This window comes from Paeniroseomonas aquatica (assembly GCF_030409335.1).
Classification (GTDB): Bacteria; Pseudomonadota; Alphaproteobacteria; order Acetobacterales; family Acetobacteraceae; genus Belnapia; species Belnapia aquatica.
The window spans coordinates 1-44,300 of record NZ_JAUFPN010000203.1; the positions used below are offsets into that span (position 1 = coordinate 1).

Below are 44,300 nucleotides of genomic sequence, written 5' to 3' on the forward strand. Positions count from 1 at the left end.
CAGAGCAACTGCCTGGGAACTTCAGAGTCAGGACACTAGCCGACCCTAGTCGACCGGCGGCGGGCGCTTCGCGCCCTCGAGCAGCGCCTGCCGCCGGGCCTCGGCCCGGCGGTCGTTCGCCTTCTCGGCCGCGGTCCGGCCGTGCTTGGCGCGGTTGGCCGCGGCCTCGGTCGCGGCTGCGGCGCGGGCCCGCTGCTTCTTCACGCGGTTCAGGGTGACGATCTCGGCCATCCCGCCAGCATAGCGATGGCGGGAGGGAAGGGGAGGCGTTTTCACGGCTTCTGGCCGGAGGGGGCGCCACCGCGTAACCGGCCGGTTCCCTACCGACCCGATCCGCGGCTAATCTCCTTCCAGAGCCGGCGCCCAGCTGGCCGCGATGTCCAAGGGAGTTATCCATGTTCCGTAGAGCCCTGCTGGGTGGCGTGCTCGCCACGCCCGCCATCCTCTCGATCCCGGTGCGTGCCCAGGGCACGATCACCCTGAATGGCGCCTCCCAATTCGGCGACGAGCATCCCTATACCAAGGCGATGGTCCGCTTCGAGGAGCTGGTGAAGCAATACTACGGCAAGCCGGTCAACTTCGTGCTGCACAAGAACTCGTCACTCGGCCTGGAAAAGCAGTACTTCGAATACATGGCGCAGGGCCGGGCGGTGGACTACGCCGTGGTCTCGCCGGCACATATGTCGACCTTCTCCAAGGCGGCGCCCTTCGTCGACGCGCCCTTCATCTTCCGCGACCTGGCGCATTGGAACGCGGTGCTGGACCAGGACATGTTCAAGCCGGTGGCCGACGAGGTCGAGCGCCGCGCCAAGGTGGCGATGATCGGCTATGGCGGCGGCGGGGTGCGCAACATCTTCTTCAACAAGCGTGTCACCAACCTGTCCGAGCTGAAAGGCCTGAAGGTCCGCGTCCAGGGCGCGCCGATCTGGTCGCGCACCTTCGCCGCCATCGGCATGTCGCCCACCGTCATCGCCTATAATGAAATCTACAACGCTATCCAGAACAACGTCATCGACGGCGGCGAGAACGAGGCGGCCGGCGTCGAGCAGATGCGCTTCTTCGAGGTGGCGCCGCAGCTCTCGATGACCCAGCACGCCATCACCATCCGCCCGCTGTGCTTCGCAACCCAGACCCTGGCGAAGCTGCCGAACGATTTGCAGGCGGCGATCCGCCGGGCCGGCAAGGAGGCCTCCCTCTTCCATCGCACGGCGGAATCCGGCGCCGATAGCCAGATCCTCGAGGCGCTGGAGAAGTCCGGCAAGCTGCACAAGGTGGAGTTCACCCAGCGCGCCGAGATGAAACGGCTGGTGGACCCTGTCATGGCCGCCTATGCGCGGGAGATCGATGCCGAGGGCATCCTCAACCGCATCAACGCGCTGACCGCCTAGTCGCGGAACGGGCGCCGCGTGCTGCGCGCGGCGCCCGGCCTCCCCCAGTCAGGATCCCTCATGACGACATACTCCCCCGGGGCGCCGGCCGTGCTGCGCCGCGTCAATTTCGTGCTCGGCCGTGTCATCGCCTTCCTGCTCATCGTCAGCGTCGCCGTCATCATCATCCCGGTCACGCTGCAGATCTTCTCGCGGTACACCAGCTTCATCCCGGCCTATATCTGGACCGAGGAGCTGGCCCGCTTCTGCCTGGTTTATGCGGTCATGCTGGGCGCCATGCTGGCGGTGCGGGAGGGGACGCATTTCGTCGTCGATGTCTTCCCCCGCCTCTCGCCGCGGGCCTCGGCCACCATGGAGCTGGTCTCCGGCAGCTTCGTGCTGATCTTCGCCTGCGTCTTCGTCTGGTGGGGCTGGGAATTCACCGAATTCGCCATCTACCGGATCAGCGAGCTGGCCGAGCTGCCGCTCTGGACGATCCACATGGCCTGGCCGATCGCCGGCGTGGTCTGGCTGCTGTTCCAGTCCGAACGCATGCTCGATGCGATCGCCGTTCTCCGGGGTGACGCGTAATGGGTGGCAATGTCCTCGGCGCGGGCACCGCGGCGCAGATCCTGTTCGGGATCTTCTTCCTGCTGCTGGTGCTGCGTGTGCCGGTCGCCGTCTCGCTCGGCCTCGCCTGCCTGCCCATCCTGCTGATCGAGCCGCGGCTGAGCCCGATGATGCTCGCGCAGGAGACCTTCAACGCCTACAATTCCTTCATCCTGCTCGCGGTGCCCTTCTTCCTGCTGACCGCCAACCTGATGAACATCGGCGGCATCACCGACCGGCTGATGAATTTCTCCCGCTCCCTCGTCGGGCATTTTCCCGGCGGCCTCGCCCAGATCAACGTGGTGCTGTCCTTCTTCTTCGCCGGCATCTCCGGCAGCAGCACGGCGGATGCGGCGTCGCAGTCCAAGATCTTCATCGAGGCGCAGCGGAAGGAGGGCTACGACGACAGCTTCTCCGTCGCCATCACCGCCGTCTCGGCGGTGCTCGCGGTCATCATCCCGCCGTCCATTCTCATGATCGTCTGGGGCGGCGTGCTGACGGTCTCGATCGGCGCGCTGTTCCTGGCGGGCGTCATCCCCGGGGCGCTGATCGCCCTGGTGCAGATGGGCACCGTGCATGCCTATGCGAAGGCGCGCGGCTACCCGACCTATCCGCGGGCGACGCTGGCGCAGGTCCTCGGCAGCTTCCTCGTCTCCATCCCGGCGCTGCTGACGCCGCTGATCATCATCGGCGGCAAGATCTTCGGCTGGTTCACCGCGACGGAATCGGCCTGCGTCGCCGTGCTCTATGCCGGCTTCCTCTCCCTCGTGGTCTATCGCGAGATGGACTGGAAGGGGCTGATCGCCGCCTTCGGCGATACCGGGCGGCTGGCCGGGGTCACCCTGTTCTGCGTCGGCACCGCCTCGGCCTTCGGCTGGCTGCTGGCCTTCTACCAGATCCCGGAATTCCTCCTCGCCGGGGTGAAGACCTGGGGGATGGGTCCGATCGGCGTCGGCTTCTTCATCGCCGGCGTCTTCCTGGTGGTCGGCTGCTTCCTGGATGCCATCCCGGCCATCATCATCGTCGGCGCCATCCTGCAGCCGCTGACCATCGGCGTCGGCATGGACCAGGTGCATTTCGCCATGATCGGCATCGTTTCCCTTGCCTTCGGGCTGGTGACGCCGCCCTACGGGCTGTGCCTGATGATCGCCTGCTCGGTCGCCGGGATGCGGATCGGCGATGCGCTGAAGGACACCATGATCATGCTGCTGCCGATGTTCGGCGTGCTGGTGCTGATCATCATCTTCCCCAGCATCGTGCTGGTCCTGCCGAACCTCGTCTCGCCGGAGTTCCTGCGGTGACTTGAGCGCAACCAGGACGGCGCCGGGACGTTCGCCCCTCGCACCGGCATGGGCCGGGCGGAGGGCGAACCATGACATCGACCGTGCTGCTGATTGTCCTGATTGTCGTGCTGCTCGGCGTGCTGCCGACCTGGCCGCATAGCCGTGGCTGGGGCTACTACCCCTCCGGCCTGATTGGCATCGTCGTGGTGGTGCTGCTGGTGATGGCGCTGACCGGAAGGCTCTAGCCCTCCGGTCCTTTCGGTGGCCTCGGGCCGGTACAGCCCTTGGCCGCCAGAAGCCGCACCAGCGCCGCGTCGCGCTCCGCGGCCAGTTCGGCGATGGCGCGGCCGCCGGTCGCCTCCGTCACCCCGGCGATCAGCCTCGCCTGCAGCTCCGGCGTCAGCACCGGGTTGCCCAGGCTCTCCCACCAGCTCGTCACCGCCGGCATCAGGTGGTGCATGAAGGCGGGGTAGCCGCCCTCCCCGCCTGCGAGGTGGAAGGTCGTGTGCGGCCCCATCAGCGCCCAGCGCAGGCCGGGACCCTGGCTGATGGCGGCATCGACATCGGCGACACTGGCCACACCCTCCGCCACCATGTGCACCGCCTCCCGCCAGAGCGCCGCCTGCAGGCGGTTGGCCAGATGCCCAGGCACTTCCTTGTCGAGGGTGATCGGGTGCTTTCCGATCGCCCGGTAGAAGGCCACCGCCGCGGCGACCGCCTCCGGGCTTGCGGTGGTGCCGCCCACCACCTCGACCAGCGGGATCAGGTGCGGCGGATTGAAGGGATGCCCGATCACCACCCGCCCGGGATGGGTGCAGCCGTCCGAGAGACGGCTGACCAGCAGGCCGGAGGAGGAGCAGAGGATCAGCACATCCTCCGGCAGCGCCGCGCTGATGCTGCGCAGCAGGGGCTGTTTCACCTCGTAGCGTTCCGGCGCGCTCTCCTGGACTAGGTCGCAGCCGGCGACCGCCCTCACCGGGTCCGGCTCGAAGGACCAGCGGCCGGGATCGGCGCCGGGCGCCGCGCCGAGCTGCTGCAGCATCGGCCAGGCGCCCTCGATCATGCGGCGGATCAGGGCGGGTGCGCCGGGGGAGGGGTCGCTGGCGACCACCTCCAGCCCGCGGCTGAGGAACCAGGCCACCCAGCTCGCGCCGATGGTCCCGGCGCCGACGACGGCGACCTTGCGGACGGGACGCGGCATGGCTCAGCCCTGCTCGACCGTGCCGCCGCCCTCGACCCAATCCTTGAAGCCGCCGAGGTTGCGGACATCGGCATAGCCCAGGTCCTGCATCATCTTGCCGGCCAGCGCGGCGCGGCCGCCCGAGGCGCAGTAGGTGATGACGACCGGCTTGCCGAGCGCCGGGTCGCGCGCCGGGCTTTCCGGATCGACGCGGAATTCCAGCAGCCCGCGCGGGATCGGCAGGGCGCCCGGCACCTTGCCGGAGGCAGTGATCTCGGCCGGCTCGCGCAGGTCGACGAATACTGCCTTGCCTGCGGCATGCAGGGCCTGGGCTTCCGCGGCGCTGATCCGCGGCACCGCGGCATTGGCGGCGGCGACCATCTCTCTCACGGTCGTGGGCATGGGGTCTCTCCTCCTGGAATGGCTGCCTCGCGGCTCGGGCCAGGATGCTCGGTTTTGCCCGATTGGGCGATGCCGTGCGGCGGTGGCGCGCCCATTTATCCTCAGGCCACCGCGGTATCCTGGGGCGGCTGGATGAGTCCCAGGGCCTTCTGGGTCTCCTCCGCCACCGTCAGCACGACGCCCCGGAGCATCAACGCCTGGGCGGCGGGCAGGGTGCGCGCCTCCGTCTGGAACTGGCGGGCCGCCGCGGCCAGCCGGTTGGCCCCCAGGGTGGCGGCCGAGCCGGCCAGCCGATGCGCCGCGGAGAGCGCTTCCTCCATCGCCTCGGGACCGGCCGCCTGCAGCCGGATCACCTGGTCGGCAATCTCCTGCAGGAAGACCGGCGCCAGGCGGCGCGCCGTCTCGGCGTCCAGCCCGGGGATGGCCAGTGCATTGCCGCTACGCCGCTCGAGCAGCGGCAGGCTGGCCAGCCCGGGCAGCTGCGCCGGCGCCTCGGCGGCCCTGGCCGGGCTCGGACGGCCCCGGGCCAAGCGGCCGAGCGCTGCGATGAGCGCATCCCGCTCGATCGGCTTGGCCAGATGCGCGTCCATGCCGGCGGCGCTGCAAGCGGCGATGTCCTCGGCGAAGGCGCTGGCGGTCACCGCCAGGACCGGCACCTGCCCGGCCGGGCCCGGCAGGGCACGGATACGGCGGGTGGCCTCCAGCCCATCCATCCCGGGCATCATCACATCCATCAGCACCACGTCGAAGCGGCAGGCCGGTGCCGTCTCCTCCAGGGCCGCCAGGGCCAGGGCGCCGTCGGCGACGCAGGTCACGGCATGGCCCGCCGATTCGAGCAGCGCCCGGGCGACCGCCAGGTTGGCCGGCACGTCATCCGCCACCAGGACCTGGAGCGGCCGGGCCGGCAGCGCCTGGGCCGCAGCGCCCCCCGCCAGCGGCAGGTGGGCCGGCTGCAGCGGCAGCTCGACCCAAAAGATGGCGCCCGGGCCGGTGCTGGACGCCGGGTTGTCGGTGCAGCCGATCGTGCCTTCCATCTGGGCGGCGATCCCGGCCGCAATCGCCAGGCCGAGCCCGGTGCCGCCGGCCCGCTCGTCCCGGGCGAGCTGCACGAAATCGCCGAAGACGGCACAGCGCTTGGCCTCCGGCACGCCGGGACCGGTATCCCGCACCTCGATCCGGATCATCGCCCGGCCATCCGGCAGCAGGCCGGATGGCACCGTGCCCTGGACCGCCCGGGCCACGACTTCCACCACGCCGCCGGACGGGGTGAATTTCACCGCGTTGGACAGCAGGTTCAGCACCAGCTGCCGCAGGCGGGTCTGGTCCACCAGCACCACCTCCGGCAGGGCCGGCCCGAGTACCACGGCCAGGCGCACCTGCTTCTCCTCGGCCGCCGGGCGGACCAGGGTGGCGCTGCTGTCGAGCAGGGCATCGAGCCGGGTCGGCGCCCGCCGCAGCTCCAGCCGGCCCGATTCCACCTTGGCCAGGTCCAGCACGTCGTTGGCGACGGCGACCAGATGGCGACCGGCCTCCTCCAGCGTGCGGGCACGCGCCTGCTGCTCGCCGGAGAGCTTCGGGTCGCGTGCCAGCGCCTGGGCCAGGCCCAGCACCCCGTTCAGCGGGGTCCGCAGCTCGTGGCTCATCTGGGCGAGGAAGCGGGACTTGGCGGCGGTGGCGGCGGCGGCCGAATCGCGGGCCAGGGCGATCTCGGTCATCGCCCGCTTCAGCGCGGTGATATCGGTGCGGATGCCCACCGTGCCGCCGCCCGGCGTCTCCCGGTCGGTCACCATCAGCCAGCGCCCATCCGGCAGCAGCCGCTCGATGCTGGGCTGGTTGCTGCGATGCCAGGCGGTGATCTCGGCGACGAAGCGCTCGATGTCTTCGCCCGCCTGCGGATACTGGCCGCGCTTGGCGCCTTCCCGGATAATGTCCTCGAATTTGGCGCCGGGTTCGATGAAGGGCGCGCTGATCGCATAGAGGTCGCGGTAACGCTGGTTGCAGACCACCAGCCGATCTTCGGCATCGAACATGACGAAGCCGTCCGGCATGGTCTCGATGGCCCGCTCTAGTACGGCGCGGGCCCGGGTTCGCTCCGCCTCGATACGCTCGCGCTGCCGCAGGGCGATGTGAAGGGCGAGGGCGAGGGCGATCAGCAGCACGCCCAGGCTGCCGGCGACCAGCAGCAGCCGGCGGCGATCAAGGGTCCAGGCGGCGAAGGCGGCCTCCTCGTCGTAGCTCGCCACCACGAAGATGTCCCGGTAAAGGATGGGGCGGGCCGCGGCCAGCGCCGGGATGTCGTCGTAGCGCCCGGCGATCGCCACCGCACTGCCGTCAGCGGGCAGCTGGCTGGCCGGCTGCGCCAGGGGGCGGCCCATGCGGCCCTCGTCATGGGGCAGCGCCACCAGGACGCGCCCATCCGCCCGTTCGACCGAGATCCTGAGCCCCGGCAGCTCGCCGATCGGCGCCAGCAGGGTGGCGATCAGCGGCACCGGCACCTCGGCCACCGCCACCAGCGGGCCAAGCCCGGGCAGGTCCATGGCGCGCAGGAACATCAGCGACCACTCGCCGGTCAGCGCATTGCGGGCCGGACCGCTGAGCACCGCGGCACCGAAGCCGGCGGCCGCGGCCACGGCGCCTTCCTCGATCGGCAGCGAACGGCTGCGGGAGGCGGCCAGCGCGGCGGCCCAGGGCTGTCCATCCGGCCGCAGCACCACCAGGTCGCGGAAGCTGAAGTTCTGGAAATTCAGCTCCCGCAGCATGCGATTCGCCGCCGAGGCTTCGACCTGCTCGTTCTGCACCAATTGACCGAGGATGGCTGGCAGCCCCGCCAGCATGCCGTCCACCGCGAGGAAATGCCGGTTCACCGTGCTTTCGGCGACGCGGGTGATGCGCTGCACGGTCTGCCGCGCGGCGGCCTCGGCGGTGGCGTGCATCCGGTCCAGCAGCAGCGCGGTGCCGCTGCCCAGCGCCAGCAGCAGCAGTGCGGCGACGACCAGGACGGCAATACGGATGCGACGTGGCTGCATGGCTGTTCTTGAACGCCTATCCGACTTCATGCCGCCCGGGCGATGCTGCCCCGGACCGGCGCGGTGAGGCGCCTCCAGGCGACGATCCGGGTGAAGGCGCAGCGAGCAGGGCGCAGCCAACCGGGGCCGCCGATGGGCAAGGGGATCGGCCACGCGAACGCGCATTGGTCCCGACCCGCCCTGCGGCGGCTCGGCGGCATCGGTCCAGGCGAAACCACGGCGATTCCAGGGCGACTTCACCTAAGCTGGGGTCAGGCCGATGGCATGGCCCAAGGAAAACCTGCCGAGGACGCCGGGGATGAGGCCCGCCTGCCGTCCGGCCGCCGCGACTGCTGCGGGAACCGGTCAGCGGATGGCCCATCCATGGTTGTCCCTGACGCGAAGCCTATAGCCTTTCAGGTTGTGAAGGTCTGCAATTTATCAATGCGAGCACGTCCATGTGCACCGCCGGAGGGCCAAAGCCTCCCGGTCCGGCCGTGCCGCGTCCCCGGGAGCGATCAGGGGGAGAGCCGGATGCCGGTACGGGCCACCACGTCGCGGTACTTCACCACCTCCGCCCGGATGAAGGCCTGAGCCTCGGTGAGCCCATTGGCGGCCCGGAAGGCGTCGTGGCCGGCCGCCATCAGCCGGTCGCGCAGCGGATCCTCCGCCAGGGCGGCGATCAGGGCGCGGTTGATGGCACCTGCCACCGCCGGCGGCAGGCCGGGCGGCCCGATCAGGATGAACCAGGTGTCGAAGTCGAAATCCGGCACGCCGCTCTCGGCCATGGTCGGCAGCTCCGGATAGGTCGGGAAGCGGCGCGGCCCGGTGACGGCAATGCCGCGCACCAGCCCCTCCTTCACCATCGCATTGGCCGAGGCCAGGGCGGCGATGCCGAATTGCGCCTCCCCGGTATGGATCGCCTGCAGCATCTGCGCCCCGCTGCGATAGGGCACGTGCACGAAGCGGGTGCCGAGCTGCACCGCCAGCATCTCGGCGGCCAGATGCAGCACGCCGCCGACGCCGGAGGTTGCGTAGGTGATGCTGTCGGGCGGCGCGCGGCGCAGCGCCCCCACCACCTCCGCCCCGCTGCGGGCGGGGAATTGGTTGTTCACGATGAGGATCAGCGGCGGGATGCCGATGATGCCGAGATGGGTGAAATCCGTCACCGGGTCGTAGCGGTTCCAGCCGATCAGCGCATTCGGCGCGATCGCATGCGACCCGGTCTCGGCGACCATCAGGGTAAAGCCATCCGCCGGCTGGCGGCGCAGCCACTCGCTAGCGACGGCGCCCGCGGCACCCGGCCGGTTCTCCACCACGATCCGCGTGCCGGTGCCGAGATTGGCCGCCAGCCGGTCCGCCAGCAGACGCGCCGCGATATCGGTGGAGCCGCCAGGCGAATAGCCGGTCACCAGCGTGATGGGGCGTTCCGCGAAGCCCTGCGCCGCCGCCAGGCTCGGCAACAGGGCAGGTGCCAGCAACAAGCTGCGGCGGCGCATGGTCGATCCTCCCGGCATGGTCATTGCCGGGCAAGAAAGCATGCCAAGGGCTTCGATGCGAAGCGGAATCAGGCGCCCTGCAACGCCACCCCGGCCGCGGCCCGCTCGCCGTAATTGGCGCCGGTGTATTCCTCCATGAACTGGGGGTAGGTGAAGGGCTGGTAATGCGCCGGGTTCTCCGTGGTGACGCAGCTCGGCACCGGCGCCATCACCGCGTCGTAGTCGCAGTCCATGAAGAAGGGGATGGCGTAGCGTTCGCCGCCGCTGCGGTTGGTCACCCGGTGCGGCGTGGCGAGGAAGGTGTGGTTGCTCCAGCGCCGCAGCATCATCCCGCCATTGACCAGGAAGGCGCCGTCCAGCGCCGGCGCGTCGATCCAGCGCCCGCCGGGCAGCCGCAGCGACAGGCCGGGCACCTTGTTTTGCGCCAGGATGGTCATGAAGCTGGTATCCGCATGCGGCGCCAGGCCCCATTCATCCTCGGGCGAGGTCGCCTCCTGCTGCGGGTAATGCGTCATCCGCAGGGTGAACATCGGCTCGCGGAACTTGTCGGCGAACCAGTCGGCCGGCAGCCCCAGCGCCACGGCATAGATGGGCACCAGCCGGCGGCCAAGCTCCTCCATCGCCCCGGCATAGGCCAGCGCCGCCTCGCGGAAGCCGGGCAGGTCCGCCGGCCACTGGTTCGGCCCGCGGAAGCGCCGGCCGGACGCTCGGTCCGGATGATCCGCCGGCAGTTCGCGCTTGAAGAAGACCGCCTCGTTCGCATTGGGCTTCTTGATGCCCTCTACCGCATTCATGCGGGAGGTATTCCCGCGCATCGGCAAATATCCGATGTTGTCGCGGTTGAAGGGCATGGCCAGCTTGGCCTCGAGCGGCTGCGCATGGAACCGCGCCGCGGCCTCGAAGCCGGTGTCCACCATCGCCTGCGGCACGCCATGGCCGCGGATGAAGTAGAAGCCCACCTCGGTGAAGGCGCGGCGCAACTGCGCCCCGAGCGCCGGCAGCGCACCCGTCTCGCCGGCGAAATAGGGGGCGAGATCGAGGATCGGGATTTCATCGGCCATCGGTGGCTCCCTTGCCTGAAGGCAGGGAGCCTAGGACGGGTGCCGCTGCGCGGGAAGCGGGCAAGTGCCACGGCCATGCCCCGCACCGGGGCAACGCCGGCCCGCCTGGCGCTGAAAGCGGCGCCTTGCCCCCTTGCGGGGCAGTGGCGCGGCGGCTTCACTCCCGGCACGACATTCGGGAGACCCGGTCATGCGCCTTGGTGCCGCCCTGCTTGCCGCCGCGCTGCTCGCGGCCCCCAGCCTCGCCCCGGTGCCCGCCGCGGCGCAGCCGCAGCGTCCCATGGTCTGGGGCGATACGCTGGTCGGCACCCTCGACCCGCATGCGGTCTTCGACGTTCCCAGCCAGTTCATCCTGCTGAATGCCTATGACGGGCTGTACCGCTACCAGGGCACCGAGCTGGTCCCCTGGCTGGCCGAGAAGCACAGCACCACGCCGGATGGCCTCACCTGGGAATTCACCCTGAAGGAGGGCGTGAAATTCCACGACGGCAGCGCCATGACCGCGGCCGATGTCGTCTACAGCTTCCACCGCCTGCTGGCGCTGGGACGCGCCCCCGCCGCCGCCTTCGCCCCGGTGCTGAAGCCCGAGGGCGTCACCGCGCCGGATGCCCGCACCGTGCGCTTCGTGCTGACCACCGCCTATGCGCCCTTCCTCTCGGCCCTGCCGCTGGTCGCCATCGTCAACCAGAAGCTGGTCGAGGCGAATGCCGCGAGCAACGACTGGGGCGCCGCCTGGCTGGCCGCCAACGATGCCGGCTCCGGTGCCTATCAGGTCGATGCCACCACCTACCGCGCCCGCACCGCGCTCGATCTCAACCGCTTCCCCGACCACTTCCTCGGCTGGTCGCACAACCGCCGGCCGCTGGAGCAGTCCCGCTCCCGCCCGATCATGGAGACCAGCACCCGCGTCCTCGCCCTGCTGCGCGGCGAGATCGACGCCGGCGACAGCTACCTGCCGACCGACCAGGTCGAGCGCGTCGAGCGCAACGCCCGCACCCGAGTGCAGCGGGACGAGACCATGCGGGTCTTCACCATCCGCATGAACAACCGCAAGCCGCCCTTCGACAACCTCGACGCCCGGCTCTGCTTCGCCCATGCCTTCAACTACGAGGGCTTCAACAATGTCATCCTGAAGGGCCTCGTCGCCCGCAACGCCGGGCCCAACCCGAACAACCTCTGGGGCAACCCGCCCGATCTCGCGCCCTATGCCTTCGACCTGGCTAAGGCCAAGGAGCATTGCGACCGGGCCCGGGCCGCCGGCGCGCCGCTGGGCCGCGAGATCGAGATCCATATCCAGTCCGAGCTCGAGCAGACCGTCCAGGCGGCGCAGATGTTCCAGGCCGACCTGCGCAAGGTCGGCGTCACCTTGAAGATCGTGCCGAATACCTGGGTCAACATCACCGGTTCCACCGGCCGGCCGGAGACGACGCCGGATACCTGGATCCACTGGGTCAGCAGCTACTTCATCGACCCCGAGAACTGGATCGGCCAGATGTACGACAGCCGCTTCCACGGTACCTGGAAGGCCAGCAGCTGGTACAGCAACCCGGAGGTCGATGCGCTGCTGACCAAGGCCCGCGGCAGCCTCGACCAGGCGGAGCGCACGAGGCTGTACCAGGAAGCGACCCGCATCGTGGTGCGCGAAAGCCCCGATATCTGGGTCTACAACACGGTCAACCTGCGCGGCATGTCGCGCCGGGTGCAGGGCTACAACTTCTCGCCCGTTGGTTCGGGCGGAGAGCTGCGGACCATCTGGCTGGAAAATTAGGTGGCCCGCTACATCCTGCGCCGGGTGCTGCTCGCACTCCCGGCGCTCTTCGGCCTCATCCTCCTCACCTTCGTCCTGACGCGCGTCATCCCCGGCGACCCGGCCGCGACCTTGGCGGGCGATGCCGCCACGCCGGCGCAGCTCGCCGAGATCCGCGCCCGCTACGGCCTCGACCGCCCCATCCTCGAGCAGGCCTTCGTCCATGTCCGGCAGGTGCTGACCGGCGACCTCGGCAGCTCCATCTTCTCCGGCCGCCCGGTGATGGAGGAGATCGTCTTCCGCCTGCCCGCGACCCTGGAGCTGACCTTCGCCGCCATGCTGCTCTCGATCGGCCTCGGCATCCCGCTCGGCCTGCTGGCGGCGCTGAACCACAACGGGCCGGTCGACCACCTCATCCGCATCGTCAGCGTCGGCGGCCTCGCGGTCGCCTCCTTCTGGCTCGCCATCATGTTCCAACTGCTCTTCGCCATGGAATGGGACGTGCTGCCGCTGCGCGGGCGCTCGGACCTCGCCTATGGCGCGCCGCCCTTCCATACCGGCTTCTATTTGATCGACAGCCTGATCGCGGGGCAGGGGGCCCTGTTCCTCGACAGCCTCTGGCACCTGATCCTGCCGGCGGTCACCCTCTGCCTGCCCGGCCTTGCCAGCATCGCCCGCTTCACCCGCTCCGGCGTGCTCGAGGCGCTGCAGAAGGACTACGTCCTCTATGCCCGCGCCGCCGGCTATGGCCGCTTCCACCTCGCCGCCATCTACGTGCTGCGCAACGCCATCACCGTGACGGTGACGCAGATCGGCCTGCTCTTCGGCGCCTTGATCTCGGGCGCCGTGGCGGTCGAGGCGATCTTCGACTGGCCCGGCCTCGGCACCTATGCGGTCCAGGCCATCCTCTCCGCCGACTACAAGGCGCTGCTCGCCGTCACCCTCGTCGTCGGCGTGGTCTATGCCGTCATCAACGTGCTGGTCGACGTGCTGCAGGCGCTGATCGACCCGCGCGTGGCGGAGGACATCCGGTGAGTGCGCTGCGCCGCATCCTGCGCGACCCCGTCGCCACCCTCGGCCTGCTCCTGGTGCTCTTCGCCGCCCTGGTCGCGATCTTCGCACCCTGGCTGGCGCCCTATCCGGACGACGCCTTCGACAGCCACCTGCTGCAGCGGCTGAAGCCTCCCTCCGCCGAATTCCCCTTCGGCACCGACAATCTCGGCCGCGACATCCTCTCCCGCGTCATCCTCGGCACCCGCAGCGCCATCACCGTCGCCGTCTCGGTGGTCGGCGTCTCCATGCTGATCGGCGTCCCGGTCGGGCTCTGGGCCGGCTGGCGCGACGGCTGGGCCTCCGAGAGCCTAATGCGCGTCACCGATGTCTTCCTCGCAGTACCGCAGCTCATCCTGGCGCTGGCCCTCGGCCAGCTCATGGCGCCCGGGCTGTTTACCGCCATGGTCGCGCTCTCGCTGACCTACTGGCCCTTCTTCGCCCGCACCGTGCATGCCGAGACGCGGCGGCTGCGCACCGCCCTGTTCGTCGATGCCCTGGCCGGCATCGGCGCCAGCACGCCGCGCATCCTGCTGGCGCATGTGCTGCCTAACGCGGCGCCGGCCATCCTGGTGCGCGCCACCATCGGCATGGGCTTCACCATCCTCACCGCCGCGCTGCTCGGCTTCCTCGGCGTCGGCGCCGCGCCGCCCTCGCCCGATTGGGGCCTGGCGGTCAGCGAGGCCCGCCAGCATCTGCCCGAGGCCTGGTGGTTCCCGACCTTCCCCGGCCTCGCCATCCTGTTCCTGGTGCTCGGCTTCAACCTCCTCGGCGACGGCCTGCGTGACGCCGCCGACCCGCGCCTGCGGCGGAGCCGTCATTGATGGCTATCTCAAGCGGCTGGCCGATTCAGCCCTCCGCGCCATCCGGCGCTGCGACCATCGGACAGCCCGTCCTCTCCATCGAGAACCTCTCGGTCCACATCGGCCCCGCCCGCATCCTGCAGGAGGTCACCCTGCAGGTGCCCCGCGCCGGCACGCTCGGCATCGTCGGCGAAAGCGGCTGCGGCAAGTCGACCTTGCTGCGCGCCGTGCTCGGCATCCTCCCCGGCGGCGCCACCGTGCCAAAAGGCGCCATCCTCTTCGACGGCGAGGATATCCTGACCGACTGCGCTGCCACCGTGCGCGGCCGCATCGGCTATGTCCCGCAGGACCCCTACCTCTCGCTCAACCCGGTCTTCCGCGCCGGCGACCAGATCTTCGAGGTCATGCGCCGCCATGCCAAGGGCAGCCGCGCCGACCACAAGGCCAAGCTGATCGAGCTGCTGCGCGCCGTCCAGCTCCCCGACCCGGAAGCCGCGCTGCGCAAATACCCGCACCAGTTCAGCGGCGGCCAGCGCCAGCGCCTGCTGATCGCCGCGGCGCTGGCCTGCGACCCCGCCCTGGTGGTCGCGGACGAGCCGACCACCGCCCTCGACGTCACGACGCAGCGGGAGATCCTCGGCCTGCTCCGCCAGCTCACCGTCGAGCGCGGCCTGTCGCTGCTCTTCGTCACCCATGACTTCGGGGTGCTGGCCGCCGTCTGCGACCGGGTCGCCGTGCTCTACGCCGGCCAAGTGGTGGAACATGGCCCGACCCGCGCCGTGCTGGACGACCCGCAGCACCCTTATGCCCGCATGCTGCTCGCCTGCCACCCGGACCGCGCAACGGATCTCGGCGGCATCCCCGGCACCGTGCCCGCCGCCACCGCCCAGCCGCCCGGCTGCCGCTTCCACCCCCGCTGCCCCCTGGCACGCGCCGCCTGCGCCGAGGCACCGCCGCCGATGCTGCCGCTCGGCGCCGGCCGCAGCGTCGCCTGCCCCTTCCATGCCGAGGCCTTCGCCCGTGCCTGAGCTCATCGGCGCCTCCCGCCTCACCGTCGAGCTCGGCGCCCGCCAGGGCCTGTTCCGCCGCCGCGCCGGGGTGCGCGCGGTGGATGGCGTGGACCTCTCGGTCCAGGCCGGCGAGATCTTCGGCATCGTCGGCGAAAGCGGCTGCGGCAAGACGACGCTGGCCCGCACCCTGCTCGGCCTGCAGCGCGAATCCGGCGGCGAGATCCGGCTCGAGGACCGTGCCGTGTCCGGCCAGGCTCCGGCGCAGGCGCGCCAGGCCCGCGCGGCGGTGCAATACGTCCACCAGGACCCCGGCGCCGCGCTCGACCCCTGGTGGCGCGTCGGCGCGACCCTCGCGGAAGGCCTCTCCATCCACGGCATGACCGATCGCGCCGAGCAGCGCGCCCGCATCGCCGAGACCCTGACCGCCGTCGGCCTCGATGCCGCCTTCGGCGACCGCTACCCGCATGAGCTCTCGGGCGGCCAGCAGCGCCGCATCGGCCTCGCCCGCATCCTGCTGCTGCGGCCGAAGCTGGTGATCCTGGACGAGCCCACAGCCGGCCTCGACCTCTCGGTCCAGGCGGCGGTGCTGCGGCTGCTGCGGGACCTGCGCGGGCGCTTCGGCCTGACCTACCTTTTCATCAGCCACGACCTCTCCGTGGTGCGCCGGGTCTGCGACCGGGTGGCGGTGATGTACCTCGGCCGCATCGTCGAGCAGGGCAGCGCGGCGGAACTCTTCGAGGCGCCGCGCCACCCCTATACCCGCGCCCTGCTCGCCGCCGCGCCGCGGCTGGACGGCGCCGCCGCCGGCCCCTCCCTGCCGGGCGATCCGCCCAGCCTCCGCGCCATCCCCAGCGGCTGCCGCTTCCACCCGCGCTGCGCCCTGGCCGATGCCCGCTGCGCGGCGCAGGATCCGCCGGTGACGGAAATCTCGCCCGGCCACACCGTCGCCTGCCACCATTGGGACGCCGCCGCATGACCCTTTGCGATCCCGTCTCGCTCGAGATCATCCGCGGCGCCGCCCGCGCCGCCCAGGCGGAGATGGAGGCGCTGTTGGAACGCACCGCCATGTCCGCCTTCATCCGCGAGAAGAAGGATTTCTACACCGCCCTCTTCGATGCCTCCGGCGCCATGGCGGTCGGCTCCGACCTGCCGATCTTCGGCGACATCGTCGGGCCGGTGACGGCGCGCTACCCGCTCGAGGGCATGCAGGCCGGCGATCTCTACTGGTACAACGACTGCTACGGCAGCCGCGGCGCCGTCTCCCATTCCAACGACCAGGTCTTCCTGGCGCCCATCTTCCTGGGGACCGTGCGGGTCGGCTTCGTCATGGGCTGGGCGCATTTCTCCGATATCGGCGGCCTTCGCCCCGGCTCGCTCAGCCCCGATGCCACCGACCATTTCCAGGAAGGCATCATCATCCCGCCGGTCCGCCTGGTCCGCGGCGGCGAGACCAATGAGGACCTCCTCCGCGCCTTCTGGCGCAACAGCCGCTTCCCCGTGCAGTCCCAGGGCGATACCAGCGCGCTGATGGCCGCCGTCCGCCTCGGCGAGAAGCGGGTCGAGGAGATCGCCGCGCGCTTCGGCGCCGATGTCCTGGCCGATGCCTTCGCCCAGCTCCTCTCCCGCACCGAGACCTTGATCCGCGCCAAGCTGCGCGCCGCCTTCCCCATTGGCACCACCCGCTTCGCCGATACCATCGACGCCGACGGCCATGGCAACGGCCCCTTCACCCTGCGCCTGGCGCTCACCCGCACGCCGGAGGACCGCTTCATCCTCGATGCCACCGAGACCGACGACCAGGCCATCGGCCCGGTGAACCTGCTGATGCACCCGGATGTGCCCGGCATGGCGCTCGGCCTCTACTTCCTCCAGGGCGAGGCCGGGCAGGTGCTGAACGCCGGCGGCCCCCGCGCCATCGACGAGGTGCGGCTGCGGGAGGGCTCCCTCCTCTGGCCCCGCTCGCCGGCGCCGCTCGGCCTGCGCGGCATCACCATGATGCGGCTGCTGGCGGTCCTGCACGGCCTCGTCGCCGTGGCGCGGCATGGCGAGGCGCCCGCCGCGCATTCCGCCTATGTCATCATGGCGCTGCGCGGGGAGCACGAAGGCAAGCGCTTCCTGATGACCGATGGCGTCGCCGTCGGCTACGGCGCCCGCCCCTTCGCCGATGGCGTCGATGCGGTCTACTTCGTCGCCCAGGAGAATTACCCGGTGGAGTTCATGGAGCTCGCCTATCCCGTGCGGCTGCTGGCCTATGGCATCCACCGCGACAGCGGCGGCGCCGGCCAGCACCGCGGCGGCTGCGGCGTGGTGCGGGAATACGAGGTGATGGCCGATACCGCCCAGGTCGCCATCCGCATTGACAGCGTGGTGAACCCGCCCTGGGGCGTCGCCGGCGGGATGTGCGGCGGCAGCGGCCGCGCCGTGGTGAACCCCGGCCGGGCCGACGAACGGGTGCTGCCGCCGCTCTCCGACGGCACGGTACTGAAGCGCGGCGACGTACTGCGGCTGGAGACCGGTGGCGGCGGCGGCTGGGGCCCCCCCTTCGACCGGCCGGAAGAACTCGTCCGCGCCGATATCCTCGGCGGCTTCATCACCGCGGAGGCCGCCGCCCGCGACTATGGCGTGGTCCTGGACGACCCCGCCGCCACCGCCCGCCTCCGCGCCGACCGCGCCCCCACGAAACTCTTCCACCGCCGGGGCTACGTCGATGAAGTCGCGTGACCTCCTCGTCGCCGTCGACATCGGCGGCACCTTCACCGACATCACCCTGCAGGATGCCGCGACCGGCGAGGCCTGGACCGCCAAGACCCCCTCCACCCCACGCGACCCCTCGGAGGCCTTCCTCACCGGCGTCGGCCTGGCCCTCGCCGCCGCCGGCCGCGAGGCCGCGGAGATCGGCCGCGTCCTGCACGGCACCACCGTCGCCACCAACCTGATCCTCGAGGGCAAGACCGCCCCCACCGCCCTGCTGACGACGCAAGGCTTCCGCCACGTGCTGGAGATCGGCCGCGCCGACCTGCCCCGGCGCGACAACCTCTGGTCCTGGCAGAAGCCCCGACGCCCCGTCCCCCCCGCCCAGGTCTACGAGGTTCCCGGCCGCATCGCCGCCGACGGCCGCGAACTCACCCCGCTCGATGAGGCCGCGGTCACCGCCGCCGCCCGGGCCGCCGTCGCCGCCGGTGCCCGCGCCATCGCCATCTGCTTCCTCCACAGCTTCGCCAACCCGGCCCACGAACGCCGCGCCCTGGCCCTGGTCCAGGCCGCCGCCCCCGGCATCGCCGTCACCGCCTCGGCCGACGTGCTGCCCGTGGTCCGCGAATACGAACGCAGCATGGCGACGGTGCTGAACGCCGCCGTCATGCCCGCCGTCTCCACCTATGTGGAGAAGCTAGAGGCCCGGCTCGCCGCCGGCGGGATCGCGGCGCCGCTGCTGCTGATGAAATCCAACGGCGGGGTCGCAGGCGCCCCGGCCATCCGCCGCGCCCCGGTGCAGACCGCGCTCTCCGGCCCCGCCGCCGGGGTGGTCGGCGCCGCCGCCCTCGCCACAGCAGCCGGCGTGCCCGACATCATCACCGTCGACATCGGCGGCACCAGCGCCGACATCGCCCTCATCGCCGGCGGCAAGCCGGGCCTGACCCAATCCGGCAAGGTCGGCCCCTGGCCGCTGCCGCTGCCGATGGTCGACATGGTCACCATCGGCGCCGGCGGCGGCTCCATCGCCCGCGTCGCCGGCGGCGCGCTCACCGTCGGGCCGCAGAGCGCCGGCGCCGACCCCGGCCCCGCCTGCTACGGCCGCGGCGGCGAGGAACCCACCGTCACCGATGCCCATCTCGTCCTCGGCCACCTGCCGCCGGCGCTCCTCGGCGGCCGCATGGCGCTCGATGCCGGGCTGGCCGAGGCCGCCATCCGCGCCAAGGTCGCCACCCCCCTCGGCCTCTCGCTCGAGGACGCCGCCCGCGGCATCCTGGCCATCGCCGACAACACCATGGTCGGCGCCATCCGCATCGTCTCGGTCGAGCGCGGCCACGACCCGCGCGCCTTCGCCCTGGTCCCCTTCGGCGGCGCCGGGCCGCTGCATGGCATTGCGCTGGCCGGGCTGCTCGGCATGACCCAGGTGCTGGTGCCGCCGACCCCCGGCGTGCTTTGCGCCCAGGGGCTGCTCGCCGCCGACCTCAAGGCCGAGTTCAGCCGGACAATCGCCCGCAAGCTGGCCGGCGCCGACCCCGACGCGCTGGAGGCCGCCTTCGCCGCCCTGGCCGCCGAGGCCGAGGCCTGGTTCGCCCAGGAAGCCGTCGCCCCCGCCGACCGCGCCAGCCATCGTGTCGCCCTGCTGCGCTATGAGGAACAGGGCTTCGAGCTGCCCATCCCCTGGCCCGCCACGGCCGAGGCCTTCGCCGCCGCCCATCGCGCCCTCTATGGCTTCGACCTGCCCGGCGTGCCGATCGAGATCGTCACCCTGCGCCTCGAGGCCTCCGGCCGCCTGCCGGCCCCCGTCCTGCCGCAGCCGACCGGCGGCGCCGCGGCGGAGGCCATCACCGGCCACCAGACCATCCGCCTGCCGGGCGGTGCGGTGCGGGCGCCGATCCTCGACCGCGCCCGCCTCGGCCCCGGCGCAGACTTCGAGGGCCCCGCCATCCTGGTGCAACTGGACGCGACCACCCTGGTCCCGCCCGGCTGGCGCGGCAGGGTCCACCCGACCGGCGCCATCCTGCTGGAGGCCGCTACGCCGGCCTGAACCGCGCCGAGGTCAGCGCATCGCCCGCCAGCGCCTCGGCCACCTGCACCCGCGCCGGCTCGCTGCCGGCCAGCGCCACCACCCGGGTGAACCAGCCGCAGCGCCCGCGCACCCGGGCCTGGAACAGCCGGTCCAGCGCCGCCGCGGCCGGGCTCCGGCCGTTGCAGCAGGTGCAGGCGATGGCATGGGGCATGTCGGCCTCGAAGGCCTCGACCGCCATGGCGGCGATTGCCGGGGCAGGGGCCTCGGCCAGCACCGCCGCCTCCCCCCCGGCCAGCGCCGCCGCCAGCCCGGCCGCATCCGTGACCACCAGCAGGGGTATCCGCGCATCCACCGTCCAGGCCATCGGTCACTCCTCGCTTCCGACTAGACATAAGGATATCTTTATGTGATAGCCAGCCCATGGAAGACCTGTTGGCCCAGTTGCGTGCCGCCGCCGAGCCGACCCGGCTCCGCCTGCTCGCCCTCTGCGCGCGCGGCGCCTTCTGCGTGTCCGATCTCTGCGCGGTCCTCGGCCAGTCGCAGCCCCGCCTCTCCCGCCACCTGAAGCTGCTGGTCGAGGCCGGGTTGCTGGAGCGCCTGCCGGAAGGCGCCAATGCCTATTTCCAGGTGCCCGGCGAGGCCAGCCTGGTTCACCAATTATTGGCCCGCCTGCCCGAGGATGATGTCCAGCTGGCGGCCGACCGCCGGCAGGCGGCGCGGCTCGCGGCCGAACGCGCCCGCATCGCCTCCGACGCCTTCCGCCGCCACGGCGCCGACTGGGACGAGATGCGCGCCCTGGAGCTCCCGGCCGAGGCTATCGAAGCCGCCCTGCTGGAGGCCCTGCCGTCGCGGGCCGGCCGCATCCTCGATATCGGCACCGGCACCGGCCGGCTGCTGGAGGTCCTGGCCCCGCGGGCGGAAAGCCTGCTCGGCGTCGATGCCAGCCGGGACATGCTGGCGCTCGCCCGCGCCCGCCTGGCCGAGCGCGGCCTCGGTGCCCATTGCGCCGTCCGTCAGGCCGACATGTACCGCCTGCCGCTGCCCGATGCCGGCTTCGACGTGGTCACCCTGCAGATGGTCCTGCACTACGCCGAGGACCCCGCCGCCGCCCTGGCCGAGGCTGCCCGCGTGCTGCGGCCCGATGGGCTGCTGCTGATCCTCGACCTCGCCCCGCACGACCGCGGCGAGCTGCTGGACCGCCATGCCCATCGCTGGCCCGGCTTCGACGATGCCGGGATCGCCGGCTGGCTCGGCCCCGCCGGCTGCGCCCCGCTCGCCCCCACCCTGATCCCCGGCCCGCTCGCCGTCCGCCTCTGGCCCGCCCGCCGGCTGGCCGTGCCGGTCGCCGCGGTGCCCGCCCTGACCTTCTAGGAAGCCCCCTTATGGCGCGTCCCCATATCCTCGATGCCCTGGCCGACCGCGTGCTGCTCTGCGACGGCGGCATGGGCAGCCGGGTGCAGGCCCTCACCCTCGATGTCGACAAGGACTACTGGGGCAAGGAGAATTGCACCGACGTCCTGAACCTCTCCCGCCCCGACATGGTCCGCGAAATCCACCGCGGCTATTTCGAGGCCGGCGCCGACATGGTGCTGACCAATACCTTCGGCGGCAGCCCGGTGACCCTCGGCGAATTCGAGCTGGAGGACCGCGCCTTCGAGATCAACAAGCTCGGCGGCGAGCTGGCGCGGGAAGCCGCCGAGAGCTTCGCCGATAACCGCCACCGCTGGGTCATCGGCGACATCGGCCCTGGCACCAAGCTGCCCAGCCTCGGCCACATCAAGTACGACGACCTGCAGGCGGCGCTCGAGGAGCAATGCCGCGGCCTGATCGCCGGCGGCGTCGATGCCATCCTGACCGAGACCAACCAGGACACGCTCTTCATCAAGGCCGCGGTGAATGCCGCCAAGGCCGCGATCAAGCAGACCGGCGTAAAGATTCCGATCTTCGTCCAGGTCACGGTCGAGACCACCGGCACCCTGCTGGTCGGCCCCGACATCGCCGCCGCCGCCACCGTGGTGCATTCCCTCGACGTGCCGCTGATCGGGCTGAATTGCGCGACCGGCCCGCAGGAGATGGCCGAGCACGTCCGCTGGCTCAGCCAGAACTGGCCCGGCAAGATCAGCGTCCAGCCCAATGCCGGCCTGCCCGAGCTGGTCGACGGCCAGACCCACTACCCGCTGGAAGCCGCCGAGATGGCGAGCTGGATGGAGCGCTTCGTCCTCGAGGACGGGGTGAACCTGATCGGCGGCTGCTGCGGCACCTCGACCCCGCATATCCAGGCGCTCGACGCCATGCTGCGGAAGCACGACGCCTGGCGCCCGGCCCCGGTGCGCCGCAAGTACCACTGGATCCCCTCCGTCGCCTCGCTGTATGGCGCCACCGCGCTGCGCCAGGAGAACGCCTATTTCTCCATCGGCGAGCGCTGCAACGCCAATGGCTCCAAGGTCTGGCGCGCCCGGCAGGAGGCGCATGACTGGGACGGCTGCGTCGCCATCGGCCGTGAGCAGGTGGGCGAGGGCTCGAACAGCCTCGACGTCTGCACCGCCTTCGTCGGCCGCAACGAGATGGAGGAGATGAACGAGGTCATCACCCGCTTCACCTCCTCGGTGAACGCACCGCTGGTGATCGACAGCACCGAGACCCCGGTGATCGAGGCCGCGCTGAAGCTGCACGGCGGCAAGCCCATCATCAACTCGATCAACTTCGAGGATGGCGAGCAGGCGGCGATCGACCGGCTGGTGCTGGCCAAGAAATTCGGCGCCGGCGTCATCGCCCTCACCATTGACGAAGTGGGCATGGCCAAGACCGCGGAGGACAAGCTCCGCATCGCCCGCCGCCTGATCGAGTTCGCCTGCGACAAATACGGCCTGCCGCAGTCCGACCTGCTCATCGACCCGCTGACCTTCACCATCGCGACGGGCAACGAGGACGACCGCAAGCTCGGCCAGTGGACCTTGGAAGGGATCAAGATGATCCGGGACGAATTCCCGGACGTGCAGATCGTCCTCGGCCTGTCCAACATCAGCTTCGGCCTGAACCCCGCGGCGCGCCACGTGCTGAACAGCGTCTTCCTCGACCACGCCGTGAAGGCCGGCATGACCGGCGCCATCGTGCATGTCAGCAAGATCAAGCCGCTGCATCTGATCCCCGCCGAGGAAGTCCAGGTCGTGGAGGATTTGATCTTCGACCGCCGGCGGGAGGGTTACGACCCGCTGCAGAAGCTGCTGGAGATCTTCTCCGGCCGCAAGGCCGCCGACAGCGTCAAGAAGGTCCGTGCCGAGACGGTCGAGGGACGGCTCAAGGACCGCATCGTCGACGGCGACCGCAAGGGCCTCGGCGACGAGCTCCAGGCCGCGCTCGACCAGGGCAACACGCCGCTCAGCATCATCAACGACGTGCTGCTCGACGGCATGAAGGTGGTCGGCGAGCTCTTCGGCGCCGGCAAGATGCAGTTGCCCTTCGTGCTCCAGTCCGCGGAGACGATGAAGGCCGCCGTCGCCTACCTCGAGCCCTTCATGGAGAAGATCGAGGGCCAGGAGAAGGGCACCATCGTCCTCGCCACGGTGAAGGGCGACGTGCACGACATCGGCAAGAACCTGGTCGACATCATCCTGACCAACAACGGCTACCGCGTCGTCAACCTCGGCATCAAGGTGCCGCTGGCCGACATGGTTGCCGCGGTGAAAGAGCACCGGGCGCATGCCATCGGCATGTCCGGCCTGCTGGTGAAATCCACCGTGGTGATGCGCGAGAACCTCGAGGAGATGAAGCGCCAGGGCCTGGAAGTGCCGGTGCTGCTCGGCGGCGCCGCGCTGACCCGCAACTACGTCGAGGACGACTGCGTCCGCGCCTATGCCAGCGGCGAGCCGACCGGCCGCGTCGCCTATGCCCGGGATGCCTTCGACGGCCTGCACCTGATGGACAAGGTCACCGGCAACGGCTTCGACGACTACCTCGCCGCGGTGCAATCGAAGCGCAAGGGCAAGTCGAAGAACGAAAGCCGGACCCTGGGCACCGCCGACCCGCGCGGCTTCGCCCCGGTGGATGTCGCCTATGCCGAGGAACGCCGCCGCCGGCTGACCGACGAACTGCCGACGCCGGTGCCGCCCTTCTGGGGCGCCCGCGTCATCGAATCCGCGCCCAAGGCCATCATTCCCTTCATCAACGAGCGCAGCCTCTACCAATTCCAGTGGGGCTTCCGGAAGCAGGGCCGCACGCTGGAAGACTTCCTCGGCTGGGCCAAGCAGGAGCTGCGCCCGGTGCTGAAGCGCATGCTGGCGCTGGCCGAGGCCGACAATATCCTCAAGCCGCAGGCGATCTACGGCTACTGGAAATGCGCCGGCGTCGGCAACGACGTGGTGCTCTTCGAGGAGGATGGCGCGACCGAGGCGGGCCGCTTCACCCTGCCGCGCCAGCCGAAGCAGGATGGCGAATGCATCGCCGACTTCCTTCGCGACATCGGCGACGGCCCCGCGAAGCGCGACGTCATCGGCCTGCAGGTCGTCACCGTCGGCCAGAAGGCGAGCGACATCGCCCGCGTCTGGTTCGAGGACAACCGCTACCAGGACTACCTCTACCTGCACGGCCTCTCGGTCGAGATGGCCGAGGCCATGGCCGAGTACGTCCACAAGCGCATCCGCGCCGAACTCGGCTTCGCCGGCGAGGACGACCGCGACATGGACAAGATGCTGAGCCAGTCCTACCGCGGCGGCCGCTACTCCTTCGGCTACCCCGCCTGCCCACGGCTGGAGGACCAGGTGCCGCTCCTCAAGCTGCTGGGCGCTGACCGGATCGGCGTCTCAATTTCGGATGAATGGCAACTGCATCCGGAGCAGTCCACCAGCGCGATCGTGCTCCACCACCCGAAGGCAAAATACTTCTCGGTCTGAGGGTTGCGGAGTTCCCTGGCAATCCCATCGCTCCCGGTCGTTTGATCGCGATCGGGGGCCTGTGCATTCGCCCGGCCTGCCGAGTTCCGGTAATGTTGCGAGGCAGCAGGCCGGAAGGCTGGGGAGCGGTTGGTGCCTGACGACGCCGGTGGTTCGGTGCCTGAGATCGAAGCGATCCGAGCCTTCGCGGAGACCTCTCCCGCGGCTGTCGCGGTATTGGCCGGTCCCTCGCATCGGGTGCTGTATCTCAACCCTGCCTTCGGCGCGATCTGCGTCGAAGACCCGGAGTCCCTGCTGTGCAGGCCGGCGGCCGAGGCCATTCCGGAGCTGGCCGTCGGCGGTTTCCTGGCCACGCTGGACCGGGTCCGCACCAGCGGCCAACCCTATCGGGCCACCGCCCGTTCCCTGCCGGTCGGGCGTCCGGGGCGGGTGTTCGATGCCGAGGTCTCGGCCATTCGCGGCCGCGACGGAACGCTCTGCGGCGTGCTGGTGCAGTTGCGCGACGTGACCGAGGCCGAGGCCCGGCTGCATCGCGCGGAAGCCGCCGCGGCCGTGCTCGATGCGGTCTTCGAGCATGCCCCGGTCGGCCTCGCCGTGGCCGCGGAGCCCGAGAGCCGCAGCATCCGGGTCAGCCGGCATGGCTTGGGCATGGCCGGGCGCGAGCCGGCCGAGCTCCTGGCCGGACTCGTCTCGCACCGCCCGGCCGGTTGGGGCATCTTCCACCGGGATGGCGAAACGCCCGCCCGGCCGGAGGAACTGCCGCTGGTCCGGGCGCTGCACCAGGGCGAGGCAGTGTCCCGCCAGCATTGGGTGCTGCGGGGCGAGGACGGCACCGCGCGCCGGGTGCAATGCACCGCCGCGCCGGTGCGGGACGGCGCCGGTCGCATCGCCGGCGGGTTGCTCGCCTGGGGCGAGCCCTGGGATCCGGGCGAGCGGCCGCTGCCCCCCATCGACGCCCGCTATCGGGCCCTGGTCGAAACCGGCGCGCTGGCGGTCTGGACCACGACGGCGGATGGCAGCCTGATCAGCATCGGCGGCTGGGCGTCGCTGACCGGCCAGTCCCCGGCCGAGGTGATCGGCTGGGGCTGGCTGGACGCCATCCACCCCGAGGACCGCCCGCTCGTCCATGACCGCTGGTCCCGGGCCGTCGCCAGCGGCCGGGTCTACGAGGCGGAGTACCGGCTGCGCGGTCCCCGCGGCGAATGCCGCTGGACCGCGGCCCGGGCGGCGCCCTTGCGGGACGGCGACGGCGCCATTCGCGAATGGCTCGGCGTCAACATGGACATCGACGACCGCAAGCAGGCCGAGCGTGCCCTGCGCGAGAGCGAGGCGCGATTCCGCATCCTGGCCGAGGCCATGCCGCATCTGGTCTGGCAGACCGACGCGGCCGGGGAGCCGGATTACGTCAACGGCCGCTGGTCGGAAGTGACGGGGCATGACCTGGCGGGGCTGCGCGGCGGGGGCTGGCTCGCCGTGCTGCATCCGGAGGATCGTTCGGCGCTCGCCGCGGCCTGGGCCAAGGTATTGGCCGTGGGCGGCGACCTCGATGCCGATGCGCGCATCCTGACGCGGGACGGCCGCTACCGCTGGCACCGGGTGAAGGCGGCACCGGTGCGGAGCCCGGCCGGGGCGATCCGCCATTGGGTCGGCACCTGCACCGACGTCGACCAGAGCCACAGCGCGGAGGCGCAGCTTCGGGAAGCCCTGGCCGCCCGCGAGCTGCTGGCGCGGGAGGCGGACCACCGCATCAAGAACAGCCTGCAACTGGTCGCCGCGCTGCTCCGCCTGCAGGCCGGGCGGGTGACCGAGCCGGCGGCGCGGGAAGCGCTGGAGGCGGCGACCGCCCGGGTGCAGGCCGTCGCCGAAGCCCATCGTGCGCTGCAGCTCAGTCCGGATTTCCGCAGCATCCGCCTGTCCGACATGCTGCGGGAGCTGGCCACCGGCGCGGCGGCGCAGCATCCGGCGGCGGATATCCGCATCGATGCGGAGGATGGGCTGACCCTGGATGCCGAGCGCGCCATTCCGCTGGCTCTCATTCTGTCGGAACTGGTCACCAATGCGCTGCGCCACGCCTATCCCGGCGGCGCCGCCGGCCCTGTCTACGTGGCCGCGCGGCTGGAGGCAGGGGCGATCCTGGCCGAGGTGCGGGACGCCGGCAGCGGCGTGCCGGCCGGGGCAACGGTCAGCCTCGGGGAGACCGTGGTCCGCAGCCTGGCGAAGCAGATCGGCGCGGTGATCGTCTCCGAGCAGAGCCCCGGCGGCGGCACCCGGGTGACGTTGCGGCTGGCCCTCGAGTCCGACACCCCAGGCTGACCAGCCGCGGTGGCCGGCGTGGTCCTCAGCCCGTGCAGCCCTCGTCGCGCAGCAGCCGCTCCACCTGCGCCACCGGCACGTCGCCGGCGGTGAAGGCCTCGCCCGGTCCGCGCAGCAGCACGAAGCGCAGCGCCCCGTCGCGGGCCTTCTTGTCCTTCCGCATCCGCCCCAGCAGCGCCTCGGCCGAGAATTCGCGCGGCAGGTCGGCGATGCGGGCCGGCATGCCGCAGGCTTGGAGATGGGCGATCACCCGCCCCGGCAGCTCCTGGCTGCAATGGCCGAGCCGGGCCGATAGGCTGGCCGCCAGCCCGAGGCCGATGCCCACCGCCTCGCCATGCAGCAGGCTGCCGCCATAGCCGCATTCCGCCTCCAGCGCATGGCCGAAGGTATGGCCCAGGTTGAGCAGGGCGCGGCCGCCCTCGGCGCTTTCCTCCCGCTCGTCCCCGGCGACCACCGCGGCCTTCAGCTTGCAGCTCTCCAGCACCGCATGGACCAGGGCCGGGGCGTCACCGGCGACCAGCGCCGGGCCATGCGCTTCGCACCAGTGCCAGAAGGCCTCGCCCGAGAGCAGCCCGTGCTTGGCCACTTCGGCATAGCCGGCCCGCAGCTCGCGCGGCGGCAGCGTGGTGAGCGTCCCGGTATCGGCCAGCACGATGCGGGGCTGGTGGAAGGCGCCGACCAGGTTCTTGCCCAGCGCCAGGTTCACCCCGGTCTTGCCGCCCACCGAGCTGTCGACCTGGGCCAGCAGGGTGGTCGGCAGCTGCACGAAGGGCAGGCCGCGCAGCGCGACCGCCGCGGCGAAGCCGGCGAGGTCGCCGACCACGCCGCCGCCCAGCGCCAGCACCGCGGTCCGCCGGTCGGCACCCGCCGCCAGCATCCGTTCCAGCACCGCCTGCAGGGTCGGGAAGCCCTTGCTGGCCTCGCCCGGCGCGACGGTGATCTCGGCGGTGATGGCAAAGCCGGCCTCGGCCAGCCCCTCCCGCAGCGCGGGCAGGTGCAGGGGGGCGACGGTCTCGTCGGTCACGATCACCACCCGCCGCGCCGGCAGCACCGGGGCCAGCAGCGCCCCGGCCCGGGCCAGCAGGCCCTCGCCGACCAGGATGTCGTAGCTGCGTTCCCCGAGCGTCACCGGCAGCTTCGCCGGCGGGCGGAAGGCGTCCAGCGCATCCAGCACGCGGCGGGTGGTGACTTCGGGACTCTCGTCGGAACAGGCGATCACGATGTCGGCCTCGGCATAAAGGGGGTGGCGCGCCACCATCAGCCGTTCCAGCACCTCGGCCGGGTCGGCGTTGAGAAACATCGGCCGGTGCTCCCGCCCGGCGACGCGCTTCAGCAGGGTCCCCATGCGGCACTGCAGCCAGACCGAGACGGCGCCGGAGGCATGGATGGCGGCGCGGGTGCGGGCATCGGCGAAGGCACCGCCGCCGGTCGCCAGCACGATCGGCGGCCCGGCCAGCAGCCGGGCGATCACCCGGCGCTCGCCGTCGCGGAAATGCGCTTCCCCGTAGCGGGCGAAGATGTCGGTGATCGGCAGGCCGGCCGCCGCCTCGATCTCGGTATCGGCATCAAGGAAGGGCAGGCCGAGCCGCATGGCCAGCCGCCGGCCGATCGAGGTCTTGCCCGCGCCGGGCATGCCGACGAGCACGATGCCCCGCCTGGCATGGTGCGGCAGCGGCCGGGCGCGTTCGAGCGGCCCGGGCCAGGGGGCCAGGTCGGGGGCCGGGGGTGGCTCGGGAAGCCCCGATGACACACCCGATGGAACGAAGGCATTGGCGGTGTTGCGCGACACGATGCCCAAGGCTAGCACACCGCGGCCCTTCTGCGATGGGGGCGGAGTCATTCCAGAAGCCGTTCTTTTGCGTCTCCCGTATCGCGCCGATTCCAGGAGCCCATGTGCCATGTTCCGCCGCCCCATCCTGCTGCTGGCCGTGATCCTGCTCGCCCTGGTCGCGGCCGGGCTGCTGGCCGTCGGGGCCTTCCCGCCCACGGTGACCCCGACGCCGGTGGAGCGGGTGGTGCCGAACGACCGCTTCCAGACCCGCTGACCGCCGCGTGTCCGGCGCGCTGCGGGAGGCCTTCCTCGAGATGCTGGCGGCCGAGCGTGGCGCCGCCCGCAACACCCTGTCGGCCTATGGCAACGACCTCGAGGATTTCGCCGCCTTCTGCGCCCGGCGTGGCCTGTCCGAGGCCGCGGCCGGGCCGGAGCTGCTGCGGGACTACCTTCGCTCGCTGGCCGATCTCGGGCTGAAGCCACGCACCGCGGCACGGCGGCTCTCGACGCTGCGCCAGTTCTTCCGCTTCCTGGCGCGGGAGGGCATCCGCCCGGATGACCCGAGCGAATTGCTGGAGGGCCCGCGGCCGACGGCGCCGCTGCCCAAGCCGATCACCGAGGCGGAGATCGCCGCCCTGCTCGCCGGGGCGGCGACGCTGCCCCGCCGGCGCGGCCCGCTGGCCGTCGCGGCGATCGAGCTGCTCTATGGCGCCGGGCTGCGCGCCAGCGAGCTGGTCACCCTGCCGGCCGCGGCGCTGCGGGCTGACCAGCCGATGATCAGCGTGCGCGGCAAGGGCGGCAAGGAACGGCTGGTGCCGATCTCGGCCGGGGCGCGGGCGGCGGCCCAGGCGGCCCGGCAGGCGGACGACCGGGCGGTCGCCGCCACGCCACGGGCGCTGCGCTGGCTGTTTCCCTCGCGCGGGGCGGCCGGGCACATGACCCGGCAGGGGCTGGGGCTGCTGCTGAAGGAGGCCGCCGACGCCGCCGGCATCCCGGCGGAGCGGGTCAGCCCGCACGTGCTGCGGCATTCCTTTGCCAGCCATCTGCTGGCCCGCGGCGCCGACCTGCGCAGCCTGCAGATCCTGCTCGGCCATGCCGATATTGCCACCACCCAGATCTATACCCAGGTGATGGAGGAACGGCTGCGCGCCCTGGTCGAGGCGCATCACCCGCTCGCCGAGCCGCCCGAGGCGGATTAGGCGGCGGGAGGGCGGTTCAGAAGGCCCGGCTCAACCCGCCGAAGATCCCGCGCCGGGTACCGTACTGCGGCGCGCCGACGCCGATGCCGCTGCCGTCGCGCAGTTGGTAGGCGGTGTCGAAGACATTCAGCACGTCCAGCCGGGCGGTCCAGATCGCCTTGTCCGGCCCGGTGAAATCCTGCTGCACCCCGAGGTTGACCGTCGCATAGGGAGAGAGCTTCTCGGTATTGGCGAAGCCCCGGCGCAGGCCGCTGCCATAGAGCGAGCTGGCCGAGACGCGGCCACCCTCCCAGGCGTTCAGCACCGCCCCGGCCGAGCCGGTGAACAGCTGGTCGTGGTCGGTGCGGATCCATTTGCGGCTGATATAGGCCAGCTCCTCCGCCTCGAAGGTGTATTGCGCCGAGCGGATGTCGCGGGCGGCGGAGCGGCTGATGGCCAGGTTGGCGTAGAACAGCCAGCGGTCGTCCCGCCAATTGCCCGAGAACTCGACGCCGTAGACCTTGCCCTCGCGGTAATTGAAGGGGGTGAAGATCAGCGCATTGCCGAACTGGCCGAAATCCAGTAGGTCGCGCACGTCCTTGTAGTAGGCGTCGACGCCGAGCGTCAGGTGCGGGCCGATCTTCTGCGAGACGCCGATGTCGAAGCGATGCGCGCGTTCCGGCCGCACCGCGTCGTTGCGCAGGCTCTCCGGCGCGTTGGTGGTGTCCTGGAAGCGCTCCAGGGTCGGGGTCTGCACCAGTTCCTGCTGCGGCGGGGTGAAGGTGCGGGCATAGCCGGCATGCAGGGTGGTGCCCTCGGCCGGCCGCCACACCAGGTTGGCGCGCGGCGAGATCTGCCCGTTGGCGGTGTACTGCACCATCTGGTCGGCGCGGACGCCGAGGTTCAGGGTCAGCGCCTCGGTGACGCGCCACTCGTCCTGCACATAGGCGCCGTAGAGCCAGCCGACCCGGTTGCTGCGGTCGTTCAGGCCGAAGGGGTCGTCCAGCGCCTCGCCATCCGCGTCCAGCGGCAGCACCGTGGTCTGGCTGCGGAAGCGGCTGGCTTCCCGGCTGGCCTGGAGGCCGCCGCGCAGGGTGTGGTTGGCCGAGACCCGCCAGGCGGCATCCGCCTGGCCGCCGACCGTGACGCTGCCGCGATAGACGTCGGAGGCGACGCCGTTGAAGCGCGTCTCCCCCACCGTATCCGGGACGTAGTGGATCGAGCTGCTGCGGGTGAAGCCGGCCACCTGCACGTCGACGTCGCCGAGCGACTTCTGCACCGCCGCCACGCCGTACCAGTTGCGCTCCCACTGCCGGGCGCGCAGGTCGGCGCTGTCGAAGGCATCGCTGCCGAAGGCGGTGAAGCCGGTCTCCTGGCCCCGTGTCACCGGGATGCGGAAGCGGTTCAGCGAGGTGCCGGCGATCACCGAAAGCCGCGTCGTCTCGTCCAGCTGCCGCGCGGCATAGACCAGGCCGCGGGTTTGCTGCGACTGGCCGTTCAGCGCGGTGCGGGTGCGGGCCGGGTTCTCGATGCCCTGGTCGGTCCGCAGCAGGCTGCCGGTGGCGAAGACGTCCCAGTTGCCGGCAAAGCCCGCCCAGCTGGCGGAAGGCTGCAGGGTGCCGCGCGAACCGCCGTACATCGAGAGGCTGCCGCCGGGGTCGCGCGCGCCGCTGCGGGTTTCGAGGTCGATCACCGCATTGGTGCGGAAGCCGAATTGCGCCGGCAGGGCGCCGGTCAGGACCGAGACACTGCGCAGCGCCCGGGCGTCGAAGACCTGGCCGAAGCCCGAGAGGCCTTCCGGCAGCACCACGCCGTTCAGCCGGTACTGCAGGTTGCGGTGCTCGCCGCGGATATGGATGTCGCCGAAGCTGTCCTGCACCACGCCCGGGGTCTGGGCCAGCAGGGCATTCAGTGGCTGGTTGCCGCCGCCGGGCAGGCCCTCGATGGTGCGGCGGTCTACCGTGACCTCCCGCGCGCCGAAGCGCGCGAGGATGCCCTGGCGGGCCGCGGCGGCGCGTTCGGCCTGCACGACGAGATCGGGGAGAGTGGCTTCCGGGGCCGGCTGGGCGGCGGCCGGGATGGCCAGGAGCAACAGGGGCAGGGTGAGGCGTGTCATGGGAAGACGTTATGTTATAACGTCCTATTCTGGCAACACGCTGAGCGGCGATGAATCACCCTGCTTGCTAAGGCAGGCCGAACACGCGGCCCCAGCGGGCCAGCCCGGCAGTCGGGGCGCCGGCCGCCCGCAGCGCGCCCCAGAGCGACACGGCGACGCTGTCCAGCACCGGGACGCCGGTCGCCGCTTCCAGCGCCGGCGCCACCGCCGCACCGCGGAAGTTGGTGCAGTGGATGGCGATCGCCTCCGGCCCGGCCGCCGCGACCGCGCGCACCAGGTCTGCCACCACGGATTCCGGGTGGTCGGCGAAGCTGTAATTGCCGGGGTCCTTCAGGTGACGCTCCGCCACGCATTCCAGCCCAGCGGCGGCCCAGCGCGCGAGGATCGCCTGCTGCACGCTGCCGAGATAGGGCGTCACCAGGCCGATCCGCCTGGCGCCGAAGAGGGCGAGCGCATCCAGCAGCGCCATGGTGGCGGTCAGCGCGGGGATGCCGGTATGGGCGGTGATCGCCGCGCAGACCGCGCGGTCCTGCTCCAGCCCGAGCCAGGCGCCGGAGGTACCGTTCCAGCAGATGGCATGCACCTTGGCGTCGGCCAGCAGCTCGGCCGCCGCCAGCATCGGCGCGAGGTCGAATTGCGCGCGGGAGCCGTCGCCGAGGTCGATGGCGACCACGCGGATGCGGGCGAAATGCGCGGTGATCGTCGGCGAGGCCGCCAGCATCGCCGCCGTCGCCGGCTCCAGCACGGTATTCGAGGACGGGGTCAGCATGCCGAGGCGGATCGCGTTCATGCCGCATGGTCGGGGCGGCACCGGAAGGGGTCAAGCATTGCCGCGCTGGGCATTGCCGCGGCGCGCGGCCGGGCCGTAAGAGGCAGGCCATGCGCCTCACCCTGCATACCGACTACGCGCTCCGCCTGCTGATGCTGCTGGCGATGGAGCCGGGGCGGCTGCACACCATCGAGGAGGTCGCGCGCCGCCACGGCATCTCCCGCAATCACCTGATGAAGGTGACGCAGACCCTGGCCCAGTCCGGCTTCGTCGAAAGCCTGCGCGGCCGCGGCGGCGGGCTGCGGCTGGCGCGGCCGGCCGCGGCCATCGCCCTGGGGGAGGTGGTGCGCGCCACGGAGGACAGCTTCGCCCTGGTCGAATGCTTCGATCCCGCGCGCAATGCCTGCGTGCTCGCCACCGGCTGCGGCCTGCGCGGCCCGATCGAGGAGGCACTGGCGGCCTTCCTCGCGGTGCTCGATCGCCACTCGCTCGCCGATCTCCTCGGCAACCCCGGCACCTTGCGGCAGATGCGGCGCCTGCTGCCGGAGGATGCGCCTTGACGCCGGCGCCGATGACGCGCGATATAATAGGTATATAAATTACCTCTTTGGGGCCGCCATGATCCCGCAACCGCCCGCCGGGCTCGACGAAGCGATGATCGAGACCCTGGTCCATGGCTTTTACGCCCGCATCCGCGCCGATGCCGTGCTTGGCCCGATCTTCGCCGCGCATATCCGGGACTGGGCGCCGCACCTGCGGCAGATGACCGCCTTCTGGTCCTCGGTGGCGCTGACCAGCGGCCGCTACCAAGGCAACCCGATGCAGAAGCACCAGCCGTTGCCGATCGGCCCCGCGCATTTCGCCCATTGGCTCATGATCTTCGAGGCGACGGCGCGCGACCTCTGCCCGCCCGCCGCCGCCGAGCACCTCATTCTCCGCGCCCGCCGCATCGCCGCCAGCCTGGAACATGGTGTCGCCGCCGCGCGGGGCGAATTGCCGCGGGTCGCCTGAGGTGGGGTGCCTGCGGGTGCCGGGCCTTCCGGCCGGGCTCGTCGTCACCCGGCGGACCCCGGAATTCGATGCTGCCAGCCTGCCCGCGGCGCTGCGCCGGGACCACCGGACCAGGCCCGGGACCTGGGCGCTGATCCACGTCCTGGAAGGCGCCTTGGCCTATCGGACCCAGGACCCGCCCGGCGAGTCCATCCTCACGCCCGGCAACCCCGGGCTGGTGCGGCCGGAGCAGCCGCATGCGGTGGAACCGCTCGGCCCGGTGCGCTGCTTCGTCGAGTTCCACGCCGCGCCCTGAGCGCCGGGGAGGCCTCGGCATTGCCCTCCATGCCCCCGGCGGCCATGCTCCGGCCGATATGCAGGAGACCCCGCCATGCCCGGCGTAGCCGATGTCACCCCCGCCGCCACCTGGGAGGCCCTGTCCCAGGACCCCGCCGCCGCCCTGATCGATGTCCGCACCGATGCCGAGTGGAGCTTCGTCGGCATCCCCGACCTCGCCGAGGTCGGCAAGCAGGTCGTGCTCATCCCCTGGCAGGTCTATCCCTCGATGCAGGTGAACGGCGCCTTCGCCGAGCATCTCCGCAAGGCCGGGCTGCATCCCGAGAGCAAGCTCTACTTCATCTGCCGCTCCGGCGTGCGCAGCCTGGCGGCCGGGCAGGCGGCCCAGGCGGCGGGCTTCCCGCTGGCCTACAACGTCGCCGGCGGCTTCGAGGGCCCGGTCGATGCCGAGGGCCATCGCGGCCAGGTCGCCGGCTGGAAGGCCGAGGGCCTGCCCTGGCTGCAACGCTGAAGGAGATGCCCATGACCCCCTTGCCCTTCGCCGGCGAATTCCTCTTCCGCGCCGTGCTCTCGGTCGGTGCGCCGCAGGCCGTCGGCACCACCCGCACCGGCGAGCTCCGGATCGTCCCGGTCACCGGCGGCAGCATCGAGGGTCCGGCCCTGACCGGGGAGGTGCTGCCCGGCACCGCCGCCGACTGGCTGCGGGTGGACCCGGACGGCAGCGCCCACATGGACGTGCGGCTGACCATCAGGACCACCGAAGGCCATGTCGTCTTCATGCACTACAGCGGCATCCGCACCGCCAAGCCTCCGGTCCTGGCCCGGCTGAACGCCGGCGAGGCGGTCGACCCCGCCGAATACTACTTCCGCACCGCGGTGCGCTTCGAGACCGGCGCGGCGCCACTCGCCTGGCTGAACCGCATCCTCGCGGTCGGCATCGGCCAGCGCCCGCCGGGCGGCCCGACCTACGACGTCTATGCGGTGAAGTAGCCCGGCGCAGCGCGCCCGCCCCCAGTCCGGCGAAAGCTGTCTGAGGACCGCATGGCAGACCCCGTCCTGTTCACCCTGGCCGTGCTGGCCATCCTCGGCACGCCCGGGCCGACGAATTCCCTGCTGGCCACCGCCGGCGCTACCGCCGGGATGCGCCGCTCGCTGCCGTTGATCGCGGCCGAGGCAGCGGGCTATGCCCTGGCGATCCTGACGATCGGGCTGGTGCTGGGGCCGGTGATGGCGGGCGCGCCGCTGCTGGCCACGGCGCTGCGGGTGGCGGTGGGGGGCTACCTGCTGCTGCTGGCCGTCCGCCTCTGGCGCCTTGGCGGGGCGACTTTGGCGACGGGCGCGGTGGTGACGCCGCGGCAGGTCTTCGTCACCACGCTGCTCAACCCGAAGGCCATCGTCTTCGCCCTCGGCGTCCTGCCCTTCGGCGCAGGGCCGGGCGTCTGGCCACCCTACATGCTCGGCTTCCTGCTGCTGCTGGTCGCGGTAGCAACCGCCTGGATCGCCGCTGGTGCCATGCTCGGCGGTGTCGCCGGCCGGCGGGGCTGGAGCGGGGCGGTACCGCGGGTCGGGGCCGCCGCCGTCGGGGGATTTGCCGTCCTGATGCTGGTGCTGCCCCTGATCCGCTAAGGCCGGCCCAGCGCCCGGCGCAGCTCCGCATAGGCGACGAAGAGGTGGTACAGCGAGGTGGCGGGGATCGGCCCCGCCACCGGCCGCCGCGCCTCGTCATAGGTCTCGGTCCAGAGCCCCCTTGGCCGGGGCGACAGGTGCAGCGCCATCAGCCCGCGCAGCAGGCGCGGCGCCCAGTCCGGCCCCGCCGCGTCGGGCCGTACCAGCGCCGCCTTCAGCGCCTCGGTCTGCGGCCAGAGGCGCAGCATCGGGTCCAGCACCGCACCGGTTTCGGCGACGGCATAGCGCAGCAGCCCGGTCCGTGGCTCCAGCGCATGGCGCCGGGCGAAGCCGAGCAGCGCGGAGGCCTCCCCCCGCGTCTCGAGGCCGAGCTGGGCCGCAGCGCGGTGGAGCAGCCAGACCCATTCGCAGTGATGCCCGGGCCAGGTGACCCGGCCCGGATAGGGCTCCGGCAGCCGCTGCCAGGCGGGGCCGTAGTATTCGGCCAGCGTTCCGGTCGCGGGGTCGAACAGCCGCGCCTGGAACAGCCGCACGAGGTCGCGCGCCGCGGCGGCGAAGCGGGCCTCGCCGGTCACGGCCTGCAGCGCCAGCATCGCTTCCAGCAGGTGCATGTGGGGGTTCTGCAGCCTGGGCCCCGGCGTATCCGGCCAGGCATTGGCGAAGCCCGGGGTATCGCCCAGCCGCATCCGCCGCTCGATCGCATCCAGCGTCCGGTGTGCCCAGCCGATTGCCTCCGCCGCGCCGGCGCGGGCCAGCCAGGCCAGCGCCAGCAGCATGAAGGCCTGATCGTAGAGATCGACGACCGGGTCGAGCACCGTGCCGTCCGCGGCGGTCTCGCCCACCCAGCCATCGGCCCAGGCCCGGTCGCGCAGCCGCCGCCAGGCCGCCATCGCCACCGGTAGCCCATGCGGCCAGCCGAGCTGCGCGGCATGGGCATAGACATAGATTTGTCGCGCCTGGGCGAGGGTCGTCACGCCCTGGCGCGGCACCGGCCGGGCCGCCTCGTCGTACTGCTCGGCGAAGCGGCCGCCGCGGCACCAGAGCGGCAGCGCCGCCGTCTCCATCCAGTCGAGAAAGGGCAGGGCGGCGCGCCGCAACGCGTCGCGGGGCCGGGGAGCGGCCTGGGTCGAGGTCATGCGGGATGGTAGGTCGCCGGGATCGCCAGGACCGCTCCCGCCAACAGGAACGTGACCGACCGGGCCGGTTGCGCCGCATGCCGGATCAGGGCTGTCATGGGCGCAACAAAATGGGGGCGTTCCGATGCGGGCCGGTGTCTGGGCAATCATGGCGGCGTGGTTCTGCTGCGCCGGGGCGGCCGTGGCGCAGGAGGAGGCGGCACTGCTCGCACGCGGCCGCAGCCTGGTGGAAGGCGTCGCCGCCTGCGGCAATTGCCACACGCCGAAGGGCCCCGACGGGGAGCTGCCCGGCATGGCGCTGGCCGGCGGCCTGGTCATCGAGGAGCCCGGCCTGTTCCGCGCCGTGGTCCCAAACATAACCCCGGACGAGGAAACCGGCCTCGGCCGCTGGACCGATGCGCAGGTCGCCCTGGCCATCCGCGAGGGGCGCCGGCCCGACGGCAGCCTCATCGGCCCGCCCATGCCGATCGAGCTCTACCGCGGCATCGCCGACCGCGACCTGGCGGCGATGGTCGTCTATCTCCGCAGCGTGCCGGCGGTGCGGAACGCGGTGGCCGGCAGCTCGGCCTACCAGATGCCGCTGCCGCCGACCTACGGTCCCGCGGTCGGTCGGGTGCCGCTGCCGGCCGACACCGCCGTGGCGCGCGGCGCCTACCTCGCCGGGCCGGTCGGCCACTGCATCGAATGCCATACCCCGACGGGCCCCGGCGGGGGCCGGGACTGGTCACGGACCGGGGCCGGCGGCCCGCCCCTGGCGACGCCTTTCGGTCCCGTGGTCCCCCGCAACATCACCCCGAGCCGCCGCGACGGCATCGGCGGCTGGAGCGACGACGACATCCGCCGGGCGGTGAGCGAGGGCATCGCCCCCGATGGCCGCCGGCTGGCCCCGCCGATGGCCTATCCGTATTACGCGCGGATGCGGCGGGCGGAGCTCGATGACCTCGTCGCCTACCTGCGGTCGCTGCCGGCCACGCCCTGAGGCGGGCAGCTACCGCCGGCCGGCGATCTGGCGGTTCTCGAGCCGGCTCAGCAACCGCACCACCGGCCAGAGCAGCAGGAAGTAGATCACCGCCGCGGCCATGATCGGCGTCGCGTTGTAGGTCACGCTCTGCGCCTGCCGCGCCTGGAACAGCAGCTCCGGCAGCGCCACCACGCTGGCGATGGAGGTGAGCTTCACCACCTCCAGCGTGTTGCTGATCAGATCCGGCAGCACGTTCCGCACCGCCTGCGGCAGCACGACATGGGCCATGGTCTGCCAGCGGGTCAGGCCGGTGGAGCGGGCCGCCTCGAGCTGCCCGCGCGGCACGCTCTCGATCCCGGCCCGCAGCACCTCCCCGTAGTAGGCGCCGGTGTTGAGGAAGAAGCCGATGGCGACGGCGCCGATGGCCGAGACCTCGATGCCGGCGAAGGGCAGCCCGGCATAGACGAAGACCAGCAGCACCAGCGGCGGCAGCGCCCGGAACAGGTCGACCCAGGCGATCAGCGGCCAGCGCACCCATCGGCTCCGCACCGTGGACAGCAGTGCCAGCACCGTGCCGCCGATGACGCCGAGCGGCACCACGATGGCCGAGAGCAGCAGCGTGATCTTGAACCCAGACCACAGGATCGGCCAGGCCTGCCGCAGGATGTCGAGCGAGAAGAAGGCCAGCAGGAAATCGTCGAAGGTCATGGCGTCACCGCTTCCAGGCGAAGCGTGTCTCGACCCAGCGGCCGAGGATCACGACGGGGAAGAACAGCACCACGTAGGCGATGGCCCCGAGCGTCAGCGGCGTCGGGTTGAAGCTGAAGGAGACGCCCGCCTGGGCGGCGCCGAGGATATCCGGCACCGCCACCACGCTGGCCAGGGCGGTACCCTTGGTGATGGCGATGGTGCGGTTGGTCAGCGGCGGGATGGTCATCCGCAGCGCCTGCGGCAGCACCACCAGGGTCAGCGTCTGGAAGAAGCGCAGCCCGGTCGAGCGCGCCGCCTCCCATTGCCCCTTCGGCACCGCGGTGATGCCGGCCCAGAAGATCTCCTCGGTGAAGGCCATCAGCACCAGCGACAGCGACAGCCAGGCGGCGGCGAAGCCGCTGAGCGACAGCCCCGCGGCCGGCAGGCCGAAGTAGAGCAGCGCGATGATGACCAGTGGCGGCAGCGCGCGGAACAGGTCGACCAGGAAGATGATCAGCCAGTTCAGGGGCCGGATGGCGAAGCTGCGCACCACCGCCAGCGCCAGCCCCGCCGCGATCCCGGCCAGGATGATGCAGCCGGCGAGCAGGATGGTGAGCCAGAAGCCTTCGATGATCTTGGGCAGGTATTCGGCGGCGACGCGCAGGTTGAAGAAGCTGTCGAGGAAGCGGTCCCAGTTTGTCACGCGTCAGTGCCGTTCGATCTGGCCGATGAAGGCGCGGGTGCGCTCATGCTGCGGGTTGCCGAAGATGGCCGCCGGCGGCCCCTGCTCGAGGATGCGGCCGTCGTCCATGAAAATGACCCGGTCGGCCGCCGCCTTGGCGAAGCCCATCTCGTGGCTCACCACGACCATGGTCATGCCGCTCTCGCGCAGCTCGCGCATCGCGGCCAGGACGCCACCGACCAGCTCGGGGTCGAGCGCGCTCGTCGGCTCGTCAAACAGCATCACCCGCGGCTCCAGCGCGATGGCGCGGGCGATGGCGACGCGCTGCTGCTGCCCGCCGGAAAGCTGCCCGGGGTAGTGCCCGGCCCGGTCCGCCAGGTGCACCCGCTCGAGCGCCGCCCGCGCCCGGGCCTCGGCCGCCGGCCGGTCCAGCCCCAGGACCTTGCGCAGCGCCAGCGCCACGTTCCCCAGCGCCGTCATGTGCGGGTAGAGGTTGAAGGACTGGAACACCATCCCGATCCGCTGCCGGGCCTTGTTGATATCCGTGCCGCGGTCGAGCATGTCGATGCCGTCGACCGTGATGGAGCCGCCGGAGGGGTCCTCCAGCCGGTTCAGGCAGCGCAGCAGCGTCGACTTGCCGGAGCCGCTGGGGCCGATCACGAAGACCAGCTCCCGCTCCGCCACCACCAGATCGACCCCCTTCAGGACATGCAGGGCGCCGAAATGCTTGTGGATGCCCCTGGCCTGAACGATAGGGGCCTGAACGATGGGCGTCGCGGCGGTCACCCGCAGGCGGCCCGGCTCGGCGTCGGGTCATAGCCGGGCAGGCCGGGCGGGCCATAGCCGGGGAAGACCACCACCTCGGCCTGATCGTCGGCCGGCTTGGCACCGAACCACTTCTCCGACAGCCGGGCGACGGTGCCGTCCTTCTTCAGGCACTCGATCGCTTCCTCGAGCTGATTGCGCATGGCCTGGTTGTCCTGGCGCAGCGGCGTCGCCCAATGGAAGCGGGTGCCCGGCAGCACGAAATCGGCCACGTATTGCGGGGTGCGGCTGGCGCTGTAGCGGATGACGGTATTGCCGGAGAGATTGGCATAGGCCCGCCCCTGCAGCACCGCCTGCACCGCATCCGGCTGGGTGTCGAAGGCGAGCAGCGTGAGGTTCAGCCGCTCCCGGTTGGCATTCACCCAGGCCTCGTAAGGTGTGCCCTTGTTCACGCTGATGGTCTTGCCGCGCAGCTCCTCCTCGGAGCGGATCGGCGGGTTGCCGCGCTTGATGCCGAACTGCAACTCGGTCCAGAGGTAGCCCTCGGTGAACAGCAGGTTGGCGGCGCGCTCCGGCGTCACCGTGGTCGGCGCGCAGAGGAAGTCGTAGCGGCCGGCGTTCATCGCCGGGATCAGTCCGGAGAAGCTGGCCGAATCGATCACCAGCTGACGGTTCAGCTTCTTCGCCACCTCGGCGAAGAGGTCGACCTGGAAGCCCTGGACCCCGCCGGACAGGCTGGGGAAGGCATGCGGCGCGAAGGTGCCGTCGACCGCGCAGCGCAGCGGCGGCTGGCCGGAGTTGGCCGGGCCGACCGTGGTCTGGGCCAGGGCGGCGGGGGCGAGGGCAGGCAGGGCCAGGCCGGCGCCCAGCAGCAGGGCGGCGAACATTCTACGGGACATGGGCGTTTTCTCCGGCGCTGGCGAGGTCGGCCGGACGATCCTGCATTCCTCGGCGCGGCGCAACCGCCGGCCCTGCCATGAAATCGCCCCATCATCGGCAAGATGCCGCCAAGCGCCCGGTGTTTAACCATGCAGCGGGCCGGGTGGCCCAAGCCTGAGCAGAATGGAGCAGCCTACCATGCAACGGATCGCCTGCAGCCTGATCGGAGCCTCCCTCGCGGTGATCACCGTCCTGGTGGCCCTGCTGCTCAGCGACGCCCTCTCGCCTGGGCGCCTGCCGCCGATGCTGGCCTTCTGGGCCGCCTGCGCCGCCGGCGGCATGCTGATCGCGGGGCTGCTGCTGCTGGAGCGCGGCAGCCGCCACATCCCGGCCCTGGCCGGCATGGATGGCGGCGTCCGCTTCCCGCACTAGGGCCGACAGGCGCCCTAGAAAGCCAGCTGCGACCTGAGGGCGATGGTGTGGAACCGCTGCCCGATCTGGGTCGTCCCGGCCGGGTTCAGCCGGTCCACGTTGACCATGTCCCAGTTCAGCATGAAGCGCAGCAGGTTGTTCGGATACCAGCTCAGCCCCACTCCGACGACCTCCTGCCGGCCGCCGTAGACGCCGCCGGTGGTGCTGGCTGCGCTGCCGCGCCGGACCTTGTCGTTGAGATCGGCGACGCTGTAGCGACCCATCACCTCCCAGGCGCCCCAGCCACCCTCGGCGAGGCTGAAGGGCTGTCGCGGCGAAGGCCGGCCGAAGGCGCCGCTGGTGCTGCTATAGCGCCGCGTCTCGCCGGTCAGCACCCAGCTGCCCTCGACGTAGCCGCCCTCGAAGCCGAGGTCGGGCCGCGGCGCCGCGCCGGCCTGCGACTGCTCCATGCCGATCTTGATGTATTCGCCCTGCAGCATGAAGTTGCGCCACCGGACGCCGAACTCGGGTCCATAGGTATAGGCCCGGTCGGCCGCGATGGCGCCGGTATCGATCAGCCGCGACTGATCGATGCGCAGTTCCGGCCGGTCCCGCAGCTGCAGCGTCTGCCCGGCGGAACTGCGCCGGATGTCCGAGGCATAGGAGCCGCTGAAGCCGAGGTGGACGTCCATGTCGGCATTGGCGACCGGCCGCCCGGCGATGCGCGCCACGCCGCCGGTCTGGTCCGGGGTGCTCTGCGTCGCATTGCCGCCGTAGCTGCCGCCGGTGAAGTAGGCGCTCAGGAAATAGCGGTCCGCCGCCCAGCGCGCCCCGGCCGAGGCCCGGCCGTCGCCGCCCGCCACATTGCGGGCGATCTCGACGATGCTGGGCCGCTCGAGGAACAGGAAGTCGTTCGAGCTCATCGAATCGCCGAGCGTCACCCAGGGCTTGAAGTAGCCCAGCGTCAGGGTGAGCGGCTTGACCGGGTTCCAGTTAAAATTCGCCTCGTAGAGCCCGACCGTCCCATCCGGCGAGCCGCCGAAGTCCGGCGTCACGTTCAGGGTGAAGTCGTCGTAGCGGAAGCCGAAGAGCAGCCGGCCGCGCCGCAGGTTCTGCCCGAATGTATCGAGGTCGCGGACCCCGCGGTTGTTCGGGGTGCCCGGGCTGTCCCTGAGGTACCCGCCCAGGTCGTACTGGAACTGGCCGCCGAGCGAGGCCGAGAAGCGGCCATCGGCCGAGGTCAGGGTCGGGCGGTTGGCCGGGAAGGTCAGCCGCCCGGCATCCGGCGCCGGGGCCGCCGCCACGACCGGTGCGGCCGGCGCGGTGTCCAGCCGGCGGCGGGTCTCCTGCACCTCCGCGCGGGTGCGCTCGGCCTCCTGCCGGGCGGCGCGGGTTTCCGCCTCGCGCGTGGCCGCGTCCCGCCGGAGCCGGGTCAATTCGGACTGCAGGGCGCGCAGCTGGCGTTCGATCGATTCCATCCGGGCGCCGTCCTGCGCCATGGCCGGCATGGGCGCGGCGGCGGCCAGCACCAGGCCGCCCAGCAGCCCACTGGCCTGAAACACCTTCTTCGCCATTCCTGCGCCATCCATTTGCTGCACCGCGGCGCACCCTGCCGCCCGCATATAGACGCCAAGTGACAGCTTGGTTTCCGGCCGAAGACGATGCGACGGCGCATTCGCGCACCCGCCAGGAACGATCCCGGGCGGTACGCGCTCCGGTTGTGGACCCTGGGGCGAGGCCGGCTTGCGTGCAATGAGGACCTGGGTGCGGCGGGCTGGCCCGGCGCTGGCGCTATGGCTCGGCGGCTGCGCCGTGGTGGATTTCGCGCGGCCCGGCGCCACCGATGCCGAGACCACCTATGCCGGCACCTTCGCCTACTACGCCGAATTCTGCGCCCTGTCGCAGATCCGCAAGAAGCCGGGCTTCGGCGCCGAGGTCGTCGGCGAGATCGGCGGCCATGCGGTCTTCTACCTCAACGGCGCCTGCCGCGGCACCGGGCCCGACCGGCAGGTGCTGCGGCTCTGCGACGGGACCGGCGAAGCGGGCGTCGGCATCAGCATGAACGAGCATTTCCGCAACGCGAAATGGGTCGCCATTCCCGGACGCGACATCTTCTTCGACGGCGGGCTGCCGCCCGCTGCGCCGCTGACCCGCGCGGCCTATCGCCGCACCCAGGACGAGGCCCGTCGCCTCGGCCTCTATGACGGCATCGACTTCCACCCGCGCTTCTTCGCCGCGATGCCGGCCGGCGCCGACGCGGAGGCCTACAAGTACGAGATCTCGGTCGCCACCGATTACGCCATCAGCCATGGCCGCGGTCGCTACTGCGCCCGGGTGCCGGTGACCGAGCCGCAGATGCGGGCGATGATCGGGTTCCTCAACGCGGAGAACGCGCCCTACCGCAGCGGCGCCCGCGAGTTCCGCTGGAGCCTGTTCCGGGACAACTGCATCCACCTCGCCCACAACGCGCTGGCCGCCGCCGGCTTCTGGCAGGAATGGCCGACCAACCGGTCGCTGCTGGTCTCGATCCTCGACTTCCCGGTGCCGAAGAACGAGTTCGTCAACCTCATGCGCCGCGCCAACGACCCGGCCCTGGCGGACCCGATCGCCGTCTGGCGCGACCTCGCGGCGCGGCGGTCGGTGCTGGAGTTCGGCCAGCTGCCGGCGAGGCCCGGGGCCATCGCCCTGTCCTGGCCCGCCCGCGAGCCCAATGCCGTCTATGAAACGGCGCTCAAGCTGGTCTTCTACGACGAGCCGCATTTCGGACCCTATCGCGGCTGGCTGGAGGCGATCCTCGCCGACCCCGCCCAGGTCGAGCTGGAGGCGAACCTCCGTCACCACGCGAGGCTCGCCCGCGCCCAGCAGGCCGGCTGGCAGCCGCTGTCCTGGTGGCTGGCGCAACCCGGGATGCGGGAGGCCTCGGCCGCCGAGGTCGCCCGCTTCCGCGACCGCTACGCCGAGGCCCTCGGCCGGGATGTCGCCGCCATGGACCGGCAGCTGACGCTGGTGCAGCGGGCCCGGGCCGTGCCGGCTCGGCTCGCCACGGCCAGGCCCTTCTAGCCTGGATTATGCGCGAAGGCTGACGGGCATGGTG

At 71.5% G+C, this 44,300-nt stretch carries 41 protein-coding genes; 25 read left to right on the top strand and 16 right to left on the bottom strand.

What is annotated here, in order from left to right; all coding sequences use genetic code 11:
* Window positions 1-45: 45 nt before the first annotated feature.
* Window positions 46-231 carry a DUF4169 family protein gene (locus QWZ14_RS27180; RefSeq protein ID WP_290320181.1) on the bottom strand — a complete coding sequence of 62 codons (186 nt, stop codon included), beginning with the start codon at window positions 229-231 and terminating at the stop codon, window positions 46-48.
* A 164-nt stretch (window positions 232-395) separates the two neighbouring features.
* On the opposite strand from QWZ14_RS27180, the gene QWZ14_RS27185 reads away from it, so the two are divergent.
* The 4 genes from QWZ14_RS27185 to QWZ14_RS27200 all read left to right on the top strand — a co-directional run bounded on the left by QWZ14_RS27185 (window position 396) and on the right by QWZ14_RS27200 (window position 3,504).
* Complete coding sequence (locus QWZ14_RS27185; RefSeq protein ID WP_290320182.1) at window positions 396-1,388, top strand: TRAP transporter substrate-binding protein; 993 nt, start codon at window positions 396-398, stop codon at window positions 1,386-1,388.
* Window positions 1,389-1,448: 60 nt separating this feature from the next.
* Window positions 1,449-1,958: a TRAP transporter small permease gene (locus QWZ14_RS27190; RefSeq protein ID WP_290320183.1), complete on the top strand. Its 510-nt coding sequence runs from the start codon at window positions 1,449-1,451 to the stop codon at window positions 1,956-1,958.
* The gene (locus tag QWZ14_RS27195) at window positions 1,958-3,277 is read left to right on the top strand and encodes a TRAP transporter large permease (RefSeq protein WP_290320184.1); all 1,320 of its coding nucleotides are present in this window, start codon (window positions 1,958-1,960) and stop codon (window positions 3,275-3,277) included. The genes QWZ14_RS27190 and QWZ14_RS27195 overlap by 1 nt, the downstream gene beginning before the upstream one ends.
* A 71-nt stretch (window positions 3,278-3,348) precedes the next feature.
* Window positions 3,349-3,504, top strand: a complete 156-nt coding sequence (locus tag QWZ14_RS27200) for a DUF3309 family protein (protein WP_290320186.1) — start codon at window positions 3,349-3,351, stop codon at window positions 3,502-3,504.
* Here the strand turns inward: QWZ14_RS27200 and QWZ14_RS27205 are convergent.
* The 5 genes from QWZ14_RS27205 to QWZ14_RS27225 all read right to left on the bottom strand — a co-directional run bounded on the left by QWZ14_RS27205 (window position 3,501) and on the right by QWZ14_RS27225 (window position 10,406).
* The gene (locus tag QWZ14_RS27205; protein ID WP_290320187.1) at window positions 3,501-4,460 is read right to left on the bottom strand and encodes a 3-hydroxyacyl-CoA dehydrogenase NAD-binding domain-containing protein; all 960 of its coding nucleotides are present in this window, start codon (window positions 4,458-4,460) and stop codon (window positions 3,501-3,503) included. The two genes, QWZ14_RS27200 and QWZ14_RS27205, sit on opposite strands and share 4 nt — an antisense overlap.
* A gap of 3 nt (window positions 4,461-4,463) precedes the next feature.
* On the bottom strand, window positions 4,464-4,841 hold the full coding sequence (locus QWZ14_RS27210; RefSeq protein WP_290320189.1) for a rhodanese-like domain-containing protein: 378 nt from the start codon (window positions 4,839-4,841) through the stop codon (window positions 4,464-4,466).
* 101 nt (window positions 4,842-4,942) lie between these two features.
* On the bottom strand, window positions 4,943-7,867 hold the full coding sequence (locus QWZ14_RS27215) for a PAS-domain containing protein (RefSeq protein ID WP_290320190.1): 2,925 nt from the start codon (window positions 7,865-7,867) through the stop codon (window positions 4,943-4,945).
* A gap of 497 nt (window positions 7,868-8,364) precedes the next feature.
* On the bottom strand, window positions 8,365-9,345 hold the full coding sequence (locus QWZ14_RS27220; RefSeq protein ID WP_290320191.1) for a Bug family tripartite tricarboxylate transporter substrate binding protein: 981 nt from the start codon (window positions 9,343-9,345) through the stop codon (window positions 8,365-8,367).
* A gap of 68 nt (window positions 9,346-9,413) precedes the next feature.
* On the bottom strand, window positions 9,414-10,406 hold the full coding sequence (locus QWZ14_RS27225) for an isopenicillin N synthase family dioxygenase (RefSeq protein ID WP_290320192.1): 993 nt from the start codon (window positions 10,404-10,406) through the stop codon (window positions 9,414-9,416).
* Window positions 10,407-10,596: 190 nt separating this feature from the next.
* Here QWZ14_RS27225 and QWZ14_RS27230 point away from each other — a divergent pair, with 190 nt between their 5' ends.
* From QWZ14_RS27230 to QWZ14_RS27260, 7 genes are read left to right on the top strand one after another with little or no spacing between them, the layout of a single operon-like run.
* Window positions 10,597-12,174: an ABC transporter substrate-binding protein gene (locus tag QWZ14_RS27230; protein WP_290320193.1), complete on the top strand. Its 1,578-nt coding sequence runs from the start codon at window positions 10,597-10,599 to the stop codon at window positions 12,172-12,174.
* Window positions 12,175-13,188, top strand: coding sequence for an ABC transporter permease (locus QWZ14_RS27235; protein WP_290320194.1), 1,014 nt, complete (start codon window positions 12,175-12,177; stop codon window positions 13,186-13,188). It begins immediately after the preceding gene.
* Complete coding sequence (locus QWZ14_RS27240) at window positions 13,185-14,027, top strand: ABC transporter permease (RefSeq protein ID WP_290320195.1); 843 nt, start codon at window positions 13,185-13,187, stop codon at window positions 14,025-14,027. The genes QWZ14_RS27235 and QWZ14_RS27240 overlap by 4 nt, the downstream gene beginning before the upstream one ends.
* Window positions 14,027-15,034 (top strand): ABC transporter ATP-binding protein, encoded by a 1,008-nt coding sequence (locus QWZ14_RS27245; protein ID WP_290320196.1) that lies wholly within the window; start codon window positions 14,027-14,029, stop codon window positions 15,032-15,034. The genes QWZ14_RS27240 and QWZ14_RS27245 overlap by 1 nt, the downstream gene beginning before the upstream one ends.
* A complete protein-coding gene (locus QWZ14_RS27250) occupies window positions 15,027-15,992 on the top strand; it encodes an oligopeptide/dipeptide ABC transporter ATP-binding protein (RefSeq protein WP_290320197.1) in 966 nt (321 codons plus the stop codon). Before QWZ14_RS27245 ends, QWZ14_RS27250 begins: the two co-directional genes overlap by 8 nt.
* Window positions 15,989-17,737: a hydantoinase B/oxoprolinase family protein gene (locus QWZ14_RS27255; protein ID WP_290320198.1), complete on the top strand. Its 1,749-nt coding sequence runs from the start codon at window positions 15,989-15,991 to the stop codon at window positions 17,735-17,737. The genes QWZ14_RS27250 and QWZ14_RS27255 overlap by 4 nt, the downstream gene beginning before the upstream one ends.
* Window positions 17,724-19,751 carry a hydantoinase/oxoprolinase family protein gene (locus QWZ14_RS27260; RefSeq protein ID WP_290320199.1) on the top strand — a complete coding sequence of 676 codons (2,028 nt, stop codon included), beginning with the start codon at window positions 17,724-17,726 and terminating at the stop codon, window positions 19,749-19,751. Before QWZ14_RS27255 ends, QWZ14_RS27260 begins: the two co-directional genes overlap by 14 nt.
* Here the strand turns inward: QWZ14_RS27260 and QWZ14_RS27265 are convergent.
* A complete protein-coding gene (locus QWZ14_RS27265) occupies window positions 19,738-20,097 on the bottom strand; it encodes a hypothetical protein (RefSeq protein WP_290320200.1) in 360 nt (119 codons plus the stop codon). The two genes, QWZ14_RS27260 and QWZ14_RS27265, sit on opposite strands and share 14 nt — an antisense overlap.
* A gap of 56 nt (window positions 20,098-20,153) precedes the next feature.
* On the opposite strand from QWZ14_RS27265, the gene QWZ14_RS27270 reads away from it, so the two are divergent.
* The 3 genes from QWZ14_RS27270 to QWZ14_RS27280 all read left to right on the top strand — a co-directional run bounded on the left by QWZ14_RS27270 (window position 20,154) and on the right by QWZ14_RS27280 (window position 26,935).
* Window positions 20,154-21,104, top strand: coding sequence for an ArsR/SmtB family transcription factor (locus tag QWZ14_RS27270; RefSeq protein WP_290320201.1), 951 nt, complete (start codon window positions 20,154-20,156; stop codon window positions 21,102-21,104).
* A gap of 11 nt (window positions 21,105-21,115) precedes the next feature.
* Window positions 21,116-24,622 carry a methionine synthase gene (gene metH, locus QWZ14_RS27275; RefSeq protein WP_290320202.1) on the top strand — a complete coding sequence of 1,169 codons (3,507 nt, stop codon included), beginning with the start codon at window positions 21,116-21,118 and terminating at the stop codon, window positions 24,620-24,622.
* Between the two features lie 132 nt (window positions 24,623-24,754).
* Window positions 24,755-26,935 (top strand): PAS domain S-box protein, encoded by a 2,181-nt coding sequence (locus QWZ14_RS27280; RefSeq protein WP_290320203.1) that lies wholly within the window; start codon window positions 24,755-24,757, stop codon window positions 26,933-26,935.
* Window positions 26,936-26,960: 25 nt separating this feature from the next.
* Here the strand turns inward: QWZ14_RS27280 and aroB are convergent, their stop codons facing one another.
* Complete coding sequence (aroB, locus tag QWZ14_RS27285; RefSeq protein ID WP_290320204.1) at window positions 26,961-28,724, bottom strand: 3-dehydroquinate synthase; 1,764 nt, start codon at window positions 28,722-28,724, stop codon at window positions 26,961-26,963.
* Window positions 28,725-28,833: 109 nt separating this feature from the next.
* Here aroB and QWZ14_RS27290 point away from each other — a divergent pair, with 109 nt between their 5' ends.
* Both QWZ14_RS27290 and QWZ14_RS27295 read left to right on the top strand, forming a co-directional pair.
* Entirely contained in the window at window positions 28,834-28,980 is a 147-nt protein-coding gene (locus QWZ14_RS27290) for a hypothetical protein (protein ID WP_290320205.1), read from the top strand.
* A gap of 7 nt (window positions 28,981-28,987) precedes the next feature.
* The gene (locus tag QWZ14_RS27295; RefSeq protein ID WP_290320206.1) at window positions 28,988-29,905 is read left to right on the top strand and encodes a tyrosine recombinase; all 918 of its coding nucleotides are present in this window, start codon (window positions 28,988-28,990) and stop codon (window positions 29,903-29,905) included.
* A gap of 16 nt (window positions 29,906-29,921) precedes the next feature.
* Here the strand turns inward: QWZ14_RS27295 and QWZ14_RS27300 are convergent, their stop codons facing one another.
* Window positions 29,922-32,000 (bottom strand): TonB-dependent receptor, encoded by a 2,079-nt coding sequence (locus QWZ14_RS27300; protein ID WP_290320207.1) that lies wholly within the window; start codon window positions 31,998-32,000, stop codon window positions 29,922-29,924.
* A 67-nt stretch (window positions 32,001-32,067) separates the two neighbouring features.
* Complete coding sequence (locus tag QWZ14_RS27305) at window positions 32,068-32,790, bottom strand: maleate cis-trans isomerase family protein (protein WP_290320208.1); 723 nt, start codon at window positions 32,788-32,790, stop codon at window positions 32,068-32,070.
* 89 nt (window positions 32,791-32,879) lie between these two features.
* On the opposite strand from QWZ14_RS27305, the gene QWZ14_RS27310 reads away from it, so the two are divergent.
* The 6 genes from QWZ14_RS27310 to QWZ14_RS27335 all read left to right on the top strand — a co-directional run bounded on the left by QWZ14_RS27310 (window position 32,880) and on the right by QWZ14_RS27335 (window position 35,682).
* Complete coding sequence (locus QWZ14_RS27310; RefSeq protein ID WP_290320209.1) at window positions 32,880-33,329, top strand: Rrf2 family transcriptional regulator; 450 nt, start codon at window positions 32,880-32,882, stop codon at window positions 33,327-33,329.
* Window positions 33,330-33,387: 58 nt separating this feature from the next.
* Window positions 33,388-33,780 (top strand): group III truncated hemoglobin, encoded by a 393-nt coding sequence (locus QWZ14_RS27315; protein WP_290320210.1) that lies wholly within the window; start codon window positions 33,388-33,390, stop codon window positions 33,778-33,780.
* 16 nt (window positions 33,781-33,796) lie between these two features.
* Window positions 33,797-34,075 carry a DUF1971 domain-containing protein gene (locus tag QWZ14_RS27320; protein ID WP_290320211.1) on the top strand — a complete coding sequence of 93 codons (279 nt, stop codon included), beginning with the start codon at window positions 33,797-33,799 and terminating at the stop codon, window positions 34,073-34,075.
* A 75-nt stretch (window positions 34,076-34,150) separates the two neighbouring features.
* Window positions 34,151-34,567, top strand: a complete 417-nt coding sequence (locus QWZ14_RS27325) for a rhodanese-like domain-containing protein (RefSeq protein ID WP_290320212.1) — start codon at window positions 34,151-34,153, stop codon at window positions 34,565-34,567.
* An 11-nt stretch (window positions 34,568-34,578) separates the two neighbouring features.
* Window positions 34,579-35,046 carry a DUF3237 domain-containing protein gene (locus tag QWZ14_RS27330; RefSeq protein ID WP_290320213.1) on the top strand — a complete coding sequence of 156 codons (468 nt, stop codon included), beginning with the start codon at window positions 34,579-34,581 and terminating at the stop codon, window positions 35,044-35,046.
* 51 nt (window positions 35,047-35,097) lie between these two features.
* Window positions 35,098-35,682, top strand: a complete 585-nt coding sequence (locus QWZ14_RS27335) for a LysE family translocator (protein ID WP_290320214.1) — start codon at window positions 35,098-35,100, stop codon at window positions 35,680-35,682.
* On the opposite strand, the gene QWZ14_RS27340 is transcribed toward QWZ14_RS27335, so the two are convergent.
* Entirely contained in the window at window positions 35,679-36,818 is a 1,140-nt protein-coding gene (locus QWZ14_RS27340; protein WP_290320215.1) for an AGE family epimerase/isomerase, read from the bottom strand. The two genes, QWZ14_RS27335 and QWZ14_RS27340, sit on opposite strands and share 4 nt — an antisense overlap.
* 124 nt (window positions 36,819-36,942) lie before the next feature.
* Between QWZ14_RS27340 and QWZ14_RS27345 the strand changes: the two genes are divergently transcribed.
* Window positions 36,943-37,797 carry a cytochrome c gene (locus QWZ14_RS27345; protein WP_290320216.1) on the top strand — a complete coding sequence of 285 codons (855 nt, stop codon included), beginning with the start codon at window positions 36,943-36,945 and terminating at the stop codon, window positions 37,795-37,797.
* Window positions 37,798-37,806: 9 nt separating this feature from the next.
* Here the strand turns inward: QWZ14_RS27345 and QWZ14_RS27350 are convergent, their stop codons facing one another.
* From QWZ14_RS27350 to QWZ14_RS27365, 4 genes are read right to left on the bottom strand one after another with little or no spacing between them, the layout of a single operon-like run.
* Window positions 37,807-38,487, bottom strand: coding sequence for an amino acid ABC transporter permease (locus QWZ14_RS27350; RefSeq protein WP_290320217.1), 681 nt, complete (start codon window positions 38,485-38,487; stop codon window positions 37,807-37,809).
* A 4-nt stretch (window positions 38,488-38,491) separates the two neighbouring features.
* Window positions 38,492-39,172 carry an amino acid ABC transporter permease gene (locus QWZ14_RS27355; protein ID WP_290320218.1) on the bottom strand — a complete coding sequence of 227 codons (681 nt, stop codon included), beginning with the start codon at window positions 39,170-39,172 and terminating at the stop codon, window positions 38,492-38,494.
* A gap of 3 nt (window positions 39,173-39,175) precedes the next feature.
* Window positions 39,176-39,937 carry an amino acid ABC transporter ATP-binding protein gene (locus QWZ14_RS27360; protein ID WP_290320219.1) on the bottom strand — a complete coding sequence of 254 codons (762 nt, stop codon included), beginning with the start codon at window positions 39,935-39,937 and terminating at the stop codon, window positions 39,176-39,178.
* Window positions 39,934-40,815, bottom strand: coding sequence for a transporter substrate-binding domain-containing protein (locus QWZ14_RS27365; RefSeq protein ID WP_290320220.1), 882 nt, complete (start codon window positions 40,813-40,815; stop codon window positions 39,934-39,936). Before QWZ14_RS27365 ends, QWZ14_RS27360 begins: the two co-directional genes overlap by 4 nt.
* 178 nt (window positions 40,816-40,993) lie before the next feature.
* Here QWZ14_RS27365 and QWZ14_RS27370 point away from each other — a divergent pair, with 178 nt between their 5' ends.
* A complete protein-coding gene (locus tag QWZ14_RS27370; RefSeq protein ID WP_290320221.1) occupies window positions 40,994-41,227 on the top strand; it encodes a hypothetical protein in 234 nt (77 codons plus the stop codon).
* A gap of 14 nt (window positions 41,228-41,241) precedes the next feature.
* Here QWZ14_RS27370 and QWZ14_RS27375 read toward each other — a convergent pair whose 3' ends face one another.
* A complete protein-coding gene (locus QWZ14_RS27375) occupies window positions 41,242-42,780 on the bottom strand; it encodes a porin (RefSeq protein WP_290320222.1) in 1,539 nt (512 codons plus the stop codon).
* Window positions 42,781-42,958: 178 nt separating this feature from the next.
* On the opposite strand from QWZ14_RS27375, the gene QWZ14_RS27380 reads away from it, so the two are divergent.
* The gene (locus tag QWZ14_RS27380; protein WP_290320223.1) at window positions 42,959-44,266 is read left to right on the top strand and encodes a hypothetical protein; all 1,308 of its coding nucleotides are present in this window, start codon (window positions 42,959-42,961) and stop codon (window positions 44,264-44,266) included.
* Window positions 44,267-44,300: the final 34 nt, after the last annotated feature.

Coding starts and splice junctions, on each gene's coding strand:
- QWZ14_RS27230 (WP_290320193.1), top strand. CDS start 10,597: ATGCGCCTTGGTGCCGCCCTGCTTGCCGCCGCGCTGCTCGCGGCCCCC.
- QWZ14_RS27315 (WP_290320210.1), top strand. CDS start 33,388: ATGATCCCGCAACCGCCCGCCGGGCTCGACGAAGCGATGATCGAGACC.
- QWZ14_RS27375 (WP_290320222.1), bottom strand. CDS start 42,780: ATGGCGAAGAAGGTGTTTCAGGCCAGTGGGCTGCTGGGCGGCCTGGTG.
- QWZ14_RS27370 (WP_290320221.1), top strand. CDS start 40,994: ATGCAACGGATCGCCTGCAGCCTGATCGGAGCCTCCCTCGCGGTGATC.
- QWZ14_RS27220 (WP_290320191.1), bottom strand. CDS start 9,345: ATGCGCCGCCGCAGCTTGTTGCTGGCACCTGCCCTGTTGCCGAGCCTG.
- QWZ14_RS27205 (WP_290320187.1), bottom strand. CDS start 4,460: ATGCCGCGTCCCGTCCGCAAGGTCGCCGTCGTCGGCGCCGGGACCATC.
- QWZ14_RS27215 (WP_290320190.1), bottom strand. CDS start 7,867: ATGCAGCCACGTCGCATCCGTATTGCCGTCCTGGTCGTCGCCGCACTG.
- QWZ14_RS27265 (WP_290320200.1), bottom strand. CDS start 20,097: ATGGCCTGGACGGTGGATGCGCGGATACCCCTGCTGGTGGTCACGGAT.
- QWZ14_RS27180 (WP_290320181.1), bottom strand. CDS start 231: ATGGCCGAGATCGTCACCCTGAACCGCGTGAAGAAGCAGCGGGCCCGC.
- QWZ14_RS27260 (WP_290320199.1), top strand. CDS start 17,724: ATGAAGTCGCGTGACCTCCTCGTCGCCGTCGACATCGGCGGCACCTTC.
- QWZ14_RS27300 (WP_290320207.1), bottom strand. CDS start 32,000: ATGACACGCCTCACCCTGCCCCTGTTGCTCCTGGCCATCCCGGCCGCC.
- QWZ14_RS27195 (WP_290320184.1), top strand. CDS start 1,958: ATGGGTGGCAATGTCCTCGGCGCGGGCACCGCGGCGCAGATCCTGTTC.
- QWZ14_RS27365 (WP_290320220.1), bottom strand. CDS start 40,815: ATGTCCCGTAGAATGTTCGCCGCCCTGCTGCTGGGCGCCGGCCTGGCC.
- QWZ14_RS27325 (WP_290320212.1), top strand. CDS start 34,151: ATGCCCGGCGTAGCCGATGTCACCCCCGCCGCCACCTGGGAGGCCCTG.
- QWZ14_RS27225 (WP_290320192.1), bottom strand. CDS start 10,406: ATGGCCGATGAAATCCCGATCCTCGATCTCGCCCCCTATTTCGCCGGC.
- QWZ14_RS27185 (WP_290320182.1), top strand. CDS start 396: ATGTTCCGTAGAGCCCTGCTGGGTGGCGTGCTCGCCACGCCCGCCATC.
- QWZ14_RS27255 (WP_290320198.1), top strand. CDS start 15,989: ATGACCCTTTGCGATCCCGTCTCGCTCGAGATCATCCGCGGCGCCGCC.
- QWZ14_RS27335 (WP_290320214.1), top strand. CDS start 35,098: ATGGCAGACCCCGTCCTGTTCACCCTGGCCGTGCTGGCCATCCTCGGC.
- QWZ14_RS27310 (WP_290320209.1), top strand. CDS start 32,880: ATGCGCCTCACCCTGCATACCGACTACGCGCTCCGCCTGCTGATGCTG.
- QWZ14_RS27380 (WP_290320223.1), top strand. CDS start 42,959: ATGAGGACCTGGGTGCGGCGGGCTGGCCCGGCGCTGGCGCTATGGCTC.
- metH (WP_290320202.1), top strand. CDS start 21,116: ATGGCGCGTCCCCATATCCTCGATGCCCTGGCCGACCGCGTGCTGCTC.
- QWZ14_RS27200 (WP_290320186.1), top strand. CDS start 3,349: ATGACATCGACCGTGCTGCTGATTGTCCTGATTGTCGTGCTGCTCGGC.
- QWZ14_RS27330 (WP_290320213.1), top strand. CDS start 34,579: ATGACCCCCTTGCCCTTCGCCGGCGAATTCCTCTTCCGCGCCGTGCTC.
- QWZ14_RS27290 (WP_290320205.1), top strand. CDS start 28,834: ATGTTCCGCCGCCCCATCCTGCTGCTGGCCGTGATCCTGCTCGCCCTG.
- QWZ14_RS27345 (WP_290320216.1), top strand. CDS start 36,943: ATGCGGGCCGGTGTCTGGGCAATCATGGCGGCGTGGTTCTGCTGCGCC.
- QWZ14_RS27340 (WP_290320215.1), bottom strand. CDS start 36,818: ATGACCTCGACCCAGGCCGCTCCCCGGCCCCGCGACGCGTTGCGGCGC.
- QWZ14_RS27190 (WP_290320183.1), top strand. CDS start 1,449: ATGACGACATACTCCCCCGGGGCGCCGGCCGTGCTGCGCCGCGTCAAT.
- QWZ14_RS27305 (WP_290320208.1), bottom strand. CDS start 32,790: ATGAACGCGATCCGCCTCGGCATGCTGACCCCGTCCTCGAATACCGTG.
- QWZ14_RS27270 (WP_290320201.1), top strand. CDS start 20,154: ATGGAAGACCTGTTGGCCCAGTTGCGTGCCGCCGCCGAGCCGACCCGG.
- QWZ14_RS27210 (WP_290320189.1), bottom strand. CDS start 4,841: ATGCCCACGACCGTGAGAGAGATGGTCGCCGCCGCCAATGCCGCGGTG.
- QWZ14_RS27245 (WP_290320196.1), top strand. CDS start 14,027: ATGGCTATCTCAAGCGGCTGGCCGATTCAGCCCTCCGCGCCATCCGGC.
- QWZ14_RS27350 (WP_290320217.1), bottom strand. CDS start 38,487: ATGACCTTCGACGATTTCCTGCTGGCCTTCTTCTCGCTCGACATCCTG.